The following is a 40,422-nucleotide window of genomic DNA, read 5'->3' on the forward strand; positions in this document are numbered from 1 at the left end:
CGTGAGGATGATCCTCACGGCCCTCGTCACGCGCGGGCCCTCCGCGGCCCGGCCGGGCGGCTCAGCGGCGGCCCGGCAGCGCGGCGACCTCGGACTCCGGCCGCCAGGTGGGCAGATACTCCCGCAGCCGCAGCACCATGCCCTGGCAGTAGGAGGCGTTGTGCTCCAGGCTGCGCTCGGGCATGAACGGCAGCTTCCGCCCGCGCGGGTGGTCGAGCACCAGCCGGGTGAGGTGCTCCTGGCCGGCCTCCAGGCCGGTCACGTCAAGGTCGATGAGGAGGGCGGCCAGGTCGGCGGGCATGTCGACGACCGAGGCCGTCCTGCCGTGCGGCTCGACGCGCAGCTCGGTGAAGTCGTAGCCCGGCGGCTTGGGCCTGGCCAGGTAGATGTAGGGCCTGGCCAGCAGGTCGAGCTCGAACGCGGCCCGCGCCCCGGCGTCCCGCCACCAGGACTGACCGCGGGCGAAGTCGACGAGCAGCCCGTCGAACTCCTCGCGGTGCGAGTGCAGGACGAGATGCGCGACCATCCCGAAATTATGGAAGTCGTAGTTCCAGAGTTTCTGCACGGAATCGCGGAAGAAACCGGCGACCTCGGTGTCGGTACGGCTCTCGAAATACGTCGCGGCGTCGGTGAAGAAATCCTCCAGCCGCCTTATTCCGGACCTCTCCAGATAATTGGCGAGGTAATACAGGCCGCGTAGGTTGTAGAGCGAGTGGACGGCGTAGTAGAACCAGGTGCCGCGCTCGCACTCCGTGCGGCTTACCCAGTTGGTGCCGACCACCACGTCGGCTTCCGTGACATCACTGGGAACGCGTTCCACCTGCACTCCGAGAAGCTCCCGTTTGGCGTATATCGAGGTGTTGTGCAGCAGGAGTTGCGGATAGACGATGAGCGTGTCGGCACGGAGCCGGCACAGTTCCGCGATTCCCTCCTTGTATGACTCCAGGGTCTCTCCGGGAAGCGGCCAGATCAGCTCGATGTAGGAGCTGATGCGCTTCTCCCTGAGTGTTCTCTGCAACTCGGTGTAGGTCGCGGGCTTGATGTTCGAGCGGTCGACCAACTCCAGGGTCCTGGAGCTCATCGACTGCAGGGAGATGGGCTGGCTGGTCAGCAGTCCTCCCTGCACGAGGATCTCGGTGATCTCGGCCATCCGGTCGGGCTTGTTCTTGGCCGCGGCCATCGAGACCATCACCGGGTAGCCGTTCTCCTCGCTGCACTCCACCAGGTGGCGGGTCAGTTCCACGTCGCGCGGGGCCATGCCCCAGTTGGCGTCCGCGATGAAGATCGACACGAAGTCGTGCTTGCTGATCCAGGTGATGTCGTCGCGGACCCGCTGGTCCTCGAACTTGTGGACCTTGTCGTTGGTCGCCGCGCCCCAGAAGCAGAAACCGCAGCTGAACGGGCATCCGCGATTGGTCTCCAGGATGGCGGTGGTGTACTTGCCCTCCTCGAAGACGCCGGAGGTGAAGGGCGAGGGCACCTCCATCAGGTCGCGCACCCGCTCGGCGGCCTCGGTGGTGACGAGTTCCCCCGACCGCCAGAAGCTGATCCCGTCGACGGCCGAGAAGTCGGGGTCGTCGCCGATCACCTGGCGCAGGTACTGCAGCATCGTCTTCTCGCCCTCGCCGTTGCAGACGACGACGTTCTCCTGTTCGGGGGCGACGTACTCCTCGGCGTGCAGCATGACCTGGGGACCGCCGAGGATGAACCGGGCCGCCGGGAGCCGCTCGTGCAGCGCGGCCAGCACCGCGCGCGCGAATCCGATGTTCCAGATGTAGCAACTGATGGCGTAGACGTCGCTGCGCTTTTCCAGGAGTTCTGCGATCACCTCCTTTCTGTCCGCGGACACCGGGGCGGAGAAGATCTCGAAATCACATCGCGGCCCCACCTCCGGATCGTGCTGTGCGTAAGCCTGCATGTAACCGGAGGCAAGGGGCAGGATGGCCTCGAATGCAGACAGCTCGACGAATGTGACTTTGGTGTTCATGACGCTCGTCCCTGCGTAGTCCGAGTAATCGCTGAAGCCGATCGGATGGAATCCGCTCATGCTTTCACAGGGGGACGGGACGGACAACGCGCGCCAATTGTGGACACCACTCGCGTGTTACGGTTCCGGAAACCTCGATAACCACGGAGGAGAAACCGTATGCCGACTCACGACTACGAGACCGGCCTCGGGACGCTCTCACTCGACGACCGGATCGCGGAGCATCTCGAAAAGACCTTTCAGGACCCCTGGGAAATCCGCAGATTCTCCCATGATTTCCGCAGGAACGGCTACGTCAAACTGCGGAATGTGGTCTCCGAGGAGGTCAAGGATCTCGTCTCGGACGAGGTGGAGCGCCTGCTCGATCTGCACGCGCGCCGGATCGACATCAACCTCAAGGAGACCAGCAACTCCCCGCGGAAGATGAGCACGGTCAGCCAGCAGTCCATCGCCGGCGACAGCTCCCTGATCCCGGAGCTCTACGACTCCCCCGCCCTCAAGGGCTTCCTGGGCCGGCTGGCGAACGAACCCGTCGTCAACTGCCCCTGGGACGAGGAGAAGTACGTCATCATCCGCCAGGAGAAGCAGGGCGACACCCACGGCTGGCACTGGGGCGACTTCAGCTTCACCCTCATCTGGATCCTGGAGGCGCCCAGCAGCGAGTACGGCGGCATGCTCCAGTGCGTTCCGCACACCAACTGGGTGAAGGAGGACCCCCGGGTCCACGACCACCTCATCCGCTACCCGATCAGCACCTACGCCCACCAGAGCGGCGACATCTACTTCCTGCGCTCCGACACGACGCTGCACCGCACGGTCCCGCTGTCGGAGGACCGCACCCGGATCATCCTCAACACCTGCTGGGGCAGCGAGTCCGACGCGAAGAAGGAGCAGTCACACGAGACCATGGAGGCGATGTTCAGCTGAGCTCCGGGACGGTCCGGGCTCGCCGGCCACACCCACCGGCGCTCGGGATCCGAGGAGTCCGGGAGGAGGGGAACGGCCCGGTCCACGACCGGGCCGTCCCGACGCCGGGCTCAGCTCCGCCTGGATGGAGAGGGCACCGGTGACGGCGTCTCCGGTACGACCTGCGCCCGGGGCCGGCCCGGCAGGAGCGGGACGGCGGCCAGGATGACCGCGATCACGGTGACGGTGAACCAGAAGACGCGGTGGAAGCCGGCTGTCGCGTCGTCGGCGGTCTGCAGGATGAGCGTGACGACGGCGACCCCGATCGCGGCGCCGAGCTGGTTGAGCATGTAGAGCACCGAGCTACCCTGCGCCACCATCGGGGCGGGCAGTGTGCGATACAGCGATCCCATCGTGGGGGCGCTGAAGAAGCCCATGCCCAGGCCGATGGTGAGGGCGCCCAGCACGGGCCACACCTCGGGGGTTTCCGCTCCGATCCGGGTGAAGGCCAGCGCGCTGAGGGCGGCCACGAGCGCGCCGCCGCCTGCCAGCCCGCGAGCGCCGAGCCGGTCCGACAGCCGTCCGGCCAGCGGCATGGCGATGGAGCCGCCGAGGCCCACGGGCGCCATCAGCAGCCCGGCGGCGAGCACGCCGTACCCGTGCGCCTGCTGGTAGTACAGCGGCAGCGCGAAGAAGACGGCGAAGTTCGCGAGGCCGCCCAGGCCCATGATGGTGACGCTCGCGGTGAAACCGCGGCCGGCGAACAGTCGCAGGTCGATCAGGGGTGGCGTGCGCCGGGTGCGGAACGCGTGGATCGTGTAGCCGATCAGCAGCGCGGCGCCGGCGGCCAGCGGGCTGAGCGCCTGCCAGGCGGTGAACGTGCCCTGCTCGGCCGTCTGCGACAGGGCCAGGATGAGCGCCGCGAAGCCCGGACCGATCAGGGCCAGGCCGATGACGTCGAGCCGGACCCGCGGCTGCCGCTCGGCCGGCGGGTCGGCGGGCAGCACGCGCAGGGCGAGCAGCAGGGCGATGACGCCGACGGGCACGCTGAGCAGGAACATCCATCGCCACTGCAGTCCCTGGAGGATGGCGCCACCCAGGATCGGCCCGAGGACCGGGCCGAGGGAGAGGACCACGCCCATCAGGCCCATCACGCGTCCCGCGCGATGCGGACCTGCGGCCCGGGCCAGCAGGACCAGCACGAGCGGGTCGAGGAGACCGGCGCCGAGGCCCTGGACGACGCGGAAGACGATCAGGCTGCCGACGTCCCAGGCCAGCCCGGAGGTGAGCGATCCGGCCAGGAACAGCAGGAGGCCGATCAGCCAGAGCCGCCTGCCGCCGAACCGGTCGACGGCCCAGGTGGCGAAGGGGATGGTGGCCGTGACGGCCAGCAGGAAGCCGGTGGAGGCCCAGCCGATCGTACTCAGCGAGGTGTCGAAGGCGGTGGCCAGGGTGTCGGTGGCGACGGCGGCCATCGTGCTGTTGAGGATGCCCAGCAGCCCGCCGAGCAAAATCACGCCGATCAGCCGCAGCAGTGCCGGATCCAGCCGGTCGTCTCGCGGTTCTGTCATGGGTTCTCTCCGCTTCGATCACAACGAACTAGACCAGTGCGACCAAATTAAGAGACCCGTGAGTCTTAGTCAATCTAGTCCAAAAAACCAGACTGGTTAGTCCAATCGGGTGGTTCGGGAAGTATGATGCGGCCTATGAGCGGAATCTCGGCCGAACAGAGCCCCTCCGTCAGCCCCTCCGTCGCACGCGGACGCATCGACAAGCGGCAGGCGATCCTGGATGCCGCGTTCACGGTGTTCGCCCGCCAGGGGTACGCCCAGGCAGGGGTGGACATGATCGCCGCCGAGGCGGGCGTCGCCAAGGCCACCGTGTACAACCACTTCGGCGACAAGGAGACCCTGCTACGCCAGGCGATCACCGCTCAGGCCGACAGGGCGCTGGCCAGGAACCTGGCCGTACTGGAGCGGCTCACCGAGCACGGCGAGCCGCGCGCCATGCTGGAGGAGGTCGGCCACAGCCTGCTCCAGTGCTACTGCGACGATCGTTCCTGGGCACTGCGGCGGCTGCTCTCGGCGGAGCTCAACCAGTTCCCCGACCTGCTCGACATCGTCCAGGGGCGCGCGGCCGAGCGCGTCGCCCAGGCCCTGACCGACCGGCTGGCCCGGCTCACGCTCGCCGGTCGCCTGCACGCGATCGACCCGGCACAGGCGGCCGAACAGTTCAACGCCCTGCTCACCGGCCCGATGGAGGCCCGGTCCCGGCTGGGAACCCGCCAGGTCGGCGACGCCGAACTGCGGGCCGTGGCCCGCGCCGCCGTCCACACGTTCCTGCGGGCCTTCGGCCCCGACGCCCGTTAGGCCCCTGCACCGCGGACCCTGCCGTGGCGAGGATCGGTCAGCCGGGCCGTGCCACCAGGGCCCCGCACGTCCTGCGGATCATGGAAGTGCTCGTACGCCGGCCCTGTTCACGGCCGCCTCGATGCCGTCCAGGAGGACGGCGAGACCGGCCGCGAAGGTCTCCTTCGCCTCCTGTTCCAGGTAGGGCACGCTCTCGTCCTCGGACTGGTAGGCCCCCTCGCTGTCGAGCCAGGTCAGCGTCGGGAACCGCTCGGCGAAGTCCGGCGCGACCTCCTCCAGCAGGGCCGAGCGGGCGTACCACCACTCCTCGTCGGACATCCCGGTCGCCGCCGGGGCCTGGCGCGACTCCGCGACCGTCTGCGCCGCCGCGCGCACGAAGTGGAACAGCACCCCGACAAGACGCCGCAGCGCCCCGGCCGTAAGGCCCGTCTCACGGAGGATGCGCAGCGCCGTCTCCAGCATGACGTACTCGTTGGGGCCCAGCACCGGGCGCGCCTGCGAGACCTGCAGCACCCACGGGTGGCGCAGATAGAACGCCCAGGCCTCCTCGGCCCAGGAGGTCACGGCCGCCCGCCAGCCCGCCCCCAGCTCATAGGAGGTGGGCAACTCGGCCAGGGCCCGGTCGTACATCAGGTCGACCAGCTCGCTCTTACTGGGCACGTAGGTGTAGAGGGCCATGGCGGTGCGGCCGAGCCGTTCACCCACCGCGCGCATGGAGAGCGCGGCCATTCCCTCGGAGTCGGCGACGGCGATGGCCGTATCCACGATCACATCCACGCTCAGACCGGGCTTGGGGCCGGGGCGCCCCTCTTCCGACCTCGGGGTATGCCACAGCAGTGCCATCGAACGGCGCGCGTCGCCCTGTCCGGCGAAGACGACCAACTTGCCACTCCTTACGGCATAAACTAACTTTACCAGGCTATCTCTTTACACCCTAAGGATATCAAGGGAGAAGGTCAGTGTTCCCCTCCAGCCCCACCCCCACCGACGACCACGACACGCGGCACGGCCGGGCCGCCGCGGACAGCCACGACGTGATCGAGGTCCGCGGTGCCAGGGAGAACAACCTGGCCGACGTCTCGCTGGACATTCCCAAGCGCCGGCTCACCGTCTTCACCGGGGTATCCGGCTCCGGAAAGTCCTCCCTCGTCTTCGGCACCATCGCCGCGGAGTCGCAGCGGCTGATCAACGAGACCTACACGGCCTTCGTCCAGTCGTTCATGCCGAGCCTCGGCCGGCCCGACGTCGACGCCCTGCGCAACCTGAGCGCGGCGATCGTCGTCGACCAGGAGCGGATGGGTGCCAACTCCCGCTCCACGGTCGGCACGGCGACCGACGCGCAGACGATGCTGCGGATCGTCTTCAGCCGGATCGGCACCCCGCACGTCGGCACCTCGACCGCGTTCAGCTTCAACAGCGCCGAGGGCATGTGCCCGAAGTGCGAGGGACTCGGCCGGGTGTCGGACGTCGACGTCTCCCAGCTGGTCGACGTCGACCTCTCGCTCAACGAGGGAGCGATCACCGCCCCGAACTTCAATGTGGATTCGTGGTACTGGCAGTCGATAGCCCACTCCGGATTCTTCGACCGCGACGTCAAGCTGAAGGACTACACCCCGGCCCAGTGGGAGGACTTCCTGCACAAACCCGCCACCAAGATCAAGATCGGCACCATGAACACCACCTACGAGGGGCTCCTGGTCAAGGTGCGGCGGCTCTACCTCGCCAAGGACCGCGAGTCCATGCAGCCGCACATCCGGGCGTTCGTGGACCGGGCCGTGACGTTCACCAGCTGCCAGGCGTGCGGTGGCACCAGGCTCAACCCCGCCGCACTGGGCTCGAAGATCAACGGCCGCAACATCGCCGACTGCGCCGCCATGCAGATCAGCGACCTGGCCGACTTCGTCCGGGACATCGAGGACGAGTCGGTACGGCCGCTGATCGCCACCCTGCGCAACACCCTGGACTCGCTGGTCGAGATCGGCCTGGGCTACCTGAGCCTGGACCGCGAATCCGGCACCCTGTCCGGAGGCGAGGCCCAGCGGGTGAAGATGGTCCGGCATCTCGGCTCCAGCCTGACCGACGTCACCTACGTCTTCGACGAGCCCACGGTCGGCCTGCACCCGCACGACATCGAGCGGATGAACGGCCTGCTGCTCCGGCTGCGCGACAAGGGCAACACGGTTCTGGTGGTCGAGCACAAGCCGGAGACGATCGAGATCGCCGACCACGTGGTCGACCTCGGTCCCGGGGCCGGTTCGTCCGGCGGGCGGATCTGCTTCACCGGCGACGTGGCCGGGCTACGCGCGTCGGACTCCCTGACCGGCCGCCACCTGGACCACCGGGCCCGCCTGCGTGAGAAGGTACGGCAGCCCAGCGGGCAGCTGTCCATCACCGGCGCCCGCCTGCACAACCTGAAGGACGTGAGCGTCGACATCCCGCTGGGCGTGCTGACCGTGGTCACCGGCGTCGCCGGCTCGGGCAAGAGCTCGCTGATCCACGGCTCGCTCCCCCGCCGGGACGACGTCGCGGTGGTCGACCAGGCCCCGATCCGGGGGTCGCGCCGCAGCAACCCGGCCACCTACAGCGGGCTGCTCGATGCGATCCGTACCGCCTTCGCCAAGGCCAACGGGGTCAAGGCCGCCCTGTTCAGCGCGAACTCCGAGGGGGCCTGCCAGAACTGCAAGGGCATCGGCCTGGTCTACACCGACCTGGCGATGATGGCCGGGGTGGCGTCGGTGTGCGAGCAGTGCGAGGGGAAGCGGTTCACCCCCGAGGTGCTCACCCACAAGCTGCGCGGCAAGGACATCAGCGAGGTGCTGGCCATGTCGGTGGCCGAGGCCCGCGACTTCTTCGCCTCCGGCCCGGCCCGCGCCGTCCTGGACCGGCTCGCCGACGTGGGCCTGGGCTACCTCGGCCTGGGCCAGCCGCTCACCACCCTGTCCGGCGGCGAGCGGCAGCGGCTCAAGCTGGCCATCCGGATGGCGGAGAAGGCCACCACGTACGTGCTGGACGAGCCGACCACCGGCCTGCACCTGGCGGACGTGGACCAGCTCCTGGCCCTGCTGGACCGGCTGGTCGACGACGGCAACACGGTCATCGTCATCGAGCATCACCAGGCGGTGATGGCCCACGCCGACTGGATCATCGACCTCGGCCCGGGTGCCGGCCACGACGGCGGCCGGGTGGTCTTCACCGGCACTCCTGCGGACCTGGTCTCCACGGGGGACTCGCTCACCGCCCGGCACCTGCGTACCTACCTGGGAGAAGACGGTGCGTAGCGGCTGAACCACACCGTCCACCTCGAGGTACGTACCGCGTGCCGCCGGGTGTGGATGCTCGGCCGCCTCGGCGAAGGTGAGCACGGGTGTGACGCACGCTTCGGTCATCAGTGGTCACGGTGTCGTTCTCCGCACGTTGGTCGGCTCCTTCGGGGCGGCCGTCAGGCTGGTCATGACCAGGTCGGCGAGCTGGCGGTACGCTTCGGCGGCGTCGAGCCCGGTGGTCGCCTGGATCGTTCCGCGCTGGATCGCGCCCATGACCTGGGCCGCGGCGGCCCCCACGAACGACGCGTGAACCGGACGCAGCGCTCCGGCCTGCACTCCCTCGGTCACGAGGGCCTGGACCCGCCGAGCCGCGTACTGAGTGTTCTCCTGGTACACGTCGTTGGCCGGACCGAAGTCGGCCACATCCGCGAAGAACCTGGCCGAGGCCGGCTGAAGTTCCGAGGCGACGGCCTCCAGGTAGATCGCCAGCCGCCTCGCCGGATCATCGAAGGCCGCGACCCGGGCCTCGATATGTTCCGCCGCGGTCTTGAAGAACGAGCGCACGGCCGCGACAACGATCTGCTCCTTGCTTGGCGCCACGGCGTACAAGGTGGTTCTCGAACACCGCAACCGTTCCGCCAGATCTCCGATGTTGAACGAAGAGAATCCCTCGGTCAGGAACAGCTCTCGGAGCTGAACCAGCATCTCCTCGCGGCGCGCGCGGGCCTTCCCTGGAAGTGGCATGACGCCGACCCTATGACAGAGTACCAAATCTGATACTGTGGTACTCATTCTGGTTCCCGGAGGATTGTCCATGCCCGCATCACGTGTCATGCCCACCGGCGAGAGTGCCGACCTGATCAACCTCGTCCGGGACCTCGCCGGCAAGGAACTCGCGCCCCGGGCCGCCCGGGCCGAGGCCGACGAGGAGTTCCCGCGCGAGGTCTTCAGGACCCTCGGCGCGGTCGGCCTCCTCGGTCTCCCCTACTCCGAGGAGTACGGCGGCGGAGGCCAGCCGTACGAGGTGTACCTGCAGGTCCTTGAGGAGATCGCGGCGATCTGGTCGAGCATCGGCGTCGGCGCCAGCGTGCATACCCTGGCGTGCTTCGGGCTCGTCGCCTTCGGCACGGAAGAGCAGCGGCGGGCCTGGCTGCCCGACATGCTCGGCGGCGACCTCCTCGGCGCGTACTGCCTGAGCGAGTCGCACGCGGGCTCTGATCCCGCCGCCATGAGGACCCGCGCCGTCCGGGACGGGGACGACTACGTGCTCGACGGCGCGAAGGCATGGACGACCCACGGTGGGCATGCCGACTTCTACCAGGTGATGGCACGGACCTCCGACGATCGCAAGGGCATCTCCTGCTTCCTGGTCCCGGCCGACGCGGAAGGCCTGAGCGCGGACCCGCCCGAGCGCAAGATGGGCCTGACCGGATCCGCGACCGCCACCATGCGGCTGGACCATGTCCGTGTTCCCGCCTGGCGCAGGATCGGCGAGGAGGGCGATGGCCTCAAGATCGCACTGGCCGGCCTCGACTCCGGCCGGCTGGGAATCGCGGCGGTCGCCACCGGCCTGGCCCAAGGGGCACTCGACCAGGCCGTGGAGTACGCGAAGGAGCGGGAGACCTTCGGAAAACCGATCATCGAGCACCAGGGCCTCGCGTTCCTGCTCGCCGACATGGAGGCGGCCGTCCAGAGTTCCCGCGCGATGACGCTGCACGCCGCGCGTCTGAAGGATCAGGGGCGCCCGTTCAGCCGGGAGGCGTCCATCGCCAAGATGGTCGCCACCGACAACGCCATGAAGGTGACGACCGACGCCGTGCAGGTCCTCGGTGGCTACGGCTACACCCGGGACTTCCCGGTCGAGCGCTACATGCGCGAGGCGAAGGTCATGCAGATCTTCGAGGGGACCAACCAGATCCAGCGCCTGGTCATCGGCCGCGCACTCGCCGGGAACACCGGTGGAACGATCACCACCTACAGCAAGGAGCAGGACTGATGGAAGTACGCCCGGCCCGCGCCGGCGATCACCTATCACGACTGTCTCAACAGTGAAGTGATCCGTATGGACCGCGCCCTCCGGATGGCGCCTCGCTAACGACCGGCCCCATCTGAAGGAACGACCGTGAACAGCGACGCGGTCATCGTCGAAGCAGTTCGCGCGTTGAAGCGATCCATGCCGCCACCAACCGCCGGCCCAGCGCCCGCGCCGTGCGCGATGAGGAACTCAAGGCCCACAACGGCCGAGTCCATCGGGACAACCACGGTGTCCACGGGATCCGGAAGATCTGGCGGCAGTCGCATCGCGAGCACATCATGGTGGCCCGCTACTTGTGGCCGTCTTCGCCGGTGCTCAGCCCGGAGCGGTGGACGATGACGGCCAGTGCCGTGCGGTCCCGGGCATCGAGCTTGGTCAGGATCCGGCTGACGTAGGTGCGTACGGTCGCCGGGCTGATGAAGAGCGCCGCGGCGATCTCGGCGTTGGTGTCTCCGTGACCGACCCGAGTGAGGACGGTCAGTTCTCGCTCGGTCAGGGCGGCCAGTCGCGGGTCTGGTTCTGGCGGTTTCGGAGCTCGGGCGAGGTGTTCCATGACCCGCCGGGCGATCGTGGGCGAGAGGAGGTTTCCGCCCGCCGCGGCCGTGTGCACCGCCTTCCGGAGGTCGTCGGACGGCGTGTCCTTGAGGAGGTAGCCGGCCGCGCCGAGAGTGACGGCCTCGATGATGTCGTCGTCCTCGTCGAACGTGGTGAGGATCAGGACCCGCGAGCCCGCCAGCGAATCGTCGGCGCGGATCGCGGCACTCGCCTCGAGCCCGTCCATGCCGGGCATCCGGATGTCCATCAGCACGATGTCGGGGCGCAGCTCCCGGACGCGGGAGAGCGCGGCGCGGCCGTCGGACGCCTCGCCGACAACGGTGATCTCCGGATCGTTCTCAAGGAGTGTGCGCAGGCCCGCACGTACGAGCTCCTGGTCGTCGACGACGATCACGCTGATCATGACGGTGGCTCCAGCGGGAGGACGGCGCGGACGGTGAATCCCGCGGTTCCGGGTCCGGCTGTCAGGGTGCCGCCAAGCGCCTCGGCTCGCTCGCGCATCCCGGCGATCCCGTGCCCGTGCCCGGTATCGCCGCCCGGGTCCGCACCGTCATCGGTCACCGACACGTGAAGCAGGGTTCCGTCGTCGTACACGGTGACGCGGGCGTGGGTACCGCGCGAGTGCCTGACGATGTTGGTGACCGCCTCCTGAACGATTCGGAACGCCGCGGCGTCGACCGTCGCGGGCAACTGAGCGGTGACGCGCATGTCGATGTCGATGCTGGTTCCCGCGGCCGCGGCCGTTTCACGAAGTGTGTCGATGCTCGACAGCGAGACGACCGATCTCGGGTTCTCAGTCGGTGCACGGAGCAGGGCGACGGTTCTGCGCAGCTCGCTCATCGTGCGCGTGGCGGTGGACCTGATCAGGTCGAGAGCCGCGCGGGTCTGCGTCTCGTCGTGACCGAGCGACTCGCGGGCGACATCGGCGTGCAGGGAGATGACGGAGGTCGTGTGACCGATCGAGTCGTGCAGATCCCGCGCGATGGCCAGGCGTTCGGCGTGAACGCGCGCGTCCGCTTCCTGCTGATACCGCTGGGCGGTGAGCTCGGCGATCCGCCTCGCTCCCGCCTGTGCGGTCCGTCTCGATCTCAGGCCGTCTCCCAGGGCGATCGCCGCGGCCATGAGCAGGATGTGTCCGGCCAGTTCATAGCCGACGACGAACGAGAAATCCTGGCCCTCGACCAGGCGGAAGAACAGCGAGACCGCGACCACGACGGCAGCGGTGACAACGGCATGGACGAGCCGGCCGAACTCGGCCGCCGAGAACAACGCCGCGGCGACCGGGACGGCGACCCCGACAGCCGGATAGCCGGCGGCGTAGTAGGCGAACAGTCCCAGCGCGCTGACGGCGAGCACGATCACCGGGTAACGCCGGCGGGCCGGCATCAGCGCGCCAAGACCTACCGCCCACAGGTACGCGATCGCGTCCGGACCGTGCCGTCCTCCCTGGTCGGCGGAGATCACGACCGACATGGTGAGGCTGACGCCCGCACCGATCAGGGCGTCGACGGCCCAGGCCGGAAGTCCCCTCCGCATCCGCTCATCGACCACGGATCCACCCTAGGTGACTGGTGTTAAGCGGGCCATCTTCAGCATGTGATCGTGCCGGGTGGCCCGCTCAGGTCGGCTCCGTGACGGATCCGGCCGACTCCTCACCCGACGGGAGAAGGGGCATATCGACCAACATCCTCAGGACGGCGTTCCACGCCTTCTATCTGGCTATCTGGGGATCTCGTGCACCACTCCCGTGGAAGCAACCCGGGAAGCATGTCTCGTGCCGCCTTCTGACAGCCCGGGGACGCTCTGATGAGACGCACGTCATACCCGGCTTCCTGTCACACATAGCCCGGGCTACCCGGTCAACCGTGTGCAGGGCCTCGACCATCGCCATCATCAACGCCTGCAACCGCATCAATGTCATCAACCAGCCGCCTTGAGCACTACCAACCTGGCCAGTTCGGCTAGGACCAGATCGCTCAGACACGGCCTAAAACAGACCCCGCCATTCCGCATCGGACCGACGTGGCGAGGCAGAGCGACCCAGCGTGCCCGTGAGGCCCCTTCCCTCTGCTTCGCTGCTGCGACCTGAAGGAGAAGACACATGTCCCAACCTCTCCCGTTCGTCATCGATCCCACCGGTACCGACCGGCACGCTGAATACCAGGCCCTGCGGGCTCGTGGCCCGGCCACCCCCGTGGACATCCTCGGCCTGCGCGCCTGGGCAGTCACCGACCCTGCCCTTCTCAAGGCTCTGCTCACCAGCCCCGATGTCTCCAAGAACGGCCGCGCTCACTACCCGGCCTTTCAGCAGACGATCAGCACGTGGCCGCTCGCCCTGTGGATCGAGGTGCAGAGCATGCTCACCGCATACGGCGCCGACCACCGCAGGTTACGGCGGATGGTCGCCCCCGCCTTCAGTGCACGCCGCATCGCCGAGCTGAAGCCGACCATCCAATCCCTGGTCACCGAGTTGATCGACGCCCTTGCCGCGGTGCCCCCCGGCCAGGTGGTGGACCTGCGCGAGCGACTGGCCTACCCGCTGCCCATCGCCGTGATCGGCCACCTGATGGGTGTACCTGAAGACCAGCGGGACGATTTCCGACAGCTCGTCGACAACGTCTTCAACAGCACGCTCACACCTGAGCAGGCCAAGGCCAACACCGCACGTCTTTTTGAGGCCACCGACCAGTTGATCGCCACCAAGCGCAGCAACCCCGGCGACGACATGACCTCCCTCCTCATCGCGGCACGCGACGAGGAGTCGGACGGCACCGGCTTCACCGATGTTGAACTGCGCGACACGATGATTCTGATGATCAACGCAGGGTACGAAACGACCGTCAACGTCATCGACCAAGCCGTCCTTGCGATGCTGACGTCCCCCGACCTGCTCCACCTCGTCCGCACCGGCGAGGCTACCTGGGAGGACGTGGTAGAGGAAACCCTTCGCGCCGAGCCCGCCATCAAGTACTTGCCGCTGCGCTTCGCCGTGACCGACATCAAGCTGCCTGACGGACAGGTCATCGCCGCGGGGGACCCCATCCTCGCCGCGTATGGGGCCGCCAACCGTCACCCGGACTGGCACGGGCCGGACGCCGACACCGTCGACGTCACGCGCAAGGTGAAGGACCACCTGGCGTTCGGCTACGGCGTGCACTTCTGCCTCGGCGCTCCATTGGCCCGCCTTGAAGTCGCAGAAGCCCTGCGTCAGCTCTTCGAGCGTTTCCCCGCCATGTCACTCGCGATACCGGCCGACACATTGCGGCCGATACCCACCCTCATCAGCAACGGTCACCAGGAACTCCCCGTGCACCTGCGCGTCGTCGAGTAGCACGTCGGGCGCGCCGAGCGGGTCAGTGGGGTGCGGCACCCGGCAAGGGGCGGTCCTCAAGGGCGCCGCGGTCCCGCGGGTGCAGCTGTTCGCCGGAGAGGCCGCTCACCTGACGACCACCACCGGCGGGGCTGGAGGTGAACGTCGACATCCGAGAAGCCGCCGAGATCGGCGGGCTGACAGGCCCGCCGATCGGCCGGGGTGAGCCGCTTAGCCAGGCAGGATCGCATAGGACGACCTGGATCAGGCGGGCGACCACGAATGGGGTGATCAATCGGCCAGATGCCACTGGCCCTGACGAACGACCAGGACGGCGAGCGCATCGGGCAGCAGCCCGGAGTGGTTGTCCGGAGCGAAGCGCACGGGTCCGCTGAAGCCGTCGATCTGGGCGGTCTCGTGTTCTCCGGGTCGGTGCCTCCCGCCTTGTTCACCGCATCCACGATGACCTGGAGCGCGTCCCCCGCGAATGAGGCGAAGCCGGAGAGTACGGTGGTCCGTAGGCGGCCTGTAGGCGTCCACCCACTTCTTCTGGGCCGCGCCCGCCGGCGACCCGAACAGGACAACAGTCGGCGATGCCGATGGAAGGCCGGATCGAACGCCGCAAGGTGCTCGGCGGCACGATGAACGAGTACCGACGAGCCGCGTAACGAACCGGAGAAACCTCAGCTCAGACAGTACATGCGCGTTTGCCCGGCCGCTCGGAGGTGCCGGGTGACTCGTCCTCGGTGGTAGCCGAGGTCCTCGACGCCGTGGTTGGCGCGCCCCCTGGCACGCGGGGTACACCCCTGCGCGGCTCCGCCGCCCCGAAGACCGCGGCCCGTGTCGCCGCTCCTGCATCGCGAATGCCTCAGATAGGATCTTGCGCGCCAAAGGCACCGTGCATCAGTAAACCCAGCGAAGGTGGCACCGTGACAGAGACCACGCCGCTGCGGGGACGGCATCGCGAGCTGGCGGAGCTGGACGCGCTGGTGGACCGTGCCCGCGCCGGTCACAGCGGCGCGCTGGTCGTCTCCGGCGCGGCCGGCGTCGGCAAGACCGCGCTCCTGGACCACATGGCGGCGCGCGCCGCGACCGACGTCCGGGTCGAGCGCATCGTCGCGTCGGAGTCCGAGATGGAGCTGGCCTACGCCGGCCTGCAGCAGTTGTGCGGGCACATGATGAGCTCGGCCGGGCGCCTGCCCGCCCCGCAGCGCGAGGCGATCGAGGCGGCGTTCGGCCTGCGCCAAGCCTCCGCGCCCAGCCCGTTCCTCGTCGGGCTCGCACTGCTCGGGCTGCTCACCGAGGTCGCGGGCGATCGGGCGCTGCTCTGCATCGTCGACGACGCGCAGTGGCTCGACGAGGCATCGGCGCGCGCTGTCGCGTTCGCCGCCCGGCGTCTCGATGTCGAGGGGATCGCCATCGTGCTCGCCATGCGCATGGTCGACGAGGTGTTCGCCGGGCTTCGGCAGACGGTCGTCGAAGGGGTGGGCCACGACGACGCGCGCGAGCTTCTGCGCCTCGCGACCCCCGGCGGCCTCGACCGGCGGGTGCACGACCAGCTGATCGCGGAGGCGCGCGGCAACCCGCTCGCGCTGCGGGAGCTGCCCCGGGCGCTGAGCCCGGCCGAGATCGCCGGCGGGTTCGCGCTCACCGGCGCGATGCCGCTGGAGAACCGCATCGAGCAGAGCCTGGTCGCGCAGCTCGAGCCGCTGCCCGAGTCGGCGCGCCTCCTGTTGCTGCTGGCGGCTGCGGACCCGACCGGAGATCCCGGGCTGCTGTGGCGTGCGAGCGCGGCACTGGGACTGGGCCCGGAGGACTTCGACGCCGCCAGGAACGCCGACGCGCTCGTCGTCGGCACGCGCGTCAGCTTTCGCCATCCGCTCGTGCGGTCGGCGGTCTACCGGGCAGCGTCGCCGGAGGACCGGCGGCGCGTCCACGCCGCACTGGCCGACGTCACCAGCGTCGACCACGACCCGGATCGCCGGGCATGGCATCGAGCCAGCGCGACGCTGCGCCCGGACGAGGAGGTCGCCGCCGACCTCGAGCGGTCCGCGGTGCGTGCGCGGACCCGCGGCGGCGCGGCCGCCGCGGGCGCGTTCCTGGAGCGGGCGGCGGAGCTGACGCCCGCGCCGGTCCGCCGCGGGCAGCGGCTGATCGCGGCAGCCGAGGCCAAGCACGACGCGGGCGCGCCCGCAGCGGCCCTGCACCTGCTCGACACCGCCCGCGACCATCCCCTCACCCCGTTGCAAGAGGCGCTCGTCGCCCGGCTGCGCGCCCGCGCCGGATACGCACTTCGGCGCGACAGTAGTGGGCCGCAGCTCCTCCTCGCCGCGGCGCAGGGCCTCGAAGGGCTCGACCCGGTGCTCGCCCGCGACACCTACATCGAGGCGCTGGCGGCCGCGATTTACGGCGGCCGGCTCGGTGACGCCGAGCAGGTGGCCGCGGTCTCGAACGCGATCCTGGAGGCGACCGCCGGCGAGGAGTCCGACCGTGCGCGGGACCTGATCCTGCGCGGCCAGGTGCTGCTCGCCGCCAAAGGGCAGGAGGCCGCGATCGATACCCTGCGCCGGGCGCAGCGCGCGTTCCTCGAGCAGGCCCCGGACTCGCTCGAGCTGCACTGGATGTGGTTCGCCTCCCGCGCCGCGCAGGACCTCTGGGACGCCCGCGGGCTCCGCGCGCTCGCCGATCGGCAGGTCGAGTTCGCCCGCGCCGAAGGCGTCGTGACGGTGCTGCCGATCGCTCTGAGCCTGCTGATGGTGGCGCAGACGGTCGACGGCGAACTGGACGCGGCCGAAGCCTCCTGCGACGAGATCGACGCCATCAAGGACGTCACCGGCCACCCGCTGCCGCAGTACGGGCGGTTCTTCCTCGCGGCGTACCGAGGGCAGGCCGGCGAGGCGGAGCGCCTGGCGGAGCAGATCCGAGCCGACTCGCACGCGCGGGGCGAAGGCTACGGGCTGAGCGCGGTCAACTTCGGGGAGGCCATCCTCTACAACGGCCTGGGGCGCTTCGCCCAGGCGGTCGCCTGCGGTCGCCGTGAGCTGCCGTACACGCACGAGCTGAGCCACGCGATGCGCACGCTGCTCGAGCTAGTAGAGGCGGCCACCCACACCGGCGAGCGCGAGCTCGCCGAGCAGGCGTTCGAGCAACTGGCGAACGTCACGCGGCCGGTGGGGACCAACTGGGCGCTGGCCGTGCTGGTGATGGCAGAGGCGCAGCTACACGAAGGCGACGAGGCCCAGGCCCTGTTCCGGGATGCGATCGAGCGCTTCGAGCACGAGCAGATTCCGATCATGGTGGGGCGCTGCCGCTTGCTGTACGGGGAGGAGCTGAGCCGCCGGGGCCGGCACGCCGATGCGCGCGAGCAGCTCCTGGCCGCGTACGAGGTGTTGTCGGGTATCGGCTTGAACGGCTTCGCCGAGCGCGCCGCACGCGAGCTGAGCGCGAGCGGCGAGACCTTGCGCGTGCGCGCGCATGGGTCAGCGGCGCAACTCACCGACCAGGAGCTCAATGTGGCGCGCCTCGCGCGCGAAGGACTCACAAACCGGGACATCGGCGCGCGGCTGTTCATCAGCGCGCGCACCGCCGAGTACCACCTGCGCAAGGTCTTCATGAAGCTCGGCATCAGGGGGCGCGCCGAGCTGAAGACCGCGCTCGCCGAGCTCGACCAGGCGGCGCCGGGCACTGGAAAGCCCACGGGTACGGGACCGATGGTCGGGCCCTGACCGCCCCCTTGGGATCCGAATAGGCGCCGCCCTCGCATGACGTTCGCCGCGATCCGGAGGGACGCGCGATCGCAAGGCCTTGGGGTACGGACTCTGGCGCGCAAGTGCGGAGTGCATCGCCGGACAGTGCGCGACCGCCGTGGACGTACAGCACGGCGGGCAGCACCCCGGCGGAGTGTCGGCGGCTGGACGGGACGCTCATGAGCATTGCTCCGGTGGCACGTAGTCGAAGGTCGGTCCGGCCGTGGTGCCGTCCTCGTCGGGCATCAGCATCAAGGCGTCGGCCTGGGCCTTGAGCGCGTACATGGTGCCGACGGCGACCCTGAGCAGTTTCGGGTCGCCGTTGAAGGCCTGCTCCAGCTGGTTCAACAGGGTGCAGTAGGTGCGGTTGAACTCTTCCCGCCCGGGATGGTCGTCCCACGTGATCGGGAAGAACAGGCCAGGGTCCGCATCCTGGCAGGCCGCGCGGGCCGTCCAGCGCAGAGGAGCCGGATCAGGCGGCTTGGTGGCGCTGCCAGTGCTCCTCGAGGGCGGCGGCGACCTGCGCCGGCCGCTGCAGCACCGGCCAGTGGTTGCAATCGAGCTTGATCACGTGTTCCGCCTGGATGGCCCGGGCCAGTTCGTCGGCGAACTCGACCTGACAGGCGGGATCGCGTGCGCCCCAGAACACGAGGCCGGGCGCGGTCGTCTTCGCCAGCTCTGGTTCCCACTCGCTGCCCATCCGCATCGCGGAGCGGTAGAGCTTGAGAATGCTGTCCTTCATCGGCGCGTCCACGTGCCGCACCATCTCCTTGGCCAGGTCGGCGGGCACCTCGAAGCCGGTGATCAGATCGTCGGCGAAGCCCCGCGGCGTCAGCTCGGCCATGAAGCGGTCCCCCTCGACCGGGTCCTGCCAGACCTTGGCCAGCGGATGCCAGACGTACCGAGCGCTGATGGGGCCGTTGCCGCCGGCCCAGGTGCGTACCAGGTCGGGGCGCAGGGACGCGACCCGGGCGGTGAGGATGCAGCCCCAATCGTGGCCGACCAGGTCGACCGGCTCGCCGACCTTCTCCAGACGGCCGATCAGCCAGTCGGCGTACTCCTCCTTGGTGCTGCCGAAGCCGTCCGGGCGTGAAGCGCCGAAGCCCGGCAGGTCCCAGGCTTCCACGTCCGTGCGCGTCAGGTGCCGGCGGACGCCCGCCCAGACGCGGTGGGTGTCAGGGACGCCGTGAATGAGGATCGCGGGCATGGAAGTGTCACTCCTGTGCGTGGTCGGCGGCGTCGAGGATGGTGGAGGTCACGGCGTCGGGCTGCGAGGCGGCGATCGCGTGGGAGGCGCCCGCGGCCTCGCGGGTTCCTCGTGAGCCGGCGCGTTCGGCCATGAAGCGCAGCGCGGCGGCCGGGATGTTGAGGTCGCGCTCGCCGTGGACAAACCAGGACGGTGTGGTGCGCCAGGCGGGCTCGTTCGCCGTCAGGGCGTCGGTCAGCGCCTGCTCGGTGACCGGCCGCTGGGTCGCGGCCATCAGGGCGGCCTCGTCGGCGTCGAGGTCGGCGCAGAACTGGTGGTGGAACTTGTCCTCGACGATGCGGAACTCGTTGCCGCCGGAGGCGACCGGATACGCCTCCAGCGCGCCGGCCAGGGTGCTGCCCTCGAACTTGCCGGACAGCAGGAACGCGTTCTCGCCGGGTTCCGGGGCGAAAGCGGCGACGTAGACCAGGGCGCGCACGTTCGGGTTGCCGGCCGCGGCCTGAGTGATCACCATGCCGCCGTAGGAATGGCCGACCAGGATCGTCGGGCGGTCGATGCCGGCGATCACGTCGCGCACGTAGGTGGCGTCGCCTTCGACGCTGCGCAGCGGGTTGGCCACGGCGACGGCGGTGAGCCGGTTGCTGTGCAGGCGTTGGATGACGCGGTTCCAGCTAGCCGATTCGGCGAAGGCGCCGTGGACTAGGACGATGACAGGCTGTTCTGTGGTCATGAGTGTGCCTTTCCGGTGTTCAGGGCGATTTTGAGGACGTCAATGGCTTGGGCGGTGGCGGCACGCGCGGCGTGGGTGTTGCGGACCGGGTTGAGCATCATGAAGTCGTGCAGGGTGCCGTTGTAGCGGACGCTGGTGGTGGGGACGCCGGCCGCGGTGAGCTTGCGGGCATAAGCCTCGCCCTCGTCACACAGCACGTCGTTCTCGTCGACGATGACGAACGCGGGCGGCAAACCCGCCAGGTCCTCCAGGGTGGCGCGCAGCGGTGAGGCGGTGATCTCGGCGCGCTGGGCGGGGTCGGTGGTGTAGGCGTCCCAGAACCAGGCCATCGCCTTGGCGGTCAGGTACGGGCCTTCGGCGAACTCACGGTAGCTGCCGGTGTCCTGGGCGGCGTCGGTGACCGGGTAGTACAGCGACTGGTGCACGAAGGTCACGTCGGCGCGCCGTTTGGCCAGGATGGTCAGCGCGGCGGTCATGTTGCCGCCGACCGAGTCCCCGGCCACCGCCAGCCGGGAGGCGTCCAGCCCCTCGTCCGCGCCGTGGCGGGTGATCCACTGGGCGCTGGCGTAGGCCTGCTCGATCGCGACCGGGTAGCGGGCTTCGGGCGAGCGGTCGTACTCCACGAAGACCACCGCTGCGCCCGTTCCGACGGCCAGCTCGCGTACCAGCCGGTCGTGGGTGCCCGCGTTGCCCAGCACCCAGCCGCCGCCATGGACGTACAGGACGGCCGGGAGCGGGCCGGACGACGCGGCGGGCTTGACGATCCGTACGCGCACGTCGCCGACCGCGGCCGGGACCGTGATCCACTTCTCGTTCACCTCGGGCTTGGTGACCGGGGCGGCCTGGATGTCGTCCAGCACCTTGCGGGCGCCGTCAGAGCCCAGCTCGTATAGGAAGGGGGGTTTGGCGGTCGCGTCGGCGAGCTCCTGCGCCACCGGCTCCAGGACGTTGTTGTTCATGCGGAATTCTCCGTTTCCATCTCGTTTCTCCGTTCGGACCTTGCGGATCTCCGCGCGCATCGTTCGCGTGGGCCTTCGGAAGGTGGGCGGCCAAGGCCGGCCCGCTCGCCCACTTAGACCGGGCGGCCCCCGGATCCGTGACACCGGGAATCGAGAGGAAAGGAGCTGTCACGAACCCGCGCGGTCGCCCGGTCTGAGTGGGCGAGCGGGCCGGCTGGGACGCCCGGCTGAGGGGACCCATGAGGCCGCGCCGTCGTCTGGAGAGGCGGCCAACGGAGGATGGCAGCATGATCGAACAGGATCGGGTGGCGTGGCACGCGCTGCCGGCCGGCGATGTCAGGCTCCAGGCCCCGGAGCAGGGACTGCCGACTCGCCAGGACTTCGCCGCGGACGGCTTCGAGGGCGGCAGCGACATCCTGCCGACCGGCGCCCCTCATGGCGACCGGCACCGCCGCCGTCCTCGCCTGGGTACCGGGGCCCGACCCGGTCGCGGGTCAGGCCGGCGTCGCGGGCACAATGACGCCGGTCACCGCCGGCCAGTGGCTGACCTGCCTGGCCGTCGGCTCGATCATCCTGTGGGCCGGCGAACTCGTCAAAGCCCTGCTCCGCATCCGCGACCGCCGCCAGAGCGCCCCGCGTCGCGTGCCCCTTCCCGCCGACGGCAGGCCACAGAGCCTCAGGCCGTGGCCGCCGTGCCTTCGAGCAGCGTGGTGCTGATCTGTTTGCGGGACACGATGCCGAGCTTCGCGAAGACCTTGCGCAAGTGCCATTCGACGGTGTGCGGGCTGATGAAGAGCTGAGCGCCGATCTCGGGGTTCGTCAGCCCGTCACGGGCCAGGCGCGCTATCTGCGCTTCCTGGGCGGTGAGTGTGGTTCGCGCCTCGGCGGTGCGCTTGCGTACCGTCTCGCCGGTGGCCTGAAGCTCGCGCCGGGCGCGTTCCGCGAACGCCTCGGCCCCCATCTGGCTGAGCATCTCGTAGGCGATGCCCAGTTGCTCGCGTGCGTCGACGCGGCGGTTCTCCCGACGCAGCCACTCGCCGTAGAGCAGTCGGCTACGGGCGAGCGTCACCCGGACCTCGGTGCGGCTGAGCCGGTCGATCGCCTCACGGTACAGAGTCTCGGCGACTGGGCCGTCACTCACCTGGGCACGCGCGCTCGCCGAGGTGCCGAGGGCCCAGTCGGTGCCGCTGGCCTGTGCCATCTCGTCGAGTTGCCGGGCGGCTTCGGCGGCGCGGACCGGCCTTCCGCTCCGGACCGCGGCCTCGACGAGCTCGATCAAGGACCTGATGAACGGGCCTCCGAGCTCCTGCGGGTGCTCGCAGCCTCGCTCGGCCGCGACGTACGCCTCCTCGTAGCGACCGAGGCCGTTGCAGAGCACCGCGTTCGCCCATTGGGTGGCGGTCACCGCCTTGCCTTCCCCTTGAAGGGCCGTGTCTCGCGTGACCGCTTCGATCACCTGACGTGTCGCGGCTTCCCGGCCCCTCCAGGGCTCGAGCACCAGGGCTGCGTACTGGGCGAAGAAGCGGCTGCCCGTCACCTCACCGATCGTCACCGCCTCGGCGAGCAGCGCATCGGCGACGGCAAGTTCGCCGGCGAGGGCCCGATTCGACACGAGCATATGGAGAGCCAACGGCAGCACCGACAGAGCCCCCGTCTCGCGGGCCAGGTCGACCAGCCTCGCCGAGAGCACCGACCAGCTGTCGAAGTCCCAGACGTTATGAGCCATGCGGCACGCGAACGAGAGCCAGCCAAGGCCCTCTTCCCTGGAGACCCCTTCGGTGCGGAAGGCGTCCAGGGCCCGCAGCACCATCGGCACGCCCGCCGAGCAACCCTCAGTGGCCAACACGGCCACGCCGTTCAGGAAAAGATCGTTGCGCTCGGGTGGCGGCCCCGGCGGCGCGGCGAGCGTCGCCTTGGCGACGTCCACCAATTGAGCGCCGCTCGGCAGGCGGCCGGCCGTCATAGCCGCGTTCAGCGCGTCACGGTAGGTCTCGCGGGCCAGCCCGGGGTCCAGCGGCTCGAGTTGCTTGCCGGCTTTGAGCAGCAGCGGCAAAGCGGCGCCGGCACTTGTAGAGGCGAACACGATCTGACCGCGCAACAGGTTGGACTGGGCGAGTTCGCGTTCGTCCAGGGGGCTGAGTTCCGCAGCGTCCAGCAGTTCGAGCGCGGCGTCGAAACCACCGGCCTGGTACTTGGTCAGTGCCGCCGCCAACGCTCTGGCTCCGCGGCGTGCGGAATCGGCGCTCAGCTCGGCCGCACGCTCGAGGAACGCGGCTGCCGCCGCGACCCCGCCGCGCGCCTGCGCCCGATCGGCGGAGCGCTCCAGCTCGACGGCCACCGTCTCGTCCGGGCCGGCCGTCGCGTTCGCCAGATGCCACGCCCGGCGGTCGGGATCAGACCGGGGGTCGGTCGCGTCGGCCAGCGCGCGGTGCACGTTCTGCCGGTCCTGCGGGGCCGCCACCTGGTAGGCCGCCGAGCGCACGAGGGGATGACGAAAACGCACCCTGGTCCCGATGGTGATCAGTCCCGCCGCTTCGGCCGGCGATGCGGCGGCCGCTTCGATTCCCAACCGCACCGCCGCTCGCGTCAGCAAGGTCACATCGCCCACCGGCTCGGCCGCCGCGATGAGCAGCAGCAGCTGCGTCTCGGCCGGTAGCGACCGGACCCGTCGCAGGAAGCTCTGCTCGATCTGGCCGGCCAGCGGCCGCGCGTCGGGCCGCCCGAACCCGCCTGCCAGCTCCGCCGGCGTCAATCCCCGGGGCAGTTCGAGCAGGGCCAGCGGGTTTCCCTGCGTCTCGGCGACGATCCGGTCCCGGACCCGCTCGTCGAGTCGTCCAGGAGTCACCGAGTCCAGCAGGGCGCGGGCATCGCTGTCGCTCAACCGTCCCACTTCGAGCTGCGGCAGCCCCGTCAACTCGGGTTCGAGGTGGGACCCGCGCACCGCGAGCACCAGCCCGATCGGCTCCGCGAGCAGGCGTCGCGCGACGAAGGCGAGGGTCTGCGCGGAGACTCGATCAAGCCATTGGGCGTCATCGACGAGGCAGACCAGCGGTTTTTTTTCGGCCACGTCGGCGAGCAGGTTGAGCACCGCGAGCCCGACCAGGAAGCGGTCCGGTGGAGTCCCTGCGCTCAGGCCGAACGCCGTCCCAAGCGCGTCGCGTTGCGGCTCCGGCAGGCGACCGAGATGATCCAGGAACGGGGCGCACAGCTGGTGCAGGCCGCCGAAGGCCAGCTCCATCTCGGACTCGACGCCCGCCGCCCTTGCTATCCGGTAGCCGGACGCGCTGCTGCGCGCGTAGTCCAGCAGCGCTGTCTTGCCGATGCCGGCCTCGCCGCGCAGGACCAGGACCGAACTGTGGCCGCCCTGCACCGTCGCCACGAGCTGGTCCAGCGTCTCGCACTCGATCTGCCGCCCACGAAGCTGCAACCCGGGACTTCTGCTTGCCATGGGCACCGCCCCCGCCGACCGTTTGCCCGCTGACCGATGACTGCCGAACGTAGGAGGTTACCGGCGCTACGTCTTAGATCGACGGGTAGGCTACCGCTCTGCTGCCAAGCCCGGCAATTTGCCCTTGACACCGGCCGCAGGGTCCGCCGATGCACAGGTCATCGAGCAGGTGGACGGTGAGTGCGGCACCGACTCGTACCCGCCCGCGTTCAGGCTCTTGCCCCCGGGATCCGATGAGGCCGGTCCCACCAATGACGATCTTCATTTCCCTGCCTTCGGCAACGCGCCCGCGGTGCTCGCCGCCACGACCGGAACCACCGTCACGGCGTCGACCGGCTCGGCGGACAGCATGATCGCGGGGACGATGACCGTCAGCCCCTGAATGCGGCACGCCGGCTGTCGGCTGAGGTCCCCAGTGGCGCCGCCGTGGACCTCACTGGGCGAAGCGGCTCGTGCTACGCCCCGGGTACCTACCCACGGGCCCCAGTGGTCCGGACCAGGGTACCGACCAGGCTCTCCCCAGGGCGCGATGAAGGGGCCCAAGAAACGACCGTGATCACAGCGGCATCACCGGATGCCGGGTGCGAACGGAGCCGAGATCGTGACCATGAACCTGTTGGAGTCGCACAGAGACGACGCGGAGCAGATCGATGACCGGTCGATCGGAAGGTGGGACGGAGGCGCTTCGGCGTTCGTCAGCGCCGCGCCCCGGCTCTTCGCGATCGGTCTGCGCGTCCTGCAAGACATGGGCGAGGCCGAGGACGTGGTGCAGGAGACGTGGTTGCGGTGGGCCCGCACCGACCGCTCGGTCGTCATCAGCCCGCCCGCATTCCTCGCACTGACCACCACGAGGCTCGCCATCAATGTCGCCCAGTCCGCCCGCAGGCGCCGCGAGATTTCCGCCGGCCCCTGGCTTCCCGAGACGACGGACCGCTCTGTCAGCCCCGAGATAGCAGCCGAACGACGCGAGGCGGTCGACACCGCGATCCGGCTGCTGCTGGAGAGGCTGACCCCCGCCGAACGAGCGGTCTATCTCCTACGCATAGCCTTCGACTACCCCTACCGCCGGATCTCCGAGATCCTCCACCTGGGCGAAGACCACGCGCGGCAACTCGTGCGACGCGCCCGCGACCATCTCGCCACCGAGCGACGCCACCCGGTGAGCACCACCGCGCACCGGCGCCTCGCACGGACGTTCCTCGCCGCCGCGCAGACCGGCGACCTCGCCGAACTGGAAGAACTGCTCTCCGCCGGCGTCGCCCGCTAGGTCGTCCGGCCGTCAGCGCCGGGCTTCGCCCCGCTCGCGGATCCCCAGCAGCATCCACCGCATCATCGGGTAGTCGGCGAGTTCCATCAACATCGCCGTGAACGGCGTCAACGGTCGCCGCCACTCGTACCCGGATGCAGCGGTATCAGACGCCAGGCTCAGGTCCGGTTCGGTGAGCACGACAGCAGCCATGACGGCTGAACGAAGCTGTCGACGGCGAGAGGTCCACGGCGGGTGTCACAGCTCGAACCGCTGCTCGGTCTCTTCGGGGCCAGGTGACGGCGAGGCCAGTTCGTAGCCGGTAGCCGGCGCCGTCCGCTGTCGCTACGCGGTGGATCGGCAGCAGACGAGATCAGAGTGAGCAGCCTGCGCGGATGATCGACCTGCGGTTGGCGGGTCTTCGTGTTCGCCGATGCCGCGCCGGGCCGTGGTGCGTCCGGCGCGGCGAAGGTAGGTCTGCGCAGGGCCGGTGTCGCTCGCCTACCGGGTCTGGTCGGTCGGGCGGATGAGGATCTCGTTGACCGCGACGTGCTCCGGCTGGGTGACCGCGTACACGACAGCATTGGCGATGTCCTCGGGCTGCAGGGTGCGCATAGAGGTGGCCATCTGCTGCGCGGCGGCCCGCATCGTGGGGTCGGTGATGTGGCTGGCCAGTTCGGTGGCGACGAAGCCGGGCTCGACGACCACAACACGCACGCCCTGGGCGGTGACCTCCTGCCGCAGCGACTCGGAGAAGGCGGTGATGCCGAACTTCGTCGCGGCGTAGACGCCGCTACTGGCCGACGCGACCCGGCCCGAGGTCGAGGAGACCTGCAGGACGGTGCCCTTGCGCTTCAGCAGATGCGGCAACGCCGCGTGAACCATGTACATCGACCCGAGCAGGTTGGTCTCGACCATGCGCGTCCATTCCGTGGTGTCCGCACCCACGATCGGGCCGGCGAGCATCACCCCGGCGTTGTTCACCAGGATGTCCAGGGCGCCGAAGCGCTCGACGGTCTTCGCGACCGCGGCCCGCACCGACTCTTGGTCGGTCACGTCCAGTTCGAGGGCCAGCACCTCGCCGGGCGCCTTGCGCACCAGAGCCTCCAGCCGGTCGGCGCGCCGGGCCCCGACCGCGACACGGGCCCCCTCCACTGAGAGGGCCAGCGCAGTGGCCTCGCCGATACCCGACGACGCTCCAGTGACGAGGACAACCTTTCCATCCAACGTGTTGCTCATGTGCTTCCTTTCCGCAGGGGCTCACAGGTTCCGTCATGCCTCAATAGCTCGGCCGCGCAGAGGACGGGCGAGAAGCGCGGCGGTCCTTGCGCTGGGCGAGCCCTTCGTCGTCCACCAGGGCGAGCATCGGCTTGCCGGGGTCACACAGCAGAGTGACCGTGAAATCGCGATCCCTTTCTGCCCGCCGTGCCGCCTCGTTGCCGCCCAGTCGCCTGCTAAGACCGGACAGCCTCCAGGCTTGTGACAGCTGCCGCCACATTTCTTTTAGACCGCCTGCGCCAGGGCCTTGTCGATCGCGTCCCGCCGCTCATGACCGACAGCAGTAGTTCCTCGCGCGTACCGAAGTGGTACAGCAACGCCGGCTGCGGCACCCGATCAGATCGGCTATCTCCTGGAAGGAGGTTCTGTGGTCTCCATGTTCGGCGAATGCCTCCAGCGCCGTCTGGAGGATCTGCTCGCGCCGTTCCAGGCCCTTGCGCTAGGGCCGCGCATACGTCCGCCAGTCATTTCGCTGATCGTAGGCCGTGCAGGTCAATGGGCGGCCCGGGTGAGTCCGGGCGGCCGCGCGGGGCGGCCGCCCGGTCGTTCCTTCACGCGGGCAGCGTGATCGGGAACCAGGAACGCACATGGCCGGTGTCAGCGTTGCCCTTGGGCGACACACGAGAAGTTCCTGGCCTGGCCGACGTCGCCGTGGCCTTTGTACTTCGGCCACAGCGGGTATTCACACAAGGGGCGTGTGCGGTTCTTTGTGGCGGGGTTGGCGTCGGTCGCCACTGGGTTGACCGGAGGGTTGTTTCGGCTCGTCCAGTCGTCCAGGGCTGTGAGGGAGTCCCAGGCCAGGTCGAAGCGTCCGGTCGCGTGGGCGTAGCCGGGCTGGACGTAATAGCGCACGAAGCGGCGGATCGATGGGCCGTAGCGTTCGGCCATCCGTTCGTAGTAGGCGCTGGTCAATGCTTCTGGGACCAGCATGTCGGTGGTGCCCTGGACGATGATGAGCTTGCCGCCGTGGCGCGCGAAACGGTCGATGTCGGGGTCAGTCGTGTCAAGAAGCCGGGACAGTTCCTTGACGCGCTTCTCGTACTGTCGATAGTCGAAATTCACCAAGGACCCGTCGGCGTCCTGCTCAATGAAATAACGGATTACCGGATCGAAGAGCGTGTAGTAGCCGGCGGCTTCACCGTTTCCCGCGCTGTCGAGCATCAGGGGAGCGAGATCGGCGCCCCGCAAGACGGGATAGGGGCCTATCCCGGTGACTCCGTTCGCCATCGGGAACGCGAACTTGTAGTGGGAGGCCGCTGTCTGCAGGGTTTGGATCTGAGTCTGGGACAGACAGGTGTCCGAGCTGTCGGTTCCACCGGGGCAGCGTAGCGACTCGACGGAGAAGGCATCGTCGCAGCCCCGGACATTGGAGATCACTCCGTCGACGGCACCGTCGAGTTTGTCGCACGTGCCGTACACGGCGTTGGCGACCAGCTGCTGCTTGGCGGGGTTGAGATAGCCGCCGGGACGGCTGTATGCCTGTTTCCATATGTGATACCAGCTGATCACCATCGCCTGGTTCGCAATGGCAGGGTAGTAGGCGATGATCCCGTCGTAATCGTCACCGTATCGCTGGGCGGCGACGAGTGCCTCGTGTCCTCCCTTGGATCCTCCCGTGTAGTACTGTTTATCGGGTTGTTTGCCGTAATACCTCTTCACGATGGTGATGACGGCATCACGGGTGCGTTTGACGCTCTGTCCGGCCCAGTTGGCGAGCGCCTCCTTGTTCAAAGCGAAGGATCCGGTGGGGCTGGTACCCACGGCGCTGCCTCCGTCGCTCCCGAACGTGGCGTAGCCACGGTTGACCGGCGGCTGTCCCTGTGCCGGGTCGGTATTGACGAAGCCGGGGGCCACATCGAGCCCGGTGACGACGATTCCGTTGAAGCCGCTGCCGCCGAACTGCACCGACTTCCTGTTCCAAGAGGTCGGCAGGTTGACCTGGAAGTTGATGTCGGGGGCCGTGGTATCGAGGCTGTGCACCTTGCCCCGGGCCAGGCAGAACTCGGGTCGGCCGCGGGCCGGGTCGGCGCTGTTGAGCGTCGCGGAGTCGACCTCGCCACCGCGGGTGGGCAGGCCGATGTCCGCAGTGTCCACGCGCAGCCCCGTGAGCGACGCGCACCTGGTCGCAGCGTCAGTCACGATCGTCCGCGCGGGGTCTGCGGTCGGGGCGGCGGCGGCCGGGGAGAGACCTTGAAGCATTCCGAGGCATGATGCGGTCAGCGCGATGATGGTGGTTGCGAAGATGTGTCTTTTCATATGTCCTCCGGGGGAGTACGACTTCGCTTCTTCCTGCCTGTGATCGTGATCATCTAAATTTATTTCGTCTTCTGGGGCCGACGTCCCCGATGGAAGGCCGGCTATTGGCGCTTCTGGGGCGAGCCGACGCCCGGCGACGGTCTCACCTCCGGCTCCGCCGCCCTTCGCACTCCATACGGCCCTGCGGCGAGCCAATCGCCTTCGTCCCCTTCTTCCCCTTGGTCCGGATTGTCGAGGGGGCGTGCCGGGCTGCCGGTGCCGTCACCTGCTCGTGTGCGCCGACTTTGATGCCGCGTTGTCACAGATCGGCGTACTGCCCTGTCTTTCAGGCAGGACGGACTCACGGAGCGACAGGAGCGAGAGCTTGCCACCAGCCAACACCACCATCCGAATCCGCATCCGGATGAGCGCTCGTCCCATCGACGAGCCGCACCGCGCGTCGAGCCAGCTGGAGCTCCTGTTCGACCTCACCTTCGTGGTTGCGGTCGCGGTCGTCACCGCCCAGCTCGCGCACGGCATCGCCGACGGTCATGGCCTCGCTGGGCTGGTCCCGTTCCTCCAGGTGTTCTTCGCGATCTGGTGGGCGTGGATGAACTTCACGTGGTTCGCCTCGTCCTACGACACCGACGATGTCGCCTACCGGCTGCTGACCATGGTGCAGATGGCCGGCGTGCTGGTGCTTGCCGCCGGCGTGCCCGCCGCGGCCGGTCGCTCCGATTACGGGATCATCACGCTGGGCTACCTGATCATGAGGATCGGGCTCGTCGCCCAGTGGCTGCGGGCCGGTACCGAAGACCCGGCGAGCCGCCGCACCGCGTTGCGCTACGCCGCCGGCATCGGCCTCGCGCAGGTGGGTTGGTTGCTCTGGTTCGTCCTCGTGGAGACGGGTGCCCTGCCCCCATCCTTCCAGCTGCCGTTCTTCGTCTGTCTGGTCGTCCTGGAACTCGTGGTGCCACGGTGGGCGGAGCGGGCCAGGGCCACCCATTGGCATCCACACCACATCGCCGAGCGCTACGGCCTGTTCACGATCATTCTGCTCGGTGAGAGTGTCCTGGCCGCGAGCAGAGGAGTCGAGGGAGCGCTCGAAGCGGGTGAGATCAGCGGTCCCTCCATCGTGATCGCCGGCTCCGGTCTCGTCCTGTTGTTCGCTCTTTGGTGGCTGTACTTCCTCGTGCAGGCAGGGGAAGGTCTCAGTGACCGCCGTCATCGGTCCTACCTGTGGGGGTACGGTCACTACGGCATCTTCGCGGCCTTGGCGGCCCTCGGCGCCGGGCTCGAAGTGGCGGTGGAGCAGAGCGGGCACGAGGTGGCGGCATCGCCGCCGGCGCTCGGCTACGCGGTCGCCATCCCGGTCGGGGTGTATCTCGCTCTGCTGTGGGCGATTCACGCGCTTGTCGTCGCAGAGCCCGTCATCTTTCCCGCTGCGGCTCTGGGTTGTGCCACCGTCATCTTGTTGCTGCCGCTCGCGACACCCTGGATCGGTGTGGCCGCCGTGGTCGCGATGATCGCGGCCATCTGCGTCGTACTGGTCGCCGTCACGATCTGGACCGCAGCCGTGGGGGCCCGCGCTGGAGCGCGTCGTCATGGCCCGCAATCCCCCATAAGGTAGGCCGCCGTCCTCGGCGGGATACGCGGACGCGGCTGGGCTGTCCACCGTGGCGCGCTCGTACGCCTGCCGGCGCAGCCAGACGTCCTGCACCAGATCCTCGGCTTCGGTGATGCTGCCCAGCATCCGGTACGCGATTCCGAACAGGCGCGGCCGCACACAAGGACAGCCCAGCGGCAGGTAACAGTCCCGGGAGATTTCCCCGGCGGAGCGACCGGCACACACCGGCATGGACGTCACAGATCACACCGCTACCCGGTCTTGCTTCAGGAATTGCTTTCATCGATGCGGCCAAAGGAGCACCATGCACTCGTCAGAGAGACGGATCGCCACATCGGTCCTGGTCATCGGAACGGGAGGAGCCGGGCTGCGGGCCGCCATCGAACTCGCCGAGCGCGGTGTCGACGTCCTCGCGGTGGGCAAACGGCCGAAGGCGGACGCGCACACCTCGCTCGCGGCGGGCGGCATCAACGCGGCGCTCGCCACCATGGACCCCGAGGACACCTGGCAACAGCACGCGGCGGACACCCTCAAAGAGAGCTACCTCCTCGCCAACCCGCAGACCGTACAAATCGTCACCGAGGGAGCCGTGCGAGGCATCGAAGACCTCCAACGCTGGGGCATGCCGTTCGCCCGCGAACAGGACGGGCGAATCTCCCAGCGGTTCTTCGGCGCCCACACCTACCGGCGCACCGCCTACGCCGGGGACTACACCGGACTCGAGATCCAGCGCACCCTGATCGACCGCGCGGCGCAACTGGATGTCCCCATCCTCGACACCGTGTATGTCACGCGCATCCTCGTCCACGACAACGCGGTTTTCGGCGCGTACGGGTTCGGCCTGACCGACGGCAGCCGTTACGTCGTCCATGCCGACGCAGTGATCCTGGCCGCCGGCGGCCACACCCGGATCTGGCGGCGCACCTCCTCCCGGCGTGACGAGAATACCGGCGACGCCTTCCGCCTTGCCGTCCAGGCGGGCTGCCGGATCCGCGACGCCGAGCTGGTGCAGTTCCACCCGTCCGGTCTCATCGCGCCCGAGAACGCGGCCGGCACCCTCGTCTCCGAAGCGGCCCGGGGTGAGGGCGGAATCCTGCGTAACCAGCTCGGCGAGCGGTTCATGTCGCGCTATGACCCGGAACGGATGGAGTTGTCCACGCGTGACCGCGTCTCACTGGCCGCCTACACAGAGATCAAAGAAGGTCGTGGGACCCAGAACGGCGGCGTGTGGCTGGATGTGTCCCATCTGCCGCGCGAGACGATTATGACGCGGTTGCCTCGCGTCTACCAGACGCTGCTGGAGCTGCAGATGCTCGACATCACCAAGGATCCGATCGAGATCGCCCCGACCGCGCACTACTCGATGGGCGGGGTCTGGGTGCGGTCCGAGGACCACAGCACCGGGGTCGACGGCCTGTACGCGATCGGAGAGGCGGCCAGCGGCCTGCACGGCGCCAACCGCCTCGGCGGCAACTCACTCATCGAACTGCTCGTCTTCGGCCGCATCGTCGGGCAGGCAGCGGCCGCGTATTCCGCGGGCCTGGGCGGCCAGCGACGCTCGACCGAAGTGCTCGACGCGGCACGGGCGGAGGTGGATGAGCTCCTCGCGGCCGACGGCCCCGAGAACGTGCGCTCACTGCAGCGCGCCCTCCGCGACATCATGACCGAGTACGCCGGGGTGGTGCGCGATGAGAGCGGCCTGCGGAAAGGCCTGGCCGAACTCGCTGCGGTGGAGGCGCGCATCGCGGACGTCGGCGTGCACCCGGACCTCGCCGGCTTCCAGGACCTGGCCCACGTCTTCGACCTGAAGTCCGCGGCGCTCGCCGCCCGCGCGACGATCGAGACCGGGCTGGAGCGTCGCGAGACCCGCGGCTGCCACAACCGCTCCGACTACCCCGGGCTCGACCCCGCGCTGCAGGTCAACCTCGTGTGGTCCGGTCCCGGTTCGGTGGAGCGGGAGGCCATCCCGCCGATTCCCGGCGAGATCGCGGCGCTCATGCGCGAGGTTTCGACCGTCGGCAAACTCGTTGAGTAGCGATCAACCACCGGTCGCGCTGCTCGAGCCGGTCGCCCCTCTCCCGTTCAAACTGGACGTACCACCGGACGGATGCTCGCCTCTCCCTGAAAGGACGACAAGGATGAGCCCTGTGGTTGTAGAAGTGGACGACTCCGAGGAGGGTCTGCGGGCCGTGGAGTGGGCGGCCGGGGAGGCGGAACGTGTCCTGGCCACCTCGCCGGCGCGGGCGCATGCGGTCGCTCCCGACATCAAGGTGACCACCAGCCTGCCGGAAAGCGCGCGCCCAGTAGCGATCGTCCTGGTCCACCAGTAGACCCCCGGCGCGCCACATGATCGTGTGGTACGCCCGAGATTTTGATCATGAGTGTTGGCGTCATCCGCAGCTGGAGAAAGAATCTCGCGGCAACTGTCACAAGCTCGGAGGCTGCCCGGTCTTAGCTGGTGACCGGTTGGCGACAGATGCCCCGGCAGACAGAAAGGGTTCGCCGTGAAGATCGTGGTAATCGGTGGGACCGGCCTGATCGGGTCGAAGCTGGTGACGAAGCTGGGCGAGCACGGCCACGAGGCGGTGGCTGCGGCGCCGAACACCGGCGTGAACACCCTCACCGGCGAAGGGCTGGCCGAGGTGCTGACAGGCGCGTCGGTGGTGATCGACGTGTCGAACTCCCCCTCCTTCGAGGAGGCCGCCGTACGGGAGTTCTTCGAGACCTCCACCCGCAACCTGCTCGCCGCAGAGGCGGCGGCCGGTGTCGGCCACCACGTCGCGCTGTCGGTGGTGGGCACGGAGCGGCCGCCCGGGAACGCCTACTTCCGGGCGAAGATCGCCCAAGAGCAGCTGATCGAGAAGTCGTCGATCCCGTACTCGATCGTGCACGCCACCCAGTTCTTCGAGTTCGTCCGGAGAATCGCCGACGACGCTACGGACGGCGACAAGGTGCGGATGGCGCCCGTGCTGTTCCAGCCGATCGCGGGCGACGACGTCGCGCAGGCGCTCGGCAGGGTCTCGGTGGGGACGCCGTTGAACGGCAGGGGCGAGATCGCCGGGCCCGAGCAGTACCGGATGGACGAGTTCTTCCGCGACGCGCTGGCCTCCTGGGGCGACCCGCGCGAGGTGGTCACCGACCCGCACGCGCACTACTTCGGAGCCGAACTGCTCGAGCGGTCGCTGGTGCCGGAGGACAGCGCCACCCTCGGCACGATCAGTTACCGCGACTGGTCCGCCCGGAACGCGGCCGGCATGTAGCACGCCCGGCCCGAAGTCCCCATAGGCACGAAAGGCAACTTCCATGTCCGACAGCAACCGGGACCCGCCGGGCCCAAGCCGAGATAGACCGCGTAGCAGACGGCTCTGACCATGCTGTAGGAGGCCGGACCGCTGCTCGTCGGTGCCGGGTTCGAGCCCCTCGAGCAGATGTCGCGGTCGCAACGTGCCGTGGGGGTGGCGGCGGTCGTCGAGACCCGCCGCCGGGCCCACTCCGCCTACACGCCGGCGGCCCGCCGGGGTGAGCGCTTCACCCACCTGTTCGCCTCCGGCCAGATCACCGTGTGGCTGATCCACGCGGCCAGCCGGTCCGCCGGACATCCACTCAAGCCACGCATGGAGGAAAGATGAGCGCTCCGAACGGCGAGGGCGACGTTCTGTACGAGCTCAAGGCCGAAGTCGAGGTCGAACTGATCGTGGTCGAGGCGAGCCATCCGGAGGAAGAGATGCGATTGCCGGTCACCGACTGGCTGTTCGATCCGACGGACGTCGAGCGCGAGAAGATCGGCCTGCGGGGTCTGCGCGACGCGGTCGAGGTGCTGGAAGACGACTCCCGGCCCGGCGGTCACGTTGCCTGACATGCGGATCCACACGCTCGACAGCCTGCGTGAGCACCTGCAGTGGGCGATCGAGTTGGAACACGCGACCTTGCCGCCGTACCTGTGCGCGCTGTACTCGCTGGACCCGGAGCGCAACCCGGAAGCAGTCGAAGTGGTGAGCAGCGTCTTCGCCGAGGAGATGCTGCACCTGGCGCTGGCCGTGAACCTGCTCAACGCCATCGGCGGCCGCCCGCGACTGGACACGCCGCGGATGCTCCCGCCGCACCCCCGGCCCCTTCCCCATGGCGACCGCTCCTTGGAGCTGTCGCTGGTCCCCTTCGGCGCGGAAGCACTCGAGATGTTCCTGCGGATCGAACAGCCGGCACCGCCCGGCGCGCCGGCGGAGGACGACGACTACGAGACGATCGGCCAGTTCTACGCCGCGATCGAACAGGGACTGCGCCACCTATGCGACCGGCTCGGCGAGCGGAAGGTCTTCAGCGGCGATCCGGCCCGCCAGGTGAACGCCGCGCACTTCCGCCACACCGCCGGGCGGCTGATCGCGGTAGACGGACTGAAGTCCGCGCTCGCGGCGCTGGAGGAGATCGTCGAGCAGGGCGAGGGCACCGCCCACGGCGAAGTCTGGGACGGTGACCAGGACGTCTTCCACCCCGATCGGGACGAGGTGGCGCACTACTATCGGTTCCAGGAGCTCAAGCTTGGCCGACGCTACCGGCGGGGCGACACCCCGCAGTCCGGGCCCACCGGCGAGGCGATCTGGGTGGATCCGGCGGGCGTACTCCCGATGCGGCGCAACCCGCGACCGGCCGACCCGGGCAGCGCCATCCGCATCGCCCAGGACGAGTTCAACCACACCTATTGCGCCATCCTGCATCTGCTGGAGCAGGCGTTCAACGGCAGCCCGAAGCTGCTCGCGGTCGCCACCAGCACCATGTACGCGCTCAAGGCCCAAGCCAGGGCCCTGATGCGGATGCCCGACGGCGAGGGCACCACGGCCGGCCCCACCTTCGAATATGTCCCACCCGAACAACGCCGGTGGAGCGCCGGTGACCGGAAGCGGATCGTCGTCCTGCGCGACGGCCCGTACATCGTGTACGGCAGCATCCCGCTCCGCCGCAAACGCAAGATCGTCTCCTCGGAGAACAACGCGCTGACCTGGAAGACCGGCGAGCCCCTGGAAACCGAGGACACCTATGCGCTGTGCCGCTGCGGCCACTCGGGCTCCAAGCCGTTCTGCGACGGCACCCACGCCCTGATCGGGTTCGACGGCACGGAGAGCCCGGTCATGCGGCCGTACAAGGAACTGCAGCACGTGCACGACGGAGTGGGCATCTCGGCCCAGCGAGTGGGAGAGCTGTGCATCCATGCCGCCTTCTGCCTCGGCCGCACCAGGCCGATCGCCGCGATGCTCGCCGACACCGGCGACAGCGACGTACGCGCCAACATCATGGGCCGTATGGACCACTGCCCCTCCGGCTCCTACAGCTACGCCCTGCAGCGCGGCGGCGACACGATCGAGCCCGACCTTCCGCAGGCCATCTCGGTCCTGGAGGAGGAGGATGGACTGGCCAGCGCCCTGTGGGTCACCGGAGGAGTGCCGGTCCTGCGAGCGGACGGCCGGCCGCTGGAGAGCCGCAACAGGATGACGCTGTGCCGCTGCGGCCATTCCGGCAACAAACCGCTGTGCGACGGAACCCACCGAGAGATCGGCTTCCGCGAGGAAGCATCGGACCACGAAGGCGACCATCGGCCTACCACGAGCAAAGAAAGCACGCCATGAACAGGAACATCCTGGAGCCGGCGGCGCAGGAGCCCGCCGACGCGACCGCCAATCCCCCCTTCCTGTGCGAGCTGGGGCCCGACGGCGCCCGCAAGGTCGGTGATTTCGAAGACGCCGGCGTCCCCACACTGCCGGAAGCGGTTGTGGACGGTCGGCCAGGCGCCGAACTCCTTCGGCATCTCCCGCCACTGCTCGTCCGTCTTGAACCGCCAGATCGCGCCCTCGAACTGCTGTCGCAGCCGCTCGGGGTACGGGCCGAACCTGCCGATTGGCAGGTAAGGCTCGATGAACTCCCGCTCCTTGTCCGTCGGTTGGACCCGCGTCGCACAAGACGGCCTACCGGATCAGGCCCCGCCACACGGGCGAATCCCACAGATTGATCAATCCGATACGCACCCTAGGGCGCCCCTCGGCGGCTCCGCGGCCCGCGTGAAGCGACACCGGGGGTCGCCTCTGGACGTACCGGCATCGAGATCGGATACGGATGTGCCGCGCCCATGGCGCTCCCTAGCGTGCAGCCATGACCCATCAGCACACCCCACCACCTCGGCCGCCCGCCCCGAGACGCCCGGTTCTCGGGCTGCCCATGATCGCGGTAATCGGGCTCGCTCTTCTCGCGGCGCCCCGGGTCGTGCTTCACGACCTGGACGTCATCCACGAGGGCACCTTCGTGAACGCCCTGTTCGTCTTCGTACCACCGATGATCTGGATCGGGGTCGCCCTCTGGAAACGAGTGCCCAGCCCCTTCCTCACCCTGCTCGTCGTGGGCCTGTTCTATGGCGTCCTCCTTGCCGCGGGACACCAGTTGCTCTGGGACGCCGGCTTCGGCGGCAACCCGCCCGCACTCGGCGGGAACCTGAGCGATCTCAACCCGGCGACGCAGTCCGTCATCCTGCGACTGTTCGCCGCGATCAGCAGTCTCTTCACCGGCGTCATCGTTGGAGCGATCACCGGCCTGATCGCCTGGGGACTCAGCAGAGTCATTCCTTCAACTTCCAGGGCGTCCTGAGTACCTGCTTCTCCGCGTTCGGGCAGCGGCGCGGGTTTCGCGAGCATCTGGCCGGGCTGCTGCTACCGCGTGAGCGCGACAAGACGCCGACCTGCCTGGCCGGGGCCGAGCCCGTGTGCTGGGCATTGAGAGGTTCCTTGCCTGGCTGTTCGGCTAGCGCCGTCTCCCCGTCCGGTATTAATGCAAGGGCAGCCACCTCTCGCCTTCCTCGGCCTCTCCGCCGCGCTGACCTGCTACAAGAAACCCGCCAAGCTCACCACGTGAGGCATCGTCCAGGGAAGTGGCTCGGGCCTGGTGGGCGGTGCGCCAGCCGGAGGGGATGCGGTAAGGGCCCATCCACGGTTCGAGGGGGACGCCCCAGCTATTCAGCGCGAAGGAGACCTTGTGGTACTCGCCGATCAGGGTGACGAGTTCGATCAGTTCACGTTCGCCGTAGGTTTCCGACAGGGTCTCCCAGGTGTGGTCGGAAACCACTGACTCGGTGTGCAGTTCGTCCACAGCGGTCAGCACCGCCCGCTCGTGCCGGGTCCATGGTCCGAGGGAGATGTCCCGGGAAATCAGGTCGATCTCCTCTCGGGTGAGGCCGACGCCGAGAGCGACAAGGTAGTGGTGATTCCACTGGTAGATCGCCGAACACGCCCACGCGCCGCGCAAGATCGCCAATTCGCGGTGGCGTGGCGGTAGGACGCCGTCGATCACGCCACGGGCGAGGGGCACGCTCTCCTTGTACAGCTTGGTGTGCCGTACAAAGGTGGTGAGAATGTTCGGGATGTTCACACGGTGCAGCTCGAAGATCGAGTTCTCCCCTTCGATGAGGCCCAACGCGTCCAGTGTTTCCTGGTCACGCTCACCGGGGGCGACGGGTGCGATCCGCGGCCGTCGGCGGATGCCCTCGGCGATCTCGGCGGCGGTGGTCAGGACGCCGGTGACCGTGCGGTCGGTGCTGTCGCCCAGGGACTTGTAGACGGTGGCCAAGGTGATCGCCAGGTTCTCCCGGCAGTCCCACTGGTCCCAGCGGCCGAGCGGCAGTTCGGCGGCGGCCTCCTCGACCGGCATTCCCTTGCGGTAGCGCACCTCCGCCTCGCTGTGCAGGTGCTCGAGATAGTCCCGCAGATCGATGATCCCGGTGATGTCGGTGACCGGCCCGTACCCGGGAACCACTACAGTCGGCCGTAGCGCCGCGAGCTGGACGCAAGCCGCACGCCACAGCTCGATCGAGCCCGACCACGACGCGGGATGCACACCGTTGACGACAGCGGCACCTGTGATCAGCACCGCCTCGTCAGGAAGCCACACGATCGTGTCAGCGGTGCTGTAGGCGCGCCCGATGTCCTGAACCTCGACAAGTGTGTGGCCGAGTTTGAGGTCGGCCGCACCGCTGAAGGTTTGATCAGGTGTTAATCGCCGAGCCGCGATTCCGTGTGTGCGCTGGGATCTCCCGAGATAGGCATCGAGTGGAGAACCCCGCTCCACCTCGACGGCGTCGAGCAGAGGGCACCTGGCGAGTGCCGTCGCCGTCTCCACCGAGGTGAGTGTCGTGGCGTAGTCCGGGATGTGCTGCCCGGAGTCGGTGTCGGTGAGCACCACCACCTTCGCCGCGCCATCGCCGTAACTGAGCAGCTGTCTCGTGGCGTCCGCGCTGTCGAGAGTGCCGACGAGCATACCCCCGCTCATGTCACCCCGCACGTACGTCGCGTTGCGAGTGGTTCCGTCATAGGCGATCCACACGGACTCGCTCAGGTGCTCGTAGTACATGTCCACCTACCTCTCACTGCCTTTTGTTCAACACCATGTGTTCGAGCCAGTCCGCCACGCGGCCACCGGTCTCCACGATGTGCTGCTCGAGCATCGACAGATGGTCGCCGGGGCCGTCGATGACGTCGGTCATCCCGGGCAGCGTCGATCGCCAAGCGTCGTCGTGTACGGTGCCCAGCGGCACAGACGCGCGCACCAGCAGCGATGGCACGCGCGTCGGCCGAGGACGCCACGACGACAACAGGTCCAAATACCAAGCGGTGGCCGACAAGCGGATCCAGTCGAGCCCGTCGACCACCGATTCCCGGGCATGCAACGCCGGCCACAGCCTGGGCCGCAACACCTCAGTGGCTTTCGAGTCGAGCAAGTGGGTATCCAGCAGGACAACCGCGTCGACGGCAAGGCCACGATCGTCAAGCCAGGCGGCGACCTCGTGGGCGAGCAACCCGCCCGAAGATGTTCCAAGCAGGACAAGCGGACCCGCCACGGTGCGGTCCACGACCGCGGCCGCCAGTTGCTCGATCAACACGGTCCGGGAGCTGGGCAACAGCTCGCCGTCGGTGAACCCGCCAGGCGTGACCACGCTGACATCCCACTGGCCGCCAAGAGCGGTGGCCAGACCATGGTAGACATGCTCGCCGGTGGTGGGAACGATGGGCGCGACACAGACCAGCTGACGCCCGGTTCCACTGTCCCTCAACGGTGTCAGACGGAGGGCCGGCGGCTCGGCCGACTTCTCGCGCACTTCGGCCACCCCGCGCAGCAATGCGTCCGCCTGGTCCAGCAAACCAGCGTCGACCGACTGCCGGTGCAGGTGCGCGATGACGTCCGGCGGGCTCTGTGACGCGCTTGGCGCAGTGTCCACCGCGACCCCGCGGACGAACAGCTCGGCCGCCGAAAGCAGCACCCGGTCCATGCCACCCTCGTCACGGCGCAACGTCCCGGCCACCACCGCGGTGACCCCCGCCGCGTCCACCGCCTGCTCGATCCCCAGCATCAGCAGCGGATGCGGGCCGACCTCGACGAACGCCCGATACCGCTCCTCCAGCAACCGCTCGATGGCCGGCGCGAACTCCACCGTCCGCCGCACGTTCTCATACCAGTAGCCGGCATCCAGCTCCGTGCCCTCCAACCACTGC

Annotated in this window: 33 protein-coding genes and 2 pseudogenes; 17 read left to right on the plus strand and 18 right to left on the minus strand. The window is 68.8% G+C overall.

Features of this window, described 5'->3' with window-relative positions:
• Positions 1 to 61: 61 nt before the first annotated feature.
• Positions 62 to 1,987 carry a B12-binding domain-containing radical SAM protein gene (locus ABT130_RS33010; RefSeq protein ID WP_350962102.1) on the minus strand — a complete coding sequence of 642 codons (1,926 nt, stop codon included), beginning with the start codon at positions 1,985 to 1,987 and terminating at the stop codon, positions 62 to 64.
• A gap of 159 nt (positions 1,988 to 2,146) precedes the next feature.
• Here ABT130_RS33010 and ABT130_RS33015 point away from each other — a divergent pair, with 159 nt between their 5' ends.
• Positions 2,147 to 2,914, plus strand: a complete 768-nt coding sequence (locus ABT130_RS33015) for a HalD/BesD family halogenase (protein WP_350962105.1) — start codon at positions 2,147 to 2,149, stop codon at positions 2,912 to 2,914.
• 110 nt (positions 2,915 to 3,024) lie between these two features.
• On the opposite strand, the gene ABT130_RS33020 is transcribed toward ABT130_RS33015, so the two are convergent.
• Complete coding sequence (locus ABT130_RS33020; RefSeq protein ID WP_350962108.1) at positions 3,025 to 4,464, minus strand: DHA2 family efflux MFS transporter permease subunit; 1,440 nt, start codon at positions 4,462 to 4,464, stop codon at positions 3,025 to 3,027.
• A gap of 135 nt (positions 4,465 to 4,599) precedes the next feature.
• Here ABT130_RS33020 and ABT130_RS33025 point away from each other — a divergent pair, with 135 nt between their 5' ends.
• Positions 4,600 to 5,262 (plus strand): TetR/AcrR family transcriptional regulator, encoded by a 663-nt coding sequence (locus ABT130_RS33025; protein ID WP_350924918.1) that lies wholly within the window; start codon positions 4,600 to 4,602, stop codon positions 5,260 to 5,262.
• A gap of 78 nt (positions 5,263 to 5,340) precedes the next feature.
• On the opposite strand, the gene ABT130_RS33030 is transcribed toward ABT130_RS33025, so the two are convergent.
• Positions 5,341 to 6,144: a TetR/AcrR family transcriptional regulator gene (locus ABT130_RS33030; protein ID WP_350924916.1), complete on the minus strand. Its 804-nt coding sequence runs from the start codon at positions 6,142 to 6,144 to the stop codon at positions 5,341 to 5,343.
• Positions 6,145 to 6,221: 77 nt separating this feature from the next.
• Here ABT130_RS33030 and ABT130_RS33035 point away from each other — a divergent pair, with 77 nt between their 5' ends.
• Positions 6,222 to 8,540: an ATP-binding cassette domain-containing protein gene (locus ABT130_RS33035; protein ID WP_350962110.1), complete on the plus strand. Its 2,319-nt coding sequence runs from the start codon at positions 6,222 to 6,224 to the stop codon at positions 8,538 to 8,540.
• Positions 8,541 to 8,654: 114 nt separating this feature from the next.
• On the opposite strand, the gene ABT130_RS33040 is transcribed toward ABT130_RS33035, so the two are convergent.
• Entirely contained in the window at positions 8,655 to 9,269 is a 615-nt protein-coding gene (locus ABT130_RS33040; protein WP_350962112.1) for a TetR/AcrR family transcriptional regulator, read from the minus strand.
• Between the two features lie 70 nt (positions 9,270 to 9,339).
• Here ABT130_RS33040 and ABT130_RS33045 point away from each other — a divergent pair, with 70 nt between their 5' ends.
• On the plus strand, positions 9,340 to 10,521 hold the full coding sequence (locus tag ABT130_RS33045; protein WP_350962113.1) for an acyl-CoA dehydrogenase family protein: 1,182 nt from the start codon (positions 9,340 to 9,342) through the stop codon (positions 10,519 to 10,521).
• A gap of 328 nt (positions 10,522 to 10,849) precedes the next feature.
• On the opposite strand, the gene ABT130_RS33050 is transcribed toward ABT130_RS33045, so the two are convergent.
• Both ABT130_RS33050 and ABT130_RS33055 read right to left on the minus strand, forming a co-directional pair.
• Positions 10,850 to 11,518 (minus strand): response regulator, encoded by a 669-nt coding sequence (locus ABT130_RS33050; RefSeq protein WP_350962116.1) that lies wholly within the window; start codon positions 11,516 to 11,518, stop codon positions 10,850 to 10,852.
• Positions 11,515 to 12,666 carry a sensor histidine kinase gene (locus tag ABT130_RS33055; RefSeq protein ID WP_350962119.1) on the minus strand — a complete coding sequence of 384 codons (1,152 nt, stop codon included), beginning with the start codon at positions 12,664 to 12,666 and terminating at the stop codon, positions 11,515 to 11,517. The genes ABT130_RS33050 and ABT130_RS33055 overlap by 4 nt, the downstream gene beginning before the upstream one ends.
• Before the next feature lie 550 nt (positions 12,667 to 13,216).
• Between ABT130_RS33055 and ABT130_RS33060 the strand changes: the two genes are divergently transcribed.
• Together ABT130_RS33060 and ABT130_RS33065 are read left to right on the plus strand one after the other, a co-directional pair.
• Complete coding sequence (locus tag ABT130_RS33060; protein WP_350962122.1) at positions 13,217 to 14,446, plus strand: cytochrome P450 family protein; 1,230 nt, start codon at positions 13,217 to 13,219, stop codon at positions 14,444 to 14,446.
• A 908-nt stretch (positions 14,447 to 15,354) separates the two neighbouring features.
• Positions 15,355 to 18,150, plus strand: coding sequence for an AAA family ATPase (locus ABT130_RS33065; RefSeq protein ID WP_350962124.1), 2,796 nt, complete (start codon positions 15,355 to 15,357; stop codon positions 18,148 to 18,150).
• A 198-nt stretch (positions 18,151 to 18,348) separates the two neighbouring features.
• Here the strand turns inward: ABT130_RS33065 and ABT130_RS33070 are convergent, their stop codons facing one another.
• The 4 genes from ABT130_RS33070 to ABT130_RS33085 form a co-directional block, all read right to left on the minus strand.
• Positions 18,349 to 18,519, minus strand: a complete 171-nt coding sequence (locus ABT130_RS33070) for a hypothetical protein (RefSeq protein WP_350962127.1) — start codon at positions 18,517 to 18,519, stop codon at positions 18,349 to 18,351.
• A gap of 124 nt (positions 18,520 to 18,643) precedes the next feature.
• Positions 18,644 to 19,378: an alpha/beta fold hydrolase gene (locus tag ABT130_RS33075; RefSeq protein WP_350962130.1), complete on the minus strand. Its 735-nt coding sequence runs from the start codon at positions 19,376 to 19,378 to the stop codon at positions 18,644 to 18,646.
• Between the two features lie 7 nt (positions 19,379 to 19,385).
• On the minus strand, positions 19,386 to 20,108 hold the full coding sequence (locus tag ABT130_RS33080; RefSeq protein ID WP_350962132.1) for an alpha/beta fold hydrolase: 723 nt from the start codon (positions 20,106 to 20,108) through the stop codon (positions 19,386 to 19,388).
• Positions 20,105 to 21,067: an alpha/beta hydrolase gene (locus tag ABT130_RS33085; RefSeq protein ID WP_350962134.1), complete on the minus strand. Its 963-nt coding sequence runs from the start codon at positions 21,065 to 21,067 to the stop codon at positions 20,105 to 20,107. Before ABT130_RS33085 ends, ABT130_RS33080 begins: the two co-directional genes overlap by 4 nt.
• A 435-nt stretch (positions 21,068 to 21,502) precedes the next feature.
• On the opposite strand from ABT130_RS33085, the gene ABT130_RS33090 reads away from it, so the two are divergent.
• A complete protein-coding gene (locus ABT130_RS33090; protein ID WP_350962137.1) occupies positions 21,503 to 21,784 on the plus strand; it encodes a hypothetical protein in 282 nt (93 codons plus the stop codon).
• Here ABT130_RS33090 and ABT130_RS33095 read toward each other — a convergent pair.
• Positions 21,744 to 24,494 (minus strand): ATP-binding protein, encoded by a 2,751-nt coding sequence (locus tag ABT130_RS33095; protein ID WP_350962140.1) that lies wholly within the window; start codon positions 24,492 to 24,494, stop codon positions 21,744 to 21,746. The genes ABT130_RS33090 and ABT130_RS33095 overlap by 41 nt on opposite strands.
• A 145-nt stretch (positions 24,495 to 24,639) precedes the next feature.
• Here ABT130_RS33095 and ABT130_RS33100 point away from each other — a divergent pair, with 145 nt between their 5' ends.
• Entirely contained in the window at positions 24,640 to 24,897 is a 258-nt protein-coding gene (locus ABT130_RS33100) for a hypothetical protein (RefSeq protein WP_350962142.1), read from the plus strand.
• 225 nt (positions 24,898 to 25,122) lie between these two features.
• On the plus strand, positions 25,123 to 25,782 hold the full coding sequence (locus ABT130_RS33105; protein ID WP_350962176.1) for a sigma-70 family RNA polymerase sigma factor: 660 nt from the start codon (positions 25,123 to 25,125) through the stop codon (positions 25,780 to 25,782).
• A 12-nt stretch (positions 25,783 to 25,794) separates the two neighbouring features.
• Here ABT130_RS33105 and ABT130_RS33110 read toward each other — a convergent pair whose 3' ends face one another.
• The 3 genes from ABT130_RS33110 to ABT130_RS33120 form a co-directional block, all read right to left on the minus strand.
• Positions 25,795 to 25,974, minus strand: coding sequence for a hypothetical protein (locus ABT130_RS33110; RefSeq protein ID WP_350962145.1), 180 nt, complete (start codon positions 25,972 to 25,974; stop codon positions 25,795 to 25,797).
• 288 nt (positions 25,975 to 26,262) lie between these two features.
• Positions 26,263 to 27,000, minus strand: a complete 738-nt coding sequence (locus ABT130_RS33115) for an SDR family NAD(P)-dependent oxidoreductase (protein ID WP_350962148.1) — start codon at positions 26,998 to 27,000, stop codon at positions 26,263 to 26,265.
• 636 nt (positions 27,001 to 27,636) lie between these two features.
• A complete protein-coding gene (locus ABT130_RS33120) occupies positions 27,637 to 29,295 on the minus strand; it encodes a tannase/feruloyl esterase family alpha/beta hydrolase (protein ID WP_350962150.1) in 1,659 nt (552 codons plus the stop codon).
• A 364-nt stretch (positions 29,296 to 29,659) separates the two neighbouring features.
• On the opposite strand from ABT130_RS33120, the gene ABT130_RS33125 reads away from it, so the two are divergent.
• The gene (locus ABT130_RS33125) at positions 29,660 to 30,904 is read left to right on the plus strand and encodes a low temperature requirement protein A (protein ID WP_350962153.1); all 1,245 of its coding nucleotides are present in this window, start codon (positions 29,660 to 29,662) and stop codon (positions 30,902 to 30,904) included.
• Between the two features lie 60 nt (positions 30,905 to 30,964).
• On the opposite strand, the pseudogene ABT130_RS33130 reads toward ABT130_RS33125, so the two are convergent.
• Positions 30,965 to 31,132: pseudogene (locus ABT130_RS33130) on the minus strand (sigma factor); the annotation flags it as partial.
• Positions 31,133 to 31,205: 73 nt separating this feature from the next.
• On the opposite strand from ABT130_RS33130, the gene ABT130_RS33135 reads away from it, so the two are divergent.
• From ABT130_RS33135 to ABT130_RS33160, 6 genes are all read left to right on the plus strand, one after another.
• A complete protein-coding gene (locus tag ABT130_RS33135) occupies positions 31,206 to 32,936 on the plus strand; it encodes an L-aspartate oxidase (RefSeq protein ID WP_350962156.1) in 1,731 nt (576 codons plus the stop codon).
• Between the two features lie 112 nt (positions 32,937 to 33,048).
• The gene (locus ABT130_RS33140) at positions 33,049 to 33,231 is read left to right on the plus strand and encodes a hypothetical protein (protein ID WP_350962159.1); all 183 of its coding nucleotides are present in this window, start codon (positions 33,049 to 33,051) and stop codon (positions 33,229 to 33,231) included.
• Between the two features lie 174 nt (positions 33,232 to 33,405).
• Positions 33,406 to 34,161: an SDR family oxidoreductase gene (locus ABT130_RS33145; protein WP_350962161.1), complete on the plus strand. Its 756-nt coding sequence runs from the start codon at positions 33,406 to 33,408 to the stop codon at positions 34,159 to 34,161.
• A 168-nt stretch (positions 34,162 to 34,329) separates the two neighbouring features.
• A complete protein-coding gene (locus ABT130_RS33150) occupies positions 34,330 to 34,530 on the plus strand; it encodes a hypothetical protein (protein ID WP_350962163.1) in 201 nt (66 codons plus the stop codon).
• The gene (locus ABT130_RS33155) at positions 34,527 to 34,757 is read left to right on the plus strand and encodes a hypothetical protein (protein WP_350962166.1); all 231 of its coding nucleotides are present in this window, start codon (positions 34,527 to 34,529) and stop codon (positions 34,755 to 34,757) included. Before ABT130_RS33150 ends, ABT130_RS33155 begins: the two co-directional genes overlap by 4 nt.
• 1 nt (position 34,758) lies before the next feature.
• Complete coding sequence (locus tag ABT130_RS33160; protein ID WP_350962169.1) at positions 34,759 to 36,519, plus strand: ferritin-like domain-containing protein; 1,761 nt, start codon at positions 34,759 to 34,761, stop codon at positions 36,517 to 36,519.
• A gap of 107 nt (positions 36,520 to 36,626) precedes the next feature.
• Here ABT130_RS33160 and ABT130_RS33165 read toward each other — a convergent pair.
• Positions 36,627 to 36,842, minus strand: a pseudogene (locus ABT130_RS33165) (transposase); the annotation flags it as partial.
• 197 nt (positions 36,843 to 37,039) lie between these two features.
• Between ABT130_RS33165 and ABT130_RS33170 the strand changes: the two are divergent.
• Positions 37,040 to 37,528 carry a hypothetical protein gene (locus ABT130_RS33170; RefSeq protein ID WP_350962171.1) on the plus strand — a complete coding sequence of 163 codons (489 nt, stop codon included), beginning with the start codon at positions 37,040 to 37,042 and terminating at the stop codon, positions 37,526 to 37,528.
• 177 nt (positions 37,529 to 37,705) lie between these two features.
• On the opposite strand, the gene ABT130_RS33175 is transcribed toward ABT130_RS33170, so the two are convergent.
• Both ABT130_RS33175 and ABT130_RS33180 read right to left on the minus strand, forming a co-directional pair.
• A complete protein-coding gene (locus ABT130_RS33175; protein ID WP_350962179.1) occupies positions 37,706 to 39,283 on the minus strand; it encodes a carboxymuconolactone decarboxylase family protein in 1,578 nt (525 codons plus the stop codon).
• 13 nt (positions 39,284 to 39,296) lie between these two features.
• Positions 39,297 to 40,422, minus strand: a 1,126-nt coding sequence (locus tag ABT130_RS33180) for an acyltransferase domain-containing protein (RefSeq protein WP_350962174.1), incomplete at its 5' end; no start/stop codon positions are given.

It is taken from the genome of Streptosporangium sp. NPDC001681, assembly GCF_040298085.1.
In the GTDB taxonomy this organism is placed as follows: Bacteria; Actinomycetota; Actinomycetes; order Streptosporangiales; family Streptosporangiaceae; genus Streptosporangium.

What these genes read in the sequence shown, in the direction of transcription:
- ABT130_RS33170 (WP_350962171.1), top strand. Translation starts at nt 37,040, where the DNA reads ATGACCCATCAGCACACCCCACCACCTCGGCCGCCCGCCCCGAGACGC.
- ABT130_RS33010 (WP_350962102.1), bottom strand. Translation starts at nt 1,987, where the DNA reads ATGAACACCAAAGTCACATTCGTCGAGCTGTCTGCATTCGAGGCCATC.
- ABT130_RS33040 (WP_350962112.1), bottom strand. Translation starts at nt 9,269, where the DNA reads ATGCCACTTCCAGGGAAGGCCCGCGCGCGCCGCGAGGAGATGCTGGTT.
- ABT130_RS33175 (WP_350962179.1), bottom strand. Translation starts at nt 39,283, where the DNA reads ATGTACTACGAGCACCTGAGCGAGTCCGTGTGGATCGCCTATGACGGA.
- ABT130_RS33080 (WP_350962132.1), bottom strand. Translation starts at nt 20,108, where the DNA reads ATGACCACAGAACAGCCTGTCATCGTCCTAGTCCACGGCGCCTTCGCC.
- ABT130_RS33075 (WP_350962130.1), bottom strand. Translation starts at nt 19,378, where the DNA reads ATGCCCGCGATCCTCATTCACGGCGTCCCTGACACCCACCGCGTCTGG.
- ABT130_RS33120 (WP_350962150.1), bottom strand. Translation starts at nt 29,295, where the DNA reads ATGAAAAGACACATCTTCGCAACCACCATCATCGCGCTGACCGCATCA.
- ABT130_RS33015 (WP_350962105.1), top strand. Translation starts at nt 2,147, where the DNA reads ATGCCGACTCACGACTACGAGACCGGCCTCGGGACGCTCTCACTCGAC.
- ABT130_RS33045 (WP_350962113.1), top strand. Translation starts at nt 9,340, where the DNA reads ATGCCCGCATCACGTGTCATGCCCACCGGCGAGAGTGCCGACCTGATC.
- ABT130_RS33025 (WP_350924918.1), top strand. Translation starts at nt 4,600, where the DNA reads ATGAGCGGAATCTCGGCCGAACAGAGCCCCTCCGTCAGCCCCTCCGTC.
- ABT130_RS33135 (WP_350962156.1), top strand. Translation starts at nt 31,206, where the DNA reads ATGCACTCGTCAGAGAGACGGATCGCCACATCGGTCCTGGTCATCGGA.
- ABT130_RS33110 (WP_350962145.1), bottom strand. Translation starts at nt 25,974, where the DNA reads ATGGCTGCTGTCGTGCTCACCGAACCGGACCTGAGCCTGGCGTCTGAT.
- ABT130_RS33060 (WP_350962122.1), top strand. Translation starts at nt 13,217, where the DNA reads ATGTCCCAACCTCTCCCGTTCGTCATCGATCCCACCGGTACCGACCGG.
- ABT130_RS33090 (WP_350962137.1), top strand. Translation starts at nt 21,503, where the DNA reads ATGGCGACCGGCACCGCCGCCGTCCTCGCCTGGGTACCGGGGCCCGAC.
- ABT130_RS33155 (WP_350962166.1), top strand. Translation starts at nt 34,527, where the DNA reads ATGAGCGCTCCGAACGGCGAGGGCGACGTTCTGTACGAGCTCAAGGCC.
- ABT130_RS33050 (WP_350962116.1), bottom strand. Translation starts at nt 11,518, where the DNA reads ATGATCAGCGTGATCGTCGTCGACGACCAGGAGCTCGTACGTGCGGGC.
- ABT130_RS33115 (WP_350962148.1), bottom strand. Translation starts at nt 27,000, where the DNA reads ATGAGCAACACGTTGGATGGAAAGGTTGTCCTCGTCACTGGAGCGTCG.
- ABT130_RS33160 (WP_350962169.1), top strand. Translation starts at nt 34,759, where the DNA reads ATGCGGATCCACACGCTCGACAGCCTGCGTGAGCACCTGCAGTGGGCG.
- ABT130_RS33020 (WP_350962108.1), bottom strand. Translation starts at nt 4,464, where the DNA reads ATGACAGAACCGCGAGACGACCGGCTGGATCCGGCACTGCTGCGGCTG.
- ABT130_RS33085 (WP_350962134.1), bottom strand. Translation starts at nt 21,067, where the DNA reads ATGAACAACAACGTCCTGGAGCCGGTGGCGCAGGAGCTCGCCGACGCG.
- ABT130_RS33105 (WP_350962176.1), top strand. Translation starts at nt 25,123, where the DNA reads ATGAACCTGTTGGAGTCGCACAGAGACGACGCGGAGCAGATCGATGAC.
- ABT130_RS33150 (WP_350962163.1), top strand. Translation starts at nt 34,330, where the DNA reads ATGTCGCGGTCGCAACGTGCCGTGGGGGTGGCGGCGGTCGTCGAGACC.